Origin of the sequence: Microvirga pudoricolor (genome assembly GCF_016892705.1) — a bacterium.
Classification (GTDB): domain Bacteria; phylum Pseudomonadota; class Alphaproteobacteria; order Rhizobiales; family Beijerinckiaceae; genus Microvirga; species Microvirga pudoricolor.
The window spans coordinates 1,072,618-1,129,645 of the sequence record NZ_JAFEMB010000001.1 but is presented as its reverse complement, the minus strand read 5'-3'; the positions used below and the strand labels follow the sequence as shown (position 1 = coordinate 1,129,645).

The following is a 57,028-nucleotide window of genomic DNA, read 5'->3' as shown; positions in this document are numbered from 1 at the left end:
TTGAGGAGCGGCGCGCATCCGGGTAAGGCAGGCGCCGCGCCTGCCAGCCCGTGTCGGCTCGGGACATCACCAGCAATCCGCCCGCCGTGAGGTGGTCCGCCGGTCCGCCGGCGCAGCCGAACACGTGCACGCCCTCGCGGGGGGCATGTCCATGGTATTCCTTGCAGGAATTCTGCGGGTCCGCGAGGTTGTCGAAGGACGCGAGCACCCGCTCGCCGCCGGACGCGACGACCTGGAAGCCGTTCGGGCGCGAACTCGCCGTTTGGTCGCCCGCCGCATAGGCGGCGTTGGGCGTCGACACGAGCCACTCGTCCCGGCCGAGCGCGAATGCGATGCCGTGCTGCGGCGCCGGGCTCTTCCAGGTGACGGTTGTCGGTTCGGGTGTGCCGAGGCTGTCGAGCGCGATGAAGCTCGCGTGGGGATCGCTTGCGCGCTCCCAGGGCCGGTGGCCGTCGAAGAACACGCTCACCCAGCCGCTATCCGAGACCACATGCGCGGGCTTGTCGCCGGACAGGGCGAAGTCGAGCATCCGCACCTCGCCCTTGTGCACGTCCACATGATCGCCGTGGGATTCGAAGGTCAGTCCGGTATCGAGGAAGCGCACCGTCCCGGCGGCATCCCCGGTCTTGATGACGATGTAGCGTCCGTTCTCCGTGGTGGACAGGGAAGGATTGGCGTCCGGCACGTCGAAGCTGTGGGTGGTCTCGCCACTGTCGAGGTCGAGCACGTGGATCCGGGGAGCCTGATGGTCGGCGTAGACGAGGCGGCCGCGCGAGACCGCGTGGTCGTGCGCCTGAGTTCCGCCTGCCATGGCGAGGGCGGCGGATCCGGCCAGAAGGGCGCGGGTGATGGATCGGTTCATGGAAGCGTCCTGTGGGGTGGCGGAGGGCATGCGGCCCCAAAGGCTGCGCGGGCCTTCGGGCTGCATCGGCAGGGCGACTGCCGGGGCGCGCCCGGCGAGCCCAGATCAGGGGCCCGCCCGTGAGCCTCGACAGCGCGATGGCTGTTCGTGAACATCGTACAGTATACTATACGTACCTTGTGCGTATAATGTACGTCAAGTGCGATCACATGCGCCGGAAGAGTTTTCCGGACGGTCGTGCAGGCGGGATTTCAGCCGTTTAGGCCCGCGGCTTGCCGGCCGTCACGCGCGAGGCCCGCGCAGGGGCCGGCGCCAGGACGGGCACGAGCCGGGTGCGCCGCCGGGCGGCGCGCACAATCCCTGGCCGGTAGAGCTGTTTCGTGGCCTCCACGATGTGCACCCCGGCCCCCGGCAGCGAGAAGCCCGAGCCGACCCGCTCCCAGGCTTGGGCGGTACGCAAGAGCACGCGGCTGCGCAGGGGCGGAACGTAGAGGGTCTCGGCCCAACGCTCGGGCGAGAACCAGGTCTGGCGCATGAGGCCCTTCAGCTGAGACCGGCTGTAGGGCTGCCCGTAGCCGAAGGGCGTGGTGTCCATGCGGGCCCAGAGGCCGCGCCGGTTGGGCGCCACCAGGATGATGCGCCCGCCAGGTGTCAGGATGCGCCAGATCTCGTGCAGCAGCTCCGTCGGGCTCTCCACGGTTTCGAGCGCGTGGACCACGAGAACCCGGTCGATCGACGAATCGGGCAGCGGCATGATGAGCGGGTCGACCAGTGTGGAGGCGGAGGCGCCCGTCGGCGGCCAGTTCACCACGCCCTGCTGGGCCGGCATGAAGGCCAGAACCCGCTCGCACTCGTCCCGGATGCCCCAGAGATACGGCGTCGCGAAACCGAGGCCGAGCACCCGCAGCCCTGTGAGCGGCCCCCAGAACCGGCCGATGGCGCCCCCGACGAAGCGTCGGGTCACGGCCCCCAGCGCGCTGCCGTAGAAGCCTCGCAGATCGGTGATGTCCATGCTCATGGGGCGGTCGTAACGCTCGATTCAACGGATTCGGGCCTGAAAGCTCATGGCCGAGGTCTGGTTTCTCCCGCACAGTGTCCCATGATACCTCCCAGGCCATCAAGCCAAGGTTCGCCCGAGGGATCCGGATGCCAGCTCAAGTCCACGCCTTTCTCTGCCTCCAGGACAATATCGGGGCGCTGATCCACGATCCCAATACGGGCGCCTGCGCGGCCATCGACGCCCCCGAGGAGGCTCCGATCCTGGCGGCTCTCGCGGAAACGGGCTGGCAGCTCACGGACATTCTCGTTACGCACCGGCACAGCGACCATGTCCAGGGCATCGAGGCCCTGAAGGCCCGCACGGGCTGCCGGGTGGTGGCGCCGAGCAAGGCGCGCGCCCAGGTGCCCCAGGCGGATGCCTACGTCCAGGAGGGCGACACGGTCCATGTGGGCGATCTCCAGGCCCATGTCTGGGAGACGCCGGGCCATTGCTCGGACCACGTCTCGTACTGGTTCGCGGCCGACCGGGTTCTGTTCTGCGGCGACACCCTGTTCACCCTGGGCTGCGGGCGCGTGCTCGACGGCTCCTATCCGGATCTATGGCACTCGCTTCAGCGCCTCGCGGCCCTGCCGGAGGAGGCGAGCGTCTATTCGGGCCACGATTACGTGCTCTCGAACGGGCGCTTCGCCCTCGCGGTCGAGCCCGGCAACGCTGCCTTGAAGGCCCGCATGGAGGAGGCCGAGACCGCCCGGGCCGAGGGCACCTTCCTGGTGCCGTCCACCATCGGGGCCGAGAGGGCCACGAATCCTTTCTTGAGAGCGGGCGAGGCCGGGGTGGCGAAAGCCGTGAATCTCGACGCGGGCGATCCTTTTGCGGTTTTCAAAGCGCTGCGGGAGTGGAAGAACAGGTTCTGATTTCGCCCATCCGGCAGAAGGCCCCATGACCGACCACGATTCCATCCTCGGCCTCGAGAGCCGGCTGATGAACGCCTGGCCGTCCTTCGACTACCAGTTCTACGACGGCTGGGTGCTGCGCTTCGCCAACGGCTATTCCAAGCGCGCCAATTCGGCGACGCCGCTCAGCGTCGGCGCGACCCTCGACGGGGCGCTCGTCGACCACATGGTCGAGCATTTCATCGTCGCCAACGTTCGCCCCACCTTTCGGCTCACGGGCGTCCAGGCCCCGGAGGCGGACGCGCTGCTGGCCGAGCGGGGGTTCGACGAGATCGAACCTACGATGGTGCTGACCGCGCCCGTCGACGGCGATTGCAGCCCGGATCCGGAGGTGGCCATCCAGCCTGCCGTGACGAAGCGCTGGGTGCAGGAAACCGCGCGTTCCTATGGCGGCGAGAAGGCCGACGACAAGACGCTGATCGAGATCGTGTCGCGCATCCGCCAGAGGGCGGGCTTCGCGACGCTGAGCCTCGACGACAAGCCGGTCGCCTGGGGGCTCGGGGTCGTGGAGCGCGGCTATGTCGGCCTCTACGACATCGTGGTGTCGCCGGACCTGCGCGGCATCGGGCTCGGGCGCCGGGTGGTGTCGAGCCTCATGGCCTGGGGCTGTGCGCAAGGGGCGCATACCGCCTATCTCCAGGTGCTGGAAGCCAACGAGGTGGCGCGCTCGCTCTATGGGGCTTTAGGATTCCAGCCGGCCTACCGCTACACCCACCGGGTCATGCCGCGGCCCGCTTCGCGCTGACGCGCTTGCCCATCAGGGTCGCCACCAGGGCGCCGGCCACGATGAGGCCGCAGGAGAGGGCGAGGATCCAGGACGGTTCCGCGTAGCCCGCCGCCACGAGGATCAGGGTCGAGAGAACCGGCGTCGCGTAGGAGGCGACGCCCAGCAGGCGGATGTCGCCGCGCTTCATGCCCACGTCCCACACATAGAACGCCGCCCCGACCGGGCCGATGCCGAGCGCCAGCAGAGCCAGCCACTGCGTGGCCGTCTCGGGCCAGATTGTCGCCTCGAAGGCGAGGTGGCACAGGAGGCTCAACGCCGATGTGGCCAGGCAGAACCCCGCCACCGCATCGGTGGGCACCTGCCCGAAGCGTCGGGACAGGACCGAATAACCCGCCCACACGAACGAGGCCACGAAGGCGCAGAGATAGCCCGGAATGTACTCGGACCGGGCATCGAGCCCGCCGCGCCCCGCGATGAGGAGCGCGACGCCCGCGAAGCCCAGGACGGCGCCAGCGATGTGGGCGGGTTTCAGCTTCTCGCCCGGCAGGAAGGACGAGAACAGCACGATGAGAAGCGGCCAGAGATAGTTGATGAGGCCCGATTCGGCGGGCGGCGCGAGGCGCAGGGCGGCGAAGTAGAGCGCGTGGTAGCCAAACAGGCCTCCAAGCCCCAGCGCCCACACGATCGGCTTCTGCCGCAGCGCGCGCAGGCCCTCGGGCCGGGCGATCCAGCTCGCCGCGCCCAAAAGCCCACCGACCAGGAACGTCATGGCGGCGAGCTGGAACGGCGGGATCGTTCCGGTGGCGGCCGTGAACAGGGCCAGCAGCGACCAGAACAGGATGGCCAGAAAACCGATGAGGGTGGCGTTGCGCGTCGTCATGCGCCGCCCATAGCGGAAACCGCCCCTCCTGGGGAGGGGCGGAGCGCCGTTTTCGGCAAGGGCGGCGCCCCTCGCGCCGGGAGCGATGCCCGGGGCGCGAGCCGCGCCCGCTTACGCCATGTACTGGCCGCCGTTGATGGTAAGCGTCGAGCCCGTGATGAAGCCCGCATCCTCTCCCGCCAGGTAGAGGACGCTGCGGGCGATCTCGTCGGCTTCGCCCAGGCGGCCCGCCGGGATCAGGGGCAGGATCTTGGTTTTCATCACCTCCTCGGGCACGGCCTGCACCATCTCGGTGGCGATGTAGCCCGGCGCGATCACGTTCACGGTAATGCCCTTGTTGGCGTTCTCCTGCGCCAGCGCCTTGGCGAAGCCCACGACGCCTGCCTTGGCGGCGGAGTAGTTGGCTTGGCCGATCTGGCCCTTCTGGCCATTGATGGACGAGATCAGGACGATGCGTCCGAAGCCGCGCTCGCGCATGCCCTCGATCACGGGCCGGGTGCAGGTGAACATGGAATCGAGGTTGGTGCGCATGACCTGGGACCACTGGTCGTAGGTCATGCGGTGGAACATGCCGTCCCGGGTGATGCCCGCATTGTTGACGAGCACGTCGACGGGCCCGATCTCCGACGCGATGGCCTTGATGCCCGCGTCGCACGCGGCCGCATCCGACACGTCGAACTTGTAGACCGGAATCCCGGTCTCCGCCTTGAACTTCGCGGCCGCCTCATCATTGCCCCCGTAATTCGCCGCGACGGAGTAGCCCGCCGCCTTCAGGGCCTTCGAGATCGCGGCGCCGATGCCGCGCGTACCGCCCGTGACCAACGCAACTCGCGCCATTGTCGTCTCCTTCCCGTTGCCGTTCCCGATGAACCTCTTGGCGGGTCCATAGATGCGAAGGCGGCCCGAGTCGTCCGGGCCGCCCCTTCCGTTACCTTAGCGCCTTCCGCGAGGCCGGGAAGAACTTCCTGGCCGCCGCGCCGCTGTTCTTTTGGGCAAGGCTCTTTTGGGCAAGGCTCTTTTGGGCAAGGCGCCGGGTCGGCGCCGTCCGTCCGCTCTCAGCGCTCCAGGCACATGGCGACGCCCATGCCGCCGCCGATGCACAGGGTGGCGAGACCCTTCTTGGCATCGCGCTTGGCCATCTCGTGCAGCAGGGTGACGAGCACGCGCGCGCCGGACGCCCCGATGGGGTGGCCGATGGCGATGGCGCCGCCGTTCACGTTCACGATGGACGGGTCCCAGCCCATGTCCTTGTTGACGGCCAGCGCCTGGGCCGCGAAGGCTTCGTTGGCCTCCACGAGGTCGAGGTCGGACACCTTCCAGCCAGCCTTCTCCAACGCCTTGCGCGAGGACGGGATCGGGCCCGTGCCCATGATGGCGGGATCGACGCCCGCCGTGGCCCAGGAGGCGATGCGCGCGAGTGGCGTCAGGCCGCGCCGGTTGGCTTCCTCCTCCGTCATCACCACGACGGCTGCGGCGCCGTCGTTGATGCCCGATGCGTTGCCGGCCGTCACGGTGCCCTCCTTGGAGAAGGCGGGGCGAAGCTTGGCGACCGAGTCCAGCGTGGCGCCGTGGCGGATGTACTCGTCCTGGTCCACCACCGTGTCGCCCTTGCGGCCCTTGATGGTGACGGGCGCGATCTCGTCCTTGAAGCGACCTGCCTTCTGGGCGGCCTCGGCCTTGTTCTGGGACCCGACCGCGAACTCGTCCTGCTCCTCGCGGGTGAGCTGCCAGCGCTGGGCCACGTTCTCGGCCGTGTTGCCCATGTGGTAGCCGTGGAAGGCGTCCATCAGGCCATCCTTGAGCATGGTGTCGAGGAGCTTCATGTCGCCCATCTTGGTGCCGCCGCGCATGTAGGCGGCGTGCGGGGCCTGGGACATGGATTCCTGGCCGCCTGCCACGATGATGGACGCATCCCCGTTGGCGATTTGCTGCAGGCCGAGAGCGACCGAGCGCAGGCCCGAGCCGCAGAGCTGGTTGAGGCCCCACGCGGTCTTCTCTTGAGGGATGCCCGCCGCCATCGCGGCTTGGCGAGCGGGATTCTGGCCCTGGCCGGCCGTGAGGATCTGGCCCAGGATCACCTCGTCCACGTCGGAGCCGTCGACGCCCGCCCGCTCCAGCGCGGCCTTGATGGCGATCGTTCCGAGCTCGTGCGCCGGGGTGTTGGCGAAGGCGCCGTTGAACGAGCCGACCGGGGTGCGGGCCGCCCCGACGATGACGATGTTGCCTTGGGCCATGGTGGTCTCCTTGAATGTCCCGATCAATATGGGCACGATCAAAGCCGCGGGACAGGGGAAGTCAAGCTGCACTTAGGGTGCAGCGTCCGGCTCAGCGGTTCTCCTCGCGAGTCTCCCAGCGACTCTTAGACTTTTGACGCTTTGCCCCTTACGCCGAAGGCCTATAATCTTTCCAAGGGACAGCATCCGCGGACGCGGAATGGTCCGGCCCTCTCACGGCGGAAATCACGGCACAATGGCGACGACGGACAAGCAACCGACGGTCATCAAGAAATATGCGAACCGCCGTCTCTACCATACCGGCACCTCGACCTATGTGACCCTTGAGGATCTCGCCACCATGGTGCGCCAGGGCGAGGACTTCGTGGTCTACGACGCGAAGTCCGGCGACGAGATCACCCGCTCCGTGCTTACGCAGATCATCTTCGAGCAGGAGAACAAGGAAGGCCAGAACCTCCTGCCGGTGACGTTCCTGCGCCAGCTCATCCGCTTCTACGGGGACAGCCTGCAATCCCTCGTGCCGAGCTATCTCGAATTTTCCATGAACAACCTTTCCCAGGAGCAGCAGAAGCTGCGGGAGCAGATGTCCCAGGCCTTCGGGCCGGGCGCGTTCCAGGCCATGGAGGAGCAGGTTCGCACCAATATGGGCTTCTTCCGCGAGGCCATGCGCATGTTCTCGCCCTTCCAGGCCCGCGCGGGCGGCGAGGACAAACCCACGGAACCCGGCGATCTCGACGCCCTCAAGCGCCAGATGGCCGACATGCAGGCCAAGCTCGACGCGCTCTCGAAGGACAAGTAGGCGCTTAAAGGAGATAGTTTCTACACGCCCTCATCCTGAGGGAATTGCGAAGCAATTTGTCTCGAAGGATGGTCCAGTTTGCAATGGAGACACTCCGCTGAAGCCCTCCTTCGAGACGCGGCTGCGCCGCTCCTCGGGATGAGGTGGAGGGGGCTCGAAACGTTGCTGAGGCGGCCCTCAGGATGAGTTTCGAGGGGGCCCGCCCCCTCGGTCTCAAGCCCGCTTCGCCGGCCGCAATCCCATCTGAGCCGGCCGTGTCAGATCGGCACCAAACAATCCGCCCTGCAGGTAATCGATGCCCCAGCCCGCGAGCATGCGGGCGATGCGCTCGTCCTCCACCCATTCGGCGCCGGCCGCCATGCCGAGGCGGTGGGCGCTCTCGATCAGGGTGCGGACGTAGAGGCGCTCCTCGGGCGAGCGCTCGATGGCCTGGACAAAGGGGCCGCCGATCACCAGGAGATCGACCGGCAGATGGCGGAGGCGGTCGCCCGTGAGATGGCCGGACCCGAAGCCATAGGCCGCGAGGCCGACCCCGAGCGCCTTCATGGTGTCGAGCTTGGCCTTGACGGCATCCACCTTGGTCAGAGCCTCGGCGGGCAGCCCGACCGTCAGGCGGGATGCGATCCCCGGGCGGGCGCCCAGGTGGGCCGCCAGCATGTCGATCCACTCGCTCTCCCGCAGGGTCGCGCCTGCGATGGGCAGGATGGTGCGCTCGCTCGGACAGGCCGCAAGATCGTCCGCCGCGAGCTCCAGCATCCGGCCGTCGAGGAGCAGGGACAGGCCGGGTCCGTCCATGACCGACGCCACGTCGCCGGCGGGCGAGAGGCTGCCGTCCGGGCGGCCGATGCGGGCTTGCGCGGCGTGGAAGACGGCCTGGCGCGTCAGCGCGTCCACGAGAGGTTGGCGGACATAGGTCAGGCGCCGGCCGTTGAGGGCGTCGATCACGTCGAACGGGTCCGTGCCGCAGCGCGAGGCTGCGGGCACCCGAACCGCGAAGGCGGTGGCAAAGCGCAGGCCCTCCGCCGTCGCGCCGTCCAGGGCCTCCTCGGCCCGGCGCAGCAGCGAGACCGCTTCGGTGGCATGCTCCGGCACGCTCGCGGCGCCCAGGCGCAGGGTCTCGGCCAGGACGACCGACCCCTCCTCGACGAGGCGCAGCAGGCGCGTCATGGCGCTCTCGGCGTCGGCAGCCGTGCAGGAGTTCAGGGTCAGGGCGAAGCGGCCCGGCGCGTAGCGGTCGAGGCGGTCACCCCGGCGCAGGAGGGGGCGCAGGGCTTCGATGACCTCGCCCATGAGCTCGCCGCTCTCGTCCTCGCCCTCGAGGCGTCCCGCCACCAGGGTCATCCGGTGACGGTAGGAGCGGGCCTCGACGAGTTCCCCCTGCAGCCGCAACAGAAGGTCCGACCGGGCGCGGATCAGGGCGCTCGGCACTTCCTGGCTGCCGCCGGGGGAGAGGCGCAAAAGCCCCCGGGCCAGGGCCGGACGCCCCTGCGCATCGCCGGTCCAGCGCCCGGCATCCTCCACCAGGCACGTCCGTTCGGGCCCAAGACGCAGGGCGTAGCACGCCTTGTAGGCGGTGGGATGCGACTGGCCCGCGGGCCCATGGTGCAGGGCAGCCCGGCGGTCGTCCCCGCTGCCCGGCTCCACGAGCTGGCCGAAGGCCGCGCCGGTTCGGGGCAGGCTCGCGGGAGCGATCCCCAAGGCGTCTGCGGCGTTGGGTCCCCAGGACAAGGCATCCGTCCCGAGATCCCACGTGTAGGCGGCGGCTCGCAAGCCCGTGGGGAGGCCCCCGCGATAGGAGGAGGGCCATCCCAGGGATGACCGCAAGACACCCTTCAACCGCTCCGCCTGGCTCCGCCGCCTTGCCATCACGCAACCCTCGACAACGCATCATGCGACGAGAGGCGCTCCGCAATCCGCGCCCGTCCCGCCTTCAAAAAGAGGGCCTAGGATCGTCGCGCAGCGTTAACGAAGGATGAAACGGCGGTCTGAATCTGCAAGGCTGGCGCGGCAACAAAAAACCGGCGCTCGCGCGCCGGTTCTTGTCATGGTCGCCTGTCGACGGATGCGGTCTTACGCGTCCGTCTTCACCTTCAGAACCTGACGGCCCCGGTACATGCCGGTCTTCAGGTCGATGTGGTGCGGGCGGCGCAGCTCGCCGGAATCCTTGTCCTCGACATAGGTCGGGGCCTTCAGGGCATCGGCGGAGCGACGCATGCCGCGCCGCGAGGGCGACGTTTTTCTTTTCGGAACGGCCATTTCTCGTCTCCAGTCAACGGCTGAGCGCCCGCTGGAACAGGGAAACGCTCAAATTCAATCTCGATAAGGTTGCGCCTCATACAGGGTCTTGCGGCAAATATCCAGCCCTAAAAGCATCGGTCTCACAGCCTGAGGCAATCGCTGTAGGGGGCGGCCACCTCCATGCGCGCGCGAAGCTGGGCCGCCAGGGCGCGCATGCGGGCCGTGGGCTTGGCCGGGTTGCGCACCAGGGGGTTCGGCAGGGCGCGGGCGAGCAGGGAGGCCTCGTTTCGGGTGAGGGCACGGGCGGGCTTCCTGAAATAATGCTGCGCGGCCGCCTCGGCGCCGAAAATGCCGTCGCCCCACTCGGCGATGTTGAGGTAGACCTCCATCATGTGCCGCTTGGTCCAAACCGCATCGATGTAGAGCGCGATGGGCAGTTCGAGCCCCTTGCGCACATAGGAGCGGCCCGGCCAGAGAAAAAGGTTCTTGGCGACCTGCATGGGGATCGTCGACGCCCCGCGCGACGGTCCGTCCTCGTCGGCGGCGTCGATCACGTCCCTGAGCGCGTCCCAATCGACCCCATGATGCTGACAGAAACGGCTGTCCTCGGCGGTCAGCACAGCCAAAGGAAGATTCGGGGAAATCTCGTCCAGGCTCACATATTGCCGGTTCACGGGCTGGAAGGTGAGCCAGCGCCCGAGCATCAGGGTGGAGACCGGCGGCACGATGGCGTAGGAAAGCCCTAGCCAAAAGACGAGCGCGACCCATAAGAGGACGAGGCCCAGGCCGATCTGGACGATGCGACGCAGGAGCCGGGAGACGGAGAAAGGTTTCCGGCTCCGTCCGGCGCGAAGGTCCGGAGCCGGCGCTAGGTCCATCCCGTCGTCCTTCACGGCTCCTGGAGCCGCGTCGCCCGTATTCAGGCTCACCATAATGCCATCCACCAGCTCTTTCGTGATGCGGCTGACCGAGGTCGCGACAGCCATCGAGGCCTTCCTGGAGACGTTGCTAGCAGACGCGCGCCGTTCAGGCGAGATCGCCCGGCCGCCCCGGCTCATGGCGGCCATGCGTCATGCGACGCTGGGCGGCGGCAAGCGTCTTCGGCCTTTTCTCACCATCGAGGCTGCCCGGCTCCTCGGCGTCGCCGGGGAGGGGGCCCTGCGAACCGGGGCCGCCGTCGAGCTGCTGCACGGCTATTCCCTGGTCCATGACGACCTGCCCTCCATGGATGACGATGATTTGAGGCGCGGGCGGCCCACTGTCCACAAGGCTTTCGACGAGGCCACCGCCATCCTGGTCGGCGACGCGCTCCAGACGCTGGCCTTCGAGGTGCTGGCCGATTCCGCGACCGATCCCGATGGGGCCATTCGGTCCGACCTGGTGCTGGGCCTCGCTCGCGCGTCGGGTCTGGGCGGCATGGTGGGCGGGCAGCTCCTCGACCTCACGGCGGAGGGCCGCTACGGAGCCGTGTCCTTCGGCGACACGGAGATCCGCCAGCTTCAGATGATGAAGACGGGCGCGATCCTGGCGTTTTCCGTAGAGGCCGGGGCCATCTTGGGCCGGGCCGACGCCGAGACCCGCCAGCGCCTCGTCACCTACGGGTGGGCGCTCGGCGCCGCCTTCCAGGTGGCTGACGACATCCTCGACCGGGAGGCTTCCTCGGAGGCCATGGGCAAGCGCACCGGCAAGGACCTGGAGAAGGGCAAGGCCACCCTCGTGGACCTTCTCGGCATGGACGGCGCGCGCCGGGAATGCGCGCGCCTGGTGGCGACGGCCGACGAGGCTCTGGGATCGTTCGGGCCCGAGGCCGACATCTTGCGCGAGACGGTGCGCTTCGTGGTCGAGCGGCAGGCCTAAGGGGCTGGCGCGGCCGGGAACGGCTCCACGTAACTGTCGCCGGTTCGGCCGTAATAGACCGCCCGGCGGCCCGCCAGGGAGACGTGGTAGCCGACGCAGCCCGCCATCGCGATCCGCTCGCAGAACTCCTTGTAGCGGATCCGTCCGGCCTGGATGGCCCGTACGGCCGCTTCGACGCCCGTGGACGAGAAATCCTTCGCCGGCACGCTTCCGACCGAGGCATTCGGCACGGCATGGGAGGCGTCGTCGGGCATGTAGTATGTCTTCTCGGATCGCACGAGGTCCGCATGATAGCGCTCGACGCCCGCGTCCATGAGCTTCATCACCACTTGCGGGAAGGCGACGCGCTCCTCGTCGGACGCACGGGTGCATTCCTCGACGACGGTCTTCACACTCTGGTTCATGGCTATCTCCTTGCCGGCAAAGAGTTATCGGTGCGAGCGACGGTCACTCGACCGGGATCGATTTCAGACCCTGATGCCGAACGATGTCGCGAAGGGTCTTCTCCAGGGCCACGCGTTCCTCCGCGCTCAGATGCCCGAAGAATGCGGTGTCGTTCTCGTCGGCCAGCGCGGCGAGCTGTGGAACCAAGGCCTTGCCGGCGTCGGTCAGGGACAAGGCCTGATACCGGCGGTCGTCCCGGCTCGTGTCCTTCGAGACCAACCCCTTGGCGGCGAGCCGGTCGGCGAGTTTGGAAATGGCGCCGCGGGTCATGCCGAGGGCGTCGGCTAAGTGGCTCGGCACGACGGAGCCCCGATCATAGAGCTCACGGAGGACCACCCATTCGGCCACGGTCACGCCGGAGGCTTCGACCTTGAGGCTGAATGCGTGTGACACATGGTTCGAAACGAACCGCAGCCAGTACCCGAGGTGGGTCTCCAATCCGCTGATCTTCGTGCTCTCCGGCATCGCAGGCCTTCTTAAGTTAACTAGGAAACTATCAGAATATGTTTCCTAGTCAACTATCCCTCCGCTTCAGCGCTGCAGTTGAGTCGAGGTCCCTTTAAGCCTCGGGTGTCGGAACCCAGAAGAGCAGCTTGCGCCTGTCAGGACGCGTCTCGTGATCCTTGTCTCCGGCCGGGATGCCGCCATTGGCTCGGATCACTTTGATCGACCCGATATTGTCGTCGTCGCAAGTAATCATGACGCGGGCGAGGCCCACCTCACGGGCGACAGGTAGGATCCGGCGCAGGGCCTCGGTCGCGTATCCGCGTCCCTGCTTCCACGGCACGATGGTGTAGCCGATATGGCCCGACACGTAGGGCGGCAGCTCTACCGTGCCGGTCTGAAAACGCAGGCCGATCCGCCCGCAGAACTCGCCGTCGACGATCAGGAAATCCCGCGCGGGCAGGCGCGGCACAAAGGTGCCGTCGGGCAGGCGGAAATTGGGGCTGTGGTAGGCTTCATGGAAGAAGTTCGCCCGGTCGCGGCGCAGCATGGCCAGTTGGTCCCGGCTGATGTCATGGGTGGTGTTGGGCGACCACCCTTGAGCGAGGGCGTGCTCGTAGCCGTCGAGCCATTCGGCGTTCGGTGGAACGAGGGTGAGCCTGGAGGTTTTCAGGGGTGCGTTCATGACGATCCGGACTTTAGACCGGGCCGTCTGGATTGCAACACTCTATCCTCTGGCGACGCATCGGCGATGCGTCGCGTCAGACCGTCACCTGCGTGCCCACTTCCACCACCCGGCCGGTGGGGATCTGGAAGAAGTCCGTGGCGTCGCTGGCGGATTTGGCGAGGCTGATGAAGATGCGGTCCTGCCAGAGCGGCATGCCGCTCTGAGCCGCCGGCCGGATGGAGCGGCGGGACAGGAAGAAGGACGTCGCCATGATGTCGAACTTGAAGCCCTGCTTGCGCAGGATCGCGAGGCCGCGCGGAATGTTGGGTGTCTCCATGTAGCCGTAGGTCATCTGCACGCGCCAGAACGTGTCGCCCACATGCTCGATCTGCACCCGCTCGTCGTCGTTGACGCGGGGATAGTCGGAGCTGCGAACGGTCAGGATCGCGTTCTTCTCGTGCAGCACCTTGTTGTGCTTGAGATTGTGCAGGAGGGCCGCAGGGGCCGTGTCGGGGTCGCTCGTCAGGAAGACGGCGGTGCCCTTCACCTGGTGGGGCGGGCTCTTCTCCAGCATGTTCACGAGCTCGATGAGGGGCACGTCCACCTTGCGGGTCTTCTCGAACAGGATGCGGGTGCCCTTCACCCAGGTGAGCATCAGGACGAAGAACACGCCCGCGATGAGCAGGGGCACGTAGCCGCCGTCGAGGAGCTTGATCATATTCGATGACAGGAAGGTCAGGTCGATGGCGAGCAGCGGCAGCATGACGAGGCCGGTCTTGACCGGACCCCAGCCCCAGCTGCGGCTCATGACGATGCAGGCGAGAAGCGTCGTCACCACCATGGTGCCGAACACCGCGATGCCGTAGGCGCTGGCGAGGCTGCTCGACGAGCCGAACATGAGCACCAGGGACACGACCGCGAAGAGAAGCAGCCAGTTCACGCGGGGCAGGTAGATCTGGCCCTGATGGGTCTCGGACGTGAAACGCACCTCCAGGCGAGGCAGGAGGCCGAGCTGGATCGCCTGCCGGGTCAGCGAGAACGCGCCCGTGATGACGGCCTGGCTCGCCACGATGGTGGCCAGCGTCGCCAGGATCACGAGGGGTAGGAGCAGCCAGCCCGGCGCGAGCAGGAAGAACGGGTTCTCGACCGATTCCGGATGCGCCAGCAACAGCGCGCCCTGGCCGAGATAGTTCAGGGCGAGGGCCGGGAACACCACGGTGCCCCAGGCCACGCGGATGGGCCGGCGGCCGAAATGGCCCAGATCCGCGTAGAGCGCCTCCGCGCCCGTAACCGCCAGGCAGACGCTGCCCAGGACCGTGAAGGCGATGCCCGGATGAGTGACCAGGAAGGAGACCCCGTAATACGGGTTGATGGCCAGGAAGACGCCCCAATCGTCCGAGATGTGCAGGAGGCCCAGGCCCGCCATGGTGATGAACCACAGGAGCGTCAGCGGTCCGAAAAACGCCGCAACCCGGCCGGTGCCCCGGCTCTGCACGATGAAGAGGCCGACCAGGATCGTCACCGCGATGGGCAGGATGTAGTCGTTGAGGGCCGGTGTGACGAGCTTGAGGCCCTCCACGGCTGAGAGGACCGAGATGGCGGGCGTGATGGCGGCGTCGCCGTAGAACAGGGCCGCGCCCGCCATGCCCATCACGAGAACCGGCAGGCTGCGCCGTCCGAGCGCCCGCTGGGCCAGGGCCACCAGGGTCAGGGAGCCGCCCTCACCCTTGTTGTCCGCCCGCAGCAGAAGGATCACGTATTTGATCGTGACCGTGAAGACGAGAGCCCACAGCAGCAGAGACAGGATGCCGATCACGAGTTCGCGGGTCATGGGCACCGGCGTGCCGTGGTGGCCTCCGGTAGCCGCCGCGATGGTCTCGCGCATGGCATAGAGGGGGCTGGTGCCGATATCGCCGTAGACGACGCCGATGGCCCCGAGTGTCAGGGTCCAGAAATTGGCGTGTCCGTGCCCTTCCGGAAGGGTCGCCTCCGGGGCGGCTGAATCGGCGTGACCAGGGGCGGCGGCGTGTTGATCTGCCATGATGATGCTTCGTTGCGGATCGCGCCGCAGACCGTCCTTGTTCAACTGCTATGCAGGCGCCAAAGGGCAAGCCCCCGTGCGAGGCTCAAGGCGCGGCGGCTCTCTAGCATATCGCGCCGCAGCTTAAAACGGAATCTGCGGCCTAGGTTCCATGAGACCGGCCTACTCGGCGGCGTCGCGGCTTCCCTGGCCGTAGCGCTTCTCGATGTAGTCGATGACGATTTTCTGGAAGTCCTGCGCCAGGGTCGCGCCGCGAAGCGTCATGGCCTTGCGGCCGTCGATGAAGACCGGCGCGGTGGGCTGCTCGCCTGTGCCGGGGAGCGAGATCCCGATATCGGCGTGCTTGGACTCGCCCGGCCCGTTCACGATGCAGCCCATCACGGCCACGTTCAGGTTCTCGACACCGGGATATTCCGTGCGCCAGCCCGGCATCGAGGTGGTGATCCAGGTCTGGATGTCCCGCGCCAGCTCCTGGAACACCGTGGAGGTGGTGCGGCCGCAGCCGGGGCAGGCGGCCACCAGGGGCACAAAGGTGCGGAAGCCCATGGTCTGGAGCAATTCCTGGGCGGTGCGCACCTCCACGGTGCGGTCGCCCCCGGGCTCGGGCGTCAGGGAGAAGCGGATCGTGTCGCCGATGCCCTGCTGGAGCAGGATGCCGATGGCGGCCGAGGACGCCACGATGCCCTTCGAGCCCATGCCGGCTTCCGTCAGGCCGAGATGGATGGCGTAGTCCGAGCGGCGGGCCAGTTCCTGGTAGACCGCGATGAGGTCCTGCACGGCTGAGACCTTGGCCGACAGGATGATCCGGTCGCGGGAAAGCCCGATCTCCTCGGCGCGGGCGGCAGACAGGAGGGCGGACTGGACCATGGCCTCGCGGGTCACCCAGCGCACGTCGCGCGGGGCCGCCGAGGCGGCGTTCTGGTCCATGAGATGGGTCAGGAGCTCCTGGTCGAGAGAGCCCCAATTGGCGCCGATGCGCACGGCTTTCTTGTAGCGGATCGCCATTTCGACGATGGCGCCGAACTGACGGTCCTTCTTCTCCTTGAAGCCCACATTGCCGGGATTGATGCGGTACTTGGCCAGCGCCTCGGCGCAGGCCGGATGATCGGCGAGGAGTTGGTGGCCGATATAGTGGAAGTCGCCGACCAGCGGCACGGTCACGTCGAGCCGGTCGAGGCGCTCGCGGATCTTGGGCACGGCCGCGGCCGCCTCGTCCCGGTCCACGGTGATGCGCACCAGCTCCGAGCCGGCTCGGGCGAGCGCCGCCACCTGGGCCACGGTAGCGTCCACGTCCGCCGTGTCCGTGTTGGTCATGGACTGCACCACGATGGGAGCCCCGCCGCCGACCGTGACATCTCCGACCTGCACACCGACGGTCCGGTGGCGCGGAGCCGGCCCGGCGCGGCTGTCGTCGGAGGCGTCGGGCAGGCAGGGCGTGTCGAGAGAGGTCATACGGCGTTCCACGGCGGCAGCCGGGCGCTGCCGCTGTTTAGCTGAGGCTTAAAGCGCGATCCGTCAAGCGCGGCAGGGGTGATGCGTCGCCACGTCCGAGCAACGGGCCGTTTCAGTGAAATCATTCAACCTTTCGGTTGACTAATAAACCCGATCGATGGATATTAAACCACATGGTTGAATTACAATCTGCCCAACTCGATACTGTCTTTCATGCCCTCGGCGATGCCACGCGGCGCCGGATGCTTCGCGACCTTGCGGCCGGGGAGAGGACGGTCGGCCAACTGGCCGATCCTTTCGCGATCTCCCTCGCGGCCGCCTCAAAGCACATCAAGGTGCTCGAGAGGGCCGGGCTGATCCGCCGTAAGGTTCGGGGCCGCACGCATCTGTGCCGCCTCGAACCGGGTCCCCTCGCAGGCGCCCAGGAGTGGCTCGGCTTCTACGAACGCTTCTGGACCGGTCGTCTGGATGCCCTCGACCGTCTCCTCCGCGAGGAGGATGCCCGTCACGAAACGAAACCCAAAGGAGAGAACACATGACCGACCTTGCGACCCTGGACGCCTACGGCACCGTGACCGAGCCCACCACTTTGAGGATCCAGCGCCTGCTGCCCGGGCCTGCCGAACGGGTATGGGCCTATCTGGTCGAGAGCGACCTGCGCCGCCAATGGCTGGCTTCGGGCGCGATGGCGGAATCCGTCGGGGCGCCCGTCGATCTGGTCTGGCGTAACGATGAATTGACCGATCCACCCGGCCGGCGTCCCTCGAACTTTTCGACGGACCACAGCATGAGAGTGGAGGTCACGGAATGCGACCCGCCACACCGGCTCGCGATCACTTGGGGCAGCACGGGAGGCGTGTCGTTCGATCTCGAGCCGCAGGGCGGGAACGTGCTGTTGACCTTGGTGCACCACCGCGTGCTGGACCGTTCCGTCCTGCTCAACGTCAGCGCCGGGTGGCACGCGCATCTCGACGTTTTGGCCGCGCGACTGGCCGGGCGGGACCCGGAGCCGTTCTGGGATGCCTGGATGGGCCTGAAGGCGGACTACGAGGGGCGCCTGTCCGCCTGAGACGGAAGGGCTCCGCCCGCTGGACGGAGCCTTGGCCTTGGACCGGCCGCGGGACGAGCCCGCGCTGGGACGATGTCAGTGCGAGCCCGACTGGCAATGGGTGCACTGGCCGGTGATCTCCAGCACCTTGTCCTTCGGGCGGAAACCCTTCTGGGCCAGGAGGGTCGAGAGACTGTTGGAGAGGTCTTGCGACGAGACCTCATCCACGCTGCCGCAGCTCTCGCAGATCAGGAACGCCACCGTATCCTGTGTTTCGGCCGCGTTGGCGCTGGCGATGTAGGCGTTCTTGCTGGCGAGCCGGTGGGCCAGGCCCTGCTCGATGAGAAAGTCGAGGGCGCGATAGACCGTGATCGGAGCCAGCCTGCGGCCGTTCGGGGCGAGAACCTCGGCGAGGTCATAGGCCCCGAGGGGCTTTTGCGACTCGTAGAGAGCCTCGTAGACATGGCGGCGGATCGGCGTCAGGCGCGCCCCGGAGGCCCGGCACAGGGTCTCGGCCTGGGCAAGAGCATGGGCATGGGCATGGGAGTGGGCCTGCTCGGAGGATGTCTCGGCCTTGGAGGAGTATCCAGATGGGGCGGGGATGCGTGCCATGGTTCAATCTCTCTCGGTCGGTGTGGCTCGGAGGGTCGCGGCCAAGGTGATGTTGTGGTCAAGGTGACGTTGCGGCCCAGTTCATTTGTATAGGTTATATAGCTACACATATAGAGAGGATTGTCAGCAACGAAATACCAAAGCGCATTTGCAAGGATGCAAACGAAACAACAGAACAAAAATGGCGTCCGGGCGTTGATCCGCCTCTACCGGGTCCGGAAGCGGAAGACCGAGCTGCGTTTGATCTCGGCGTCCTCGAGCGTGCGCGTCACCGGCACCTCATACACCGCAAGGCTCTCCAGCCGGTCCATCGGCAGATAGCTGCGCCCGGGATCGCCGATGAGAACGGTCGCGCCCCGGGTGGAGAGCGCCTGGAGCCAGTCCGCCACCCGCCCGGCGAGATCCCGCTCGTAGCAGATGTCGCCCGCCAGCACCGCGTCCCAGCCCCGGTCGCGTCCCACGAGATCGTCCCGGAGCGCCGTGATCGTGACACCGTTGGCCGCCGCGTTGAGGCCGATGGCGGCGACCGCGAAGGGGTCGATGTCGCAGGCCGCAACCTCCCGGGCGCCGGCCTTCATGGCCGCGATGGCGACCAGTCCCGAGCCGGACGCGAAATCCAGGACGCGGCGCCCGCGCACGGTTTCGGGATGATCGAGGACGTAGCGGGCCAGCGCCTGCCCGCCGGCCCAGGCGAAGGCCCAGAAGGGCGGCGGCAGCCCGATGGCGCCCAGCTCCTCCTCGGTCTTCTGCCACAGCTCCGTGGCCTCGTCGGCCACATGCAGGCTGATCTCGGGAGCGTGCGGTACCGGCCGCAGGCGCGTTTCGGCCCGGATGAAGGTCTCCGGATCGTCGATCATGCAGCCAGCATCTGGCGGTAGAGGCTCTTGACGGTTTCCATGACGTCGCGCTCGGTAAAGCCGTCCAACACCCGCGCGCGGGCGGCCTCGCCCATGCGGGCGACCATGGCGGGGTCGGTCGCCAGGGCCACGAGGGCGTCCGCCAGGGCGGCGGCATTCTCGGCCGGGACCACCCGGCCCTCGATCCCGTCCCGGACCAGTGCCCGGCAGCCCGGCACGTCCGTGGTCACGAGCGCCCGTCCGCAGGCCGCGCTCTCCAGGAGGGTGCGGGGCAAGCCCTCGCCGCCGCGGGACGGCAGGCAGCCGACATGGTGCTCGCGCCAGACCTCGGCCACGTCGCGGGTGGCTCCGTGCCAATGGATGCCGGGCTCGTGGCCCCAGGCCCTCAGGGTGTCCTCCGGGATCGATTTCGGATTGGAGGCGTCCGGCACGCCGTAGAGCGACAGCTCCACGGCGGCGCCCCGGTCGCGGGCGATGCGCAAGGCGTCCACGGCCAGGTCGATCCCCTTCGACCACAGCATGCGCGCCACGATGGCGACCCTGAGCGGCGGCTGCGGGGGCAGGGGGGCGACCGCGAAATGGTCGGGGTCGATTCCGGCTCCGCCCACGAGAGTGACGCGCTCCGAATCGGGATCGAGCCCGAGCTCAGCCGGATCGTCCCGGTTCTCGAAGAGATAGCGGGTCTGGGAGGTCTCGAGCCCCCGGACCAGAAGCCGCACGGCGCGCTGCGACAGACGGCCCGCGAGCCCGCCCCGGGCGCCTAGGAAGCCCAGCCCCGTCAGGGCGAAGACCCGTCGCCGGACCCCCGCGAGGCTCGCCGCGAAGCCGCCGGTTAGGATGGCGCGAAGGGCGATGCAATGGACGAGATCGGCTTTCTCGGCCTTGAGGATCGAGGCGAGCTGACCCGCCGCGTAGCCCGCCGTCATGGGGTTGAGGCTTCGCCGCTCCGCCTGGAGGGGGATCACCTTCGCGCCCGTCGCCTCGATGAGGTGGCGATGGGCGTTCACCCGGGTCACCACCGAAACGGCGAGGCCGAGTTCGCGGGCCGCGCGGGCCATCGGCAGGAAGTGCGACGCGAAGAACCAGTCCTCCGTGACGACGAAGACGATCTTTCGCCCATGGAGGGAGCCGGCTGGGAGGGAGCCGTTTGAGAGCGGGGCGACGGGAGGGGGGGAGATGGATGACACGGGCAACTCGAAGCGGACGGAAAGCTCTTCTAGAGCATCGCGGCCAAAAGGGGACCCGCTATTATGCCACTGGGGGCCGGCGGAACCGGACCCGACGCCCTCCAGTTGACATCGCACTCCGACTTCAAGGCGAGCCATGCTGCTGGACCCCAACACCGCCCAGGACGACATCATCGATCCCCGCGACGCGGCCGAAAGCGCCGGGCTCACCTACGTGTCCGACGAGGAACCCGGCATCCGCCGCAAGAAGGTGGGGAAGGGATTCGCCTACATGAAGCCCGGCGGCGGCAAGGTGGAGGACGACGCCACCCTCAAGCGCATCAAGGCCCTGGCCATTCCACCCGCCTACACGGATGTGTGGATCTGCTCCAAGGCCAACGGCCACATCCAGGCCACCGGCCGGGACGCCAAGGGCCGCAAGCAGTACCGCTATCACGCGGCCTTCCGGGAGATCCGCGAGAGCACCAAGTTCGAGCACATGTTCGCCTTCGCCCGCGCGCTCCCGTCCATCCGCGAGACCATCGACGCCCATATGAAATTGCGCGGCCTGCCCCGGGAAAAGGTTCTGGCCACCGTGGTGCACCTCCTCGAGACGACCCTGATCCGCGTCGGCAATGCCGATTACGCCAAGCAGAACAAGAGCTACGGCCTGACCACCCTGCGCGACCCGCATGTGGAGGTGGACGGCGCGGAGCTGAAGTTCCAATTCAAGGGCAAGAGCGGCAAGACCTGGCGCCTGGCCGTCAAGGACCGTCGGGTCGCCCGGATCGTGAAAGCCTGCCAGGACCTGCCGGGCCAGGAGCTGTTCCAGTACCTCGACGAGGCGGGCGAGCGGCAATCCGTCAGCTCGGCCGACGTGAATGCTTATCTGAAGGAGATCACCGGCCGCGACATCACCGCGAAGGACTTCCGCACCTGGGCCGGAACGGTCCTGGCCGCCATGGCGCTGTCCGAATTCGAGACGTTCGACACGCAGGCCAAGGCCAAGAAGAACGTGCGTGCCGCCATCGAGGAGGTTTCCTCGCGCCTTGGCAACACACCGACGATCTGCCGCAAATGCTACGTTCACCCGGAGGTGTTTGACTGTTACCTCCAGGGCGACCTTCTGATCGAGGTGCGCGAGACCGTGGAGGCCAAGCTGCGCAAGGATCTGGCGGGGCTGCGGCCGGAAGAGGCCGCCGTGCTGACCTTTCTCGAGGCGCGCCTGACCCGCGAGATCGAGAAGACGAGCGCCAAGCCCGCCCGGCGCCGTGCCATCGCCGGCGCGGCCGAAGCGCGGGCTTGAAGCGGCGAACATTTTCGCGCGCCCGGCGTTGGGCCTCACTTCACCTGACGTCACCTCGGCTCGGCACGGATCGGCGATATGCGCGTTCATCATCTCAACTGCGGCTGCATGTGTCCTCTCGGCGGGCGCCTGATGGACGGCGTCAGCCGTGGCCTGACGGCACAGCTCGTCTGTCACTGCCTTCTGGTCGAGGCCGATGAGGGTCTCGTCCTCATCGATACGGGGTTCGGCCGCCAGGATGTGGAGCATCCCTATCGGCGGCTGAATCCCTTCTTCATCCATTTCAACCGCATCCAGTTCGATCACCGCCGTACCGCGTTCGAGCAGGTGAAGGCACACGGCTTTTCGCCCCGGGACGTGCGCCACATCGTGTTGACCCATCTCGACTTCGACCATGCGGGCGGGCTCGAGGACTTTCCTCACGCACGCGTGCATGTTCTACAGGACGAGATGGCGGCCGCCCGCGCGCGACACGGCTTCCGCGAGCGCGGGCGCTACCGGCCGCCGCAATGGGACGACGTGCGGAATTGGCGCTTGTACGAAGGGGGCGGCGAGCGCTGGTTCGGATTCGACGCCGTGCGCGATCTCGACGGCCTGCCGCCCGAGATCCTCATGATCCCGCTGCCGGGCCATACGGAGGGCCATGCGGGCGTGGCGATCGACACGCCGGAGGGCTGGCTGTTGAATGCGGGCGACGCGTATTTCCACCGTCACGAAATGGATTCCCAGCCCAGGGTCACGCCGGGTCTCGCCGCCTATCAGCGCATGATGGAGGTCGACCGTCCGATGCGGCTCCGCAACCGGCGCCGCGTGCACGCCCTGGCAAACGACCGCCGCAACGGCGTACGGGTGTTCTGCAGCCACGACGCGGTGGAGCTGGAAGCGCTGCAGCGGTTGAGCCGGGGCGAGAAACCGATGTGAATCCACCAAGGTCGAGAGTGGCCAATGTGAGCGGACCTCCCTTTTAGCACGACGAAATCATTATCATGATCTTGGGGTGTCCATAGTCTAGAGCCGTATTCGCGCTCTAGACTATGGACAGCCATCAGACCATGAAGGCTGTCGAACGTGTGCTTCGCGGATGGAAGCTTATGTCCGTTGATACTCTAAACGACGATGAAGTCGGCATAGGTGACACTTGCCGGCTTATTGAGCAATGTCGCGAACTTCATAGATCCCCCTGCTGCGCTACCATTTGAGTCATAGGTCAATTCACCTGTCGCCTGATTGTAGATTATCCGATCGTCTGCATCGTGAGCGGCTGACCCTATGTAGAATTGCGAGTTCAAAAGAGTTCCAAATCCAGTAAAATTGCTCCCTTGGCAGTTTTTGAATATCGATCGAGTGAGAGAAATGGAGTCGTCCGACGGGGTGAAGTCCGTGATGGTATCGGCCTCGCTCAGTGCAAGATTTGAGCTGAACAGAAACGTATCTCTTCCTCCACCACCAGTTAGCTGCTCGGAGCCTGTCCTCCCATCAAGTAAGTTGTCGAGCTCATTGCCTGATAGACGGATTCCTGCCGAGGATCCGACAATTTCCTCGATGCACTGACCGCCGGGAAGCGTATAGTTCACAGACACGAAGATTGCATCACCATCATCCCTCGCCTGATCGAACACAGCGTCGCCCAGATCGTCAACGGTGAAGTAATTGCGTCCAGAGTTCCCATACATCCTATCGGCGCCCAAACCTCCAACAAGATCTGTTGCGTGAGATCCTGTTGCATACAAGGTGTCGTTGCCTGCTTGTCCTTCGAGGAGGTAGCTGTCCCAGGCATCGATCACCACCGAACTTCCCACGATCGTGTCGGCGGAAGGTGTTCCGATCACCGTTTCGATACTGGAGTAGGTATCGCTGTCGGCATCTCCTCGATATCCTCTCCCGACATCGAGGTCGACGTGGACGCCACCCGATGAGAGTTCGAAGGTGAGGATGTCATGGTTCTCACCTCCGTCGATGTGATCGGCTCTTGCACTGCCGACCAAGATATCAATTCCGGCTCCGCCATAGAGGAGATCGTAACCTGCGCCGCCGATAAGCTGGTCGTTGCCGTCGAAGCCGTTGAGGAGAAAAGTCGAGTTGCTCGCCACGTTGCCGATGCTCAATTCATCGGCGAAGCTTGAGCCGACGAATCCTTCGACATTTCGATAGGTATCTCCTTCCGCGTCTCCCCCAGAACCCCTGCCGCTTCCGACATTGATTTCGACGGCATAAGGTGATGTCTGATAGTGCACGACGTCGAAGTCACCCTCGCCATCGATGGTGTCCGCGTCGCTGCCGCCGATGAAGACGTCATCGCCCCAACCGCCATGTAGCCGATCGCTACCCGAGCCTGCCCAAAGCGTATCCCGTCCATCTCCGCCCCACAGGACATCGTTTCCGAACTCGCCGACCAGGCGGTCGTTGCCGGATCCGCCGTCCAGGGTGTCCCCGTCGTGGCCGCCATAGAGCGCGTCGTCGTTGCCGCCGCCATTCAGGTAATCGTCGCCGGCCGCGCCCCAGAGGGTGTCGTCGCCGAACTCGCCGTAGAGGATGTCGTTGTCGCCGGCGCCGTCCAGGGTGTCCTGATCATGGCCGCCATAGAGGGTGTCCCGGCCGAAGCCGCCGTTGAGATAGTCGTTGCCGTCGACGCCCCACAGCCAATCGTCGCCGTACTCGCCATAGAGCCAGTCCTTGTCGGCACCCCCGTCGAGGGTGTCCCCGTCATGGCCGCCATAGAGCATGTCCTGGCCGATGCCGCCGTCGAGGTAGTCGTTTCCGCCGGCGCCCCAGAGGACGTCGTTCCCGTCCTCGCCATAGGCCACATCGTTACCTGAGCCGCCGTCGAGAGTATCCTTGTCGGCTCCGCCGAAGAGCAGGTCCCGGTCGGCGCCACCGTTCAGGTAATCGTCGCCGCCGAAGCCCGACAGGACGTCGTTGCCGCCCTCGCCGTAGAGCACGTCGTCGCCCTTGCCGCCGTTCATCGTGTTGGGGTCGGCGTTGCCGAAGACCGGATCGGCGGCGAGACGGGTCGTCGCTTGGCGGCTCTGGTCCTCGAACAGCGCGATGCTCAGGCGGCTGCTGGTCTCGATGTCGTCGAGAAGGGCGGACCCCTTGTTACGATGGTGATGGATCGTGTCGGCCATTGCATTCTCCAAATGCGCGCGGGACGGCGTCCCGGCGAAGGCATGGATCATAGCAACGATACAACGTTTAATATGTTCCGAGTTCCGTCATCGCGTCAAGGTTGTCATGTCTCGGACAGGCACGACCTTGAGTTCGGGCCGCGTTCAGCGCACGGCGCCGATCACGCCACGCTCCGTCAGGACGATCCAACGGCCGCTGCGGCGCTCGATGGACGACACGCGGCCCACGCCAGGGATGAATCCCCCCGGCACCACCTCGAACAGGCGGCGGTTTCGGCTCTCGATGAGGGCGGCGCCGTCATAGACCTCGCGCAGGGTCCAGCCGGAGACGACCTCGTCGCGCATCACCACGGACTTCACCGCGGAGGTCGTTTGCGGATCCGGCGGCTTGGTCTCGACGGTCTTCACGTCGGTCGACTTCATTTCGGTCGACTTGGTCTCGACCGGCCTGGCGTCCGCTCCGGCATCCGCGACCGTCGCAGCCTCGGCCTTGGCCTGAACCGCCCGGGCTTCGATCTTGGGCGCGAGATTGAGGATGGCAGCCGTGATCTGCTGCTCCATGCGGTCGATTCGGGCCTCGAGGGCCGCGATGCGCTCACCGGGACCGGACGACGCCAGGGCGATCCGCTCGATGCCCTTCGCCAGCCGTTCGCGTTCCCGGGTCTCCTCGACGGATGCCTTCTCGGCCTTGCTCCGCATCACGCTGACCACGGATTGCAGGATTTCGAGATTATGGTCGAGCCGGGCGAGGGTGGCCTGGTGCTGGGCCGTGTCCGCGGCAATCTGCTGCAGTGCGTCGCGATTGGTGAAATTGCCCGCATAGGCGGCCAGCCAGCAGGATCCCGCGAGGACCAGTACGAGGGCGGAATGGACCATAAGTTGCGTTCCGCGACCAAAACCATTGCGCGGAAGTTGCAAACGTTGCTCTTCGTCGGCTTTTCGGCTATGAGGCCCTGGACCGGGCTTCCTGGCGCTCAAGACGGCCTCGGCCAGAGCAGCGCTGGCTTTCGGGTCGAGTTGGACGGCGGTGCTTTTCCCGTCCGGTCTCGTGGGAACGACTTGCGCTTCCGCGGCAGCTTGCTTCCGATCGTGTGACTCGGCCTTCATGATGCGACCCTCGAACAGGTCACATTGGGTTAACCATAAGTCTTTACCAAACCGTTACCATGTGCGGCATCGTGGCGTTTTCCCTCTTTTTTGTTACTTTCGGAACGCCCAGAGATTGACATAGTTACATATAATATGGTTACAAATGTCATGTCGTTACGTAAAGTACGACTGATGGGGGCCCACCTAAACCTTGTGAGCAATCTCAAAAGACAGTTTTCCGTGCTAGAAAGCTGTTGCGCTCATAGATTGGCTTGAGCCTCGACTTCGTAGCCGCTTCCAGCGGTGCATCCTCCCAACGCCCGAAGGCCTGGGGGGAGGCTTTCTGGGAGGGGTCTTGGTAATGCCCTCTAGGAAACAACAATGAAGCAGGCAGCAAGAAGAGAAGAGAGCACGGAAGTCTATGACGCCTTCAAGGCGTGCCGAAGCTCCTTCATAGGCGTCGCCGTCTTTTCCGCCATCGTCAACATCCTGGCGCTGACGGGTTCCCTCTACATGCTCCAGATCTACGACCGGGTGCTCTCCAGCAAGAGCATCTCGACCCTCGTGGGCCTGTCGCTCATCACGCTCGCGGCCTACGTGCTGTCCGGCGGGCTCGACACCATCCGGGCCAAGATGCTGGCCCGGATCGGCGCCCGCTTCGACGAGCAGCTCGCCCGCCGCATCTTCGACCTCGTGGCCACGATGCCGCTCAAGGGCGCCAAGTCGTCCGAGAGCATGCAGCCGGTGCGCGATCTCGACACCATCCGCGGCTTCCTGTCCGGCATGGGCCCCACGGCCCTGTTCGACATGCCGTTCATGCCGATCTTCTTCATCGCCTGCTTCATCATCCACCCCTGGCTGGGCTGGTTCTCGGTGGTGGGCGGCATCGTGATTGTCATGCTCACCCTCTACACCGAGGCGAAGAGCCGGGGTCCGATGTACGACCTCACCCGGTCGGGCGCCGAACGCCATGCCCTGGCCGAGACGAGCCGCCGCAACGCCGAGGCCGTGCGCGCCCTGGGCATGCTGGGCTTCCTGGCCGCCCGCTACGACAAGGTGCACACCACCCACGTGAACGACGGCCTGCGCGCCAGCGAATCGGCCTCCGTGATCGGTGCCTTCGCCAAGGTCTTCCGCATGGTTCTCCAATCCGGCATCCTGGGCCTCGGCGCCCTGCTGGTGATCGAGGGCCAGATGTCGGCGGGCTCCATGATCGCGGCCTCCATCATGATGTCCCGCGCCCTGGCGCCCATCGAGATCGCGGTTGCGAACTGGAAGGGCTTCATCGGCGCCCGCCAGAGCTACCGCCGCCTCCAGCACATCCTCAACATCATCCCGGCCCAGGGCCAGCGCATGCCGCTCCCGGCGCCCAAGAGGGACGTGACCGTCGAGGACCTGTATGTGGGGGCTCCCGGCACCAACTCTCCCATCGTCCAGGCCGCCACGCTCCAGCTTCAGGCCGGGCAGGGCCTGGGCCTCATCGGACCCTCGGCCTCGGGCAAGTCCTCCCTGGCCCGTGCCCTGGTGGGTGTATGGCCGACCCTGCGCGGCGAGGTCCGCCTCGACGGCGCGTCTATCGACCAGTGGGAGCCGGATGCCCTCGGCGCCCATGTGGGCTACCTGCCCCAGGACGTGGAGCTGTTCGACGGCACCATCGCGGAGAACATCTCCCGCTTCCGCCCGAAAGCGGACCCGGAGGCCATCATCAAGGCGGCCCAGACGGCCGGCGCCCATGAGCTCATCCTCGGGCTGCCGGACGGCTACGACACCCATATCGGGGAAGGCGGCGCCTCGCTTTCGGGCGGCCAGCGCCAGCGCGTGGCCCTCGCCCGCGCCCTCTACGGAGACCCCTTCATGGTGGTGCTCGACGAGCCGAATGCCAGCCTCGACGGGGCCGGCGACGAAGCCCTCAACCAGGCCATCCTGGCCGTGCGCCAGCGCGGCGGCGTGATCATCGTGATCACCCACCGTCCGGCGGCCCTCGGCAACGTGGACACCGTGGCGATCATGGAAGCGGGCCGCGTCAAGGCCATGGGTCCCCGCGACGAGGTGCTCCAGGCCGTGATGAAGCGCAACGCAACGCCGGCAGCGGCAAGGCCGCAAGGCGCCCCGCAGGCTTCTCCCCTGAGGGAGGTTGGATAAATGAACATGATTCTCCAGGCCGCACCGGCCAAGAAATCCGTCCACCAGAAAAAGCTGCACAGCCTCGCGGTGAGCGGCCTGACGCTGATCGCCCTGTTCGGCGGAACGATCGGCCTTTGGGCGGCGACATCGACGCTCTCGGGCGCCGTGATGGCGGGCGGTCAGTTCGTGATCGACTCGAGCATCAAGAAGGTTCAGCACGCCACCGGCGGCATCGTCGGCGAGCTGAAGGTTCGCGAGGGCGACCAGGTCAAGGCGGGCGACCTGCTGGTCCGCCTCGACGAGACCGTGACCCGGGCCAACCTGCAGGTGGTGTCCAAGCAGCTCGACGAGTTCCTGGGCCGTCAGTCCCGCCTCGAGGCCGAGCGGGACGGCGCCAAGGACCTCAAGACGCCCGACGAGTTCGTCTCGCGCATGGACGAGCCCGCGATCAAGAAGATCATGGATTCCGAGCGCACCCTCTTCCTGGCCCGGAAAGGCGCCCAGGAGAGCCAGAAGAACCAGCTCGCCAAGCGCGTGTCCCAGTCCCAGGACGAGATCGTGGGCCTCCAGGCCCAGAAGGCCGCGAAGGAGCGCGAGCTCCAGCTCATCCGCGATGAGCTGGCCTCCGTCCGCGACCTGTACCAGCGGAACCTGGTGCCGATCACCCGCCTGAACGCCCTGGAGCGCGATGCCGCGAGCATCGAGGGCCAGCGCGGCCAGATCATTTCGGCCATCGCCCAGGCCGAGGGCCGGATCGCCGAGACCAACCTCCAGATCATCCAGATCGACGAGCAGACCCGGGCCGAGGCCATGAAGGAGCTGCGCGAGATCCAGGGCCAGATCGCCGAGTACACCGAGCGCCGCGTGGCGGCTCTCGACCAGCTCAAGCGCACCGACATCCGGGCCCCGAGCCCGGGCTACGTGCACCAGCTGGCGGTTCACACCGTGGGCGGCGTCATCTCGCCGGCCGAGCCTGTCATGATGATCGTGCCCACGAACGACGTGCTCGACCTCGAGGCCAAGGTTCAGCCGACGGATATCGACCAGATCCAGGTCGGCCAGACCGCCAACATCCGTATTCACGCCTCCAACTCGCGCACCACGCCCGAGCTGAAGGGCACCGTGTCGCGGATCTCGGCGGACGTCTCCCGCGAGCAGCAGACCGGCGCCACCTACTACACGATCCGGGTGGCGATCCCGAAGGAGGAGATCAAGCGCCTCGAAGGGCACGTCAAGCTGATCGCCGGCATGCAGGCGGAGGTGTTCGTCGAGGTGAACCACCGCACCCCGTTCCAGTATCTCATGAAACCCCTGGAAGAGCAGTTCGCCCGCGCGTTCCGCGAGCACTGATCACAAACCCGGCTTCCATCGCTCAAACCCGCGACCGGGGAAACCCGGTCGCGGGTTTTGTTGTGTCCGGGAACGCCGGCGAAGCAGGTTGCCGGCGAAGACGTGCGCGGGGGATTTTGCGGGAAATGGCCTTCTTTCGGCTTTCCGTTCCGCCCGGCAGCATCATATAGGCGGGTGAGCCGACGCCAGACGGGAGTGCACGAGGTTTGACGCAAGCAGCCAAGGCCGGGACACCGCTCTCCCCCGCGGGCGAAGCCGAATGGGCCCTGTTTCTCGATTTTGACGGCACCCTGGTCGACATCGTGGAGCGTCCCGAAGCCGTCTCTGTCGATCCTGAACTGCCGGTCATCCTGGCGCGGCTGAAGGAGCGGCTCGGCGGAGCGCTCGCCATCATCAGCGGCCGCCCGATCTCGTTCCTGGACCGGCGGCTGGAACCCTTCGCCTTCGATATCGGCGGGCTCCACGGCTTGGAGCACCGGATCGGCGACCGGCTCTACCAATGCCAGCCCGAGGAGCATCCCCGCCTCCGGGAGATGGCCGATCGGCTGGGCGAGGTGCTGGCGCTCAAGACGGGCGTGGTCATCGAGGACAAAGGGTGCTCGGTGGCCCTGCACTGGCGGCTTGCCCCGCAGGAGAAGGATTTCGTCCTGTCCACGGCCCAGGCCGCCGCCGAGGCCCTGGGGGTCGACTACCGGGTGCAATACGGCAAGGCCGTGGCCGAGATCCTGCCCGCCGTGGCCGGGAAGGGCCGGGTGATCGAGACCTTCCTGCAGCAGTCGCCCTATCGGGGCCGCCGTCCGATCTTCGCCGGGGACGATCTCACGGACGAGAACGGCTTCGCCACCATCAACGACCATGGGGGCCTGTCGATTCGGATCGGCGCCGGCGAAACAATCGCGCGGGAGAGACTAGGAACGCCCGCCGATTTGAGGCATTCCCTATCAAAATGGGCCGCAGGCGGCCCGCTTCCTTTCACCGGGGACCGTTAGACAGATGAGTTCGCTTGACCTTGCCGTGATCGGCAATTGCATGATTGCGGCGCTCGTGGACCGCCGCGCCCAGATCGTGTGGAGCTGCTTTCCGCGTTTCGATGCCGATCCCGTCTTTTCGGCCCTCCTGGACAGCCCCGATGACGGCACTGATGCCGAGCAGCGCGGGGTCTTCGCCATCGATCAGGTCGGCATGCAGACCTGCGAGCAGGCCTACCTGGAGAATACGGCCGTCCTCGTCTCCACGATGACGGATTCGTTCGGCAACATCCTCGAGATCACCGACTTCATCCCCCGGTTCAAGCATTTCGACCGCACGTTCCGGCCCCCGCAACTCATTCGTCGGGTTCGTCCCGTGAAGGGCCGCCCGCGTATCCGCGTGCGCCTGCGGCCGCACTTCGAGTGGGGCTCGTTGCAGCCCACCACGACCCGGGGCAGCAACCACATCCGTTTCGTGGGGCCGCACAGTTCCCTGCGCCTCACCACCGACGCGCCGGTCTCCTACATCCACGAGGAAAAGCCCTTCGTGGTCGACCGCCCGATGTCATTCTTTTTCGGCGAGGACGAGCCCCTGCGCTCGGAAGCCGACAACACCGCCCGGGAGTTCCTCGACCGCACCGTCGATTTCTGGCGCGACTGGGTGCGCTCGCTCTCGATCCCGTACGATTGGCAGGGGCCCGTCATCCGCGCGGCCATCACCCTCAAGCTCTGCAACTTCGAGGAGACGGGCGCCATCGTGGCGGCGCTCACCACCTCCGTGCCGGAGGCCCCGCATACCAAGCGCAACTGGGACTACCGCTATTGCTGGCTGCGTGACGCCTATTTCGTGATCCAGGCCCTGAACCGCCTCGGCACCACGAAGACCATGGAAGAATACCTCACCTATATCGCCAACATCGTCGACGACGTGGACGCGATGGGCGACCAGAAGGACATGCCGCCGCTCTTCAGCATCACGCGCTCGTCCAATCTGGAGGAGCACGAGGCGACGGCGCTGGCGGGCTATCGCGGCATGGGACCCGTGCGCGTGGGCAACGCCGCCTACACGCAGATCCAGAACGACGCCTATGGCAGCATCGTGCTGGCCTCCACCCACGCATTCCTCGACAAGCGCATGAACCGCACCGGCAACGATGCGCTGTTCGAGCATCTCGAAAAGCTCGGTGAGCGGGCCATCGAGGTCTTCGACCAACCTGACGCGGGTCCGTGGGAGCTGCGCACCAAGGCGGCCGTGCACACCTTTCCGAGCGTGATGTGCTGGGCAGCCTGCGACCGCCTCGCCAAGATCGCCAAGGCCATGAAGCGCAAGGAGCGCGTGGTCTATTGGCGCGAGCACGCCGACCGGATGCACGCCATCATCGACGAGAAGGCCTATAACCCGGAAACGGGCACCTTCGTGTCGTCCTATGGCGGCCGCGATCTCGACGCGACGCTGCTGCTCCTGGCGGAGCTGAATTTCGCCAAGCCCGAGGATCCGCGCTTCGTCCGCACCGTGGAGGCCATCGGCGAGAAACTCCGCCGCGGCGACCTGCTGCTGCGCTACGACGTTGAGGACGATTTTGGCCTCATGCATACGGCCTTCATGATCTGCGGCTTCTGGTACGTGGACGCGCTCAACGTCATCGGCCGCAAGGACGAGGCGATCGAGATGTTCGAGCGCATCCTGGCCCTGCGCAATTCCTTCGGGTTGTTCTCGGAGGATGCCGATTTCACGACGGGCGAGTTGTGGGGCAATTTCCCCCAGACCTATTCGATGGTCGGCCTCATCAATTCCGCTGTCCGCCTGAGCCGGAGCTGGGAAGAAGCCTTCTGACGCCGCTGCCGCGAGAAAGAGCATACAGGTCCATGAGCCCGAACTTCGCGTTTCCCGCCCTGCTCGGTGATATCGGCGGCACCAATGCCCGCTTCGCGGTGCTACCGGCCCCTGGGGAGCCGGTCCGGCTCCTGCCGCGGCGTTTGACAGCTGACACGCCAAGCCCCGTGGAGGCGATCCAGGGGGCCCTCGACACCTATGACGGAGCGGCGCCGCGTTCGGCCATGATCGCGGTGGCCACCCGGGTCGACAAGCCTGTCATCCGGCTCACCAACGCGCATTGGACCATCGACGCCAGGGCCATCGGCGAGGCGCTCGGGCTCGAGCGGGTCACCCTCGTGAACGATTATACGCCCGTGGCGGCGTCCGTGACCGTGCTCGAGACCGCCAAGGGCGACCTCGCGCCCATCGGATCGACCGAGACGGCGGGTCCCGGCGCCCGCGTGGTTCTCGGTCCGGGCACGGGACTGGGCGCCGCCGCCCTGGTGCCCGTGGAGGACCGCCTCGCCATCCTGGCCACGGAGGCGGGCCATATCGAGTTCGGCCCGTCCGGCGACGACGAATTCGCGTTCTGGCACCATCTCGAACGCACCGGCAACCGCGTCTCGGCCGAGACCGTCCTGTCGGGCCCCGGCCTCTTTCGCCTGTCGAAGGCCCTGTCCGCGCATCGCGGCCGGGACTGCCCGTTCCGCCTCCCCAACGACGTGCTCGCGGCGGCCCGCGAGGGCGAGCCGCTGGCCCGCGACACGCTCGACATCTTCTCGCGCTGGCTCGGCCGGTACGCCGGCGACATGGCGCTGACCTTCGAGGCGAGCGGGGGCGTGTTCATCGCGGGCGGCATCGCGCCGCGCATGGTGGACGTGCTGCAGAACGGGAGCTTCCGGGGGGCTTTCGACCGGAAAGCGCCCCACGACGCCTGGGCCTGCACGGTCCCGGCCTACGTGATCATCAACCCCGAACCCGCCCTCCAGGGCCTCGCGGCCCTCGTGAGCGATCCGGGGCGCTTCGTGTTCCAGTCTCAGGGGTGGTCGAGAGAGGGTTGAGGCTTCACCGCCCGTCGCTCGAACGCTATCCAAGCCTGCCATGGGCTGCTAAGCGACCTTGATGAAAACAGAGCAGATCGCCCTCTCGCCTCTCGCGCCCGGCGCGCAGATTGCCCTCACGGTTCAGCGCTTCGGCACGCCTGGCGCCCGTCCGCGCGTTTACGTCCAGGCCGCCCTGCATGCGGACGAAACGCCCGGCATGATCGTGGCACATCACTTGCGCGAGCGTCTGAGCCAGCTGGAATCCGAGGGCCGGATCGAGGGCGAGGTCGTTCTCGTGCCGTCGGCCAACCCCATCGGCTTGGCCCAAAAGCTGCTCGGGCAGCCGGTCGGCCGCTTCGATCTCTCCAACGGACAGAACTTCAACCGGGGTTACCCCTACCTCGTGCCGGGCGCGGCGAAGCGGATCGAGGGTCGGTTGACCTCCGACCCGCAGGCCAATGTCCGCCTTGTCCGGGAGGCGCTCCTGGCGGAGGTCGACGACTGGGACGCCGCGACGCCGACCGAGCGCTTGAAGCAAACGCTCCTGCGCCTCGCCGTGGATTCCGATGTCGTGCTCGACCTCCATTGCGACGCGGAGGCATCCTTACACCTCTACACGCATACCCAGACCGCGGGGGCGTTTGCGGATCTGGGCGCCTTGCTCGGCGTGGAGGCGTTCCTGCTCGCGGACGAATCAGGCGACGATCCCTTCGATGAGGCGAGCAGCCGTCCCTGGCCGGAACTGGCCGAGCGCTTCCCCGATCACCCCATTCCCAATGCCTGCCACGCCACGACCCTTGAGTTTCGGGGCGAGGCGGACGTGACGCACGCGTTGGCCGGCAAGGACGCGGGCGCGTTGATCGACTATCTGATCCTGCAGGGCGTCATCGCGGGCGAAAGCCCTACCGTTCCGGACGCGCTATGCGAGCCCACGCCGCTTGCCGCTTCGGAGCCCGTGGTGGCGCCGGCCGCCGGCATCATCGTGTTCCGAGCCGAGGTCGGCCAAAAAGTCGAAGCGGGGGCCGTCGTGGCCGAGATCATCGACCCGACCACCGGCGCGGTCGTGGAGGCATGCGCGGAGAACGGCGGCTTGCTTTTCGCCCGCGTGCTCGTTCGCTTCGCTACGCAGGGCCAGCGGATCGCCAAGGTGGCGGGCATCACGGCGCAGCGGACGGGAAAGCTTCTGGGGGCCTGACGACGTCTTAGGGCTGGCGGTCGAGATGCTTGTGCTCGACCACGGTGTATTCCACGTCGATGATGCCGTCGTCCGGGCGCGGCGTGCGCTGCGGCGCCTGTTTCTGGGCCTGGCGAATCTTGTGCCTCAGGTAGAAATAGAACCCGGCGCCGACGGCGAGGACGACTGGAAACACCACCACAAAGGCCACGAAGAACAGAGCCAGCATGGCGAGCCCAAGGGAAGCGGCCACGGCCAGCTTCAAGAAGGCCGGGATCGTCCCGCCCGCCGAGCTGCCTCGTCCCATCCGCATATAGGCTATCACTGGTGTCCTCCTGAGGGCGCCTTTCGCCCGGTTCGCGTGCCAATCTACCCGACAGCCTGCCCGTGTCATCGGGTCCAGCTTCACAATCGGGTCATCCAGGGTTCTGGATGGGGATCATGTCGTCATTAAGTCATCCGGACGCAAGGACACGCTCTTGTCATCGCCCCTCGCGCCTCGCGATACTCCACCGGAGACGCAGGGGAGAAACGCCATGGACCGCCGCGGATTTCTAACAGGAGCCGCCCTGGCGGTTCTGGGTGTCGAACGGGCCGCGGCCCAGCATTCCGGGCACCACGCCCTCCCTGAGGCGCCGCCGTCCCCGGATCCCTATGCGCGCCTCCAGGGCGGCGTGCCCCACCACCTGACGCCGGAGCAGGAAGCCCAGCGCGTGACGGACAGCCCCGCCCCGGCGGGAGCCCAGGGACGCTGGGTGACTCGCGCGGCCCTGCCGATCCCCCGCAGCGAGATGGCCTGGGCCACCGCCGCGGAGGGCCGCATGCATATCGTCGGCGGCTACGGGGAGGGGCGGGTCGACCGGGCCTATCACCACGTCTACGACCCTGGAACGGATCGCTGGTTCGATGCCGCGCCGCTGCCGCGTGGGGCGAACCATGTGGCCGTCGCGGCGGAAGGGGACCGGGTCTATGCGCTCGGCGGCTTCATCGAGCAGAACCGCAACCCGGATCACAACGCCTATGTCTATGAAATCTCGAGCAACCGCTGGACGCGCATCGCGCCGCTGCCGCGCCCTCGCGGCGCGGCGGCGGCCGTGGTGCTCGCCGGGAAGGTCCACCTGATCGGCGGCGCCTCGGAGCCCACGATGGAGCGCGCCAGCGTCGGCTGGCACGAGGTCTACGATCCGCAGGCCGACACATGGCGCCAGGTAAAGGCTCTGCCGGGGGCGCGGGACCATGTGGGCTGCGTCGCCCATAACGGGCAGATCCATGTCATCGGCGGGCGCTTCAACACGTTCGAGTACAACACCGACCTGCACCACGTGTACCTGCCCGCCAAGGATACCTGGGAGGTTCGCTCGCCCATTCCCACGGCTCGGTCCGGCCATGGCCTCGTGGCCTACCGGGACCGGTTCTTCGCCATGGGCGGGGAGGCGGGGCGGATCGAGGGCGGCAAGCCGATCCAGGCCAAGGTGTTCGGCCAGATGGAGAGCTACGATCCGGCGGCTGACACGTGGCAGCACCATGCGCCCATGCCCACGCCCCGGCACGCGGTGGGGGCGGCTCTGATCGGCGACTGGATCTATGTGGCGGGCGGCGGTGCGGTGCTGGGCGGTGGGGTGCAATCGGCGGTGCACGAAGCCTTCACGCTCGGCTGAGGGCATAAAAAAGGGCCTGCCGGATCGAAATCCGGCAGGCCCCACATTATCTCGCCGTGTCGAACGCCGCGGGCGCTTCGACCAAGCCAGAGCTAAATCAATGACTTAGCGGGCGACCACGGCGAGGCGACGGCAGTGACAATGAGACACTGGATCACCTCCTTTCGTTGTTGACGGGAAACACCAATATGGTTTGAGAGGCACAGATCGTTAAGGGGGCAATGCTGCGACGTGTTGACCCCGCCGCCGTTTCAGAGAACACACCCGTCATGACCGAATCCCAGGCCCCTTTGCCGGCCCCCGTGGGCCGCCGCCGCACCTTTGCCATCATCTCCCACCCGGATGCCGGTAAGACGACGCTGACCGAGAAGCTCCTGCTGTTCGGCGGCGCGATCCAGCTTGCGGGCGAGGTGAAGGCCAAGAAGAACCGGGTTTCCACCCGCTCCGACTGGATGGGCATCGAGAAGGAGCGCGGCATCTCGGTCGTGACCTCGGTGATGACCTTCGAGTACGGCGGCTGCGTCTTCAACCTCCTCGACACGCCGGGCCACGAGGACTTCTCGGAGGATACCTACCGGACCCTGACGGCGGTGGATTCGGCCATCATGGTGATCGACGCCGCGAAGGGCATCGAGGCGCGCACGCGCAAGCTCTTCGAGGTCTGCCGGATGCGCGACATTCCCATCGTGACCTTCATCAACAAGATGGACCGCGAGGCCCGCAACCCTTTCGACATCCTCGACGAGATCGAGAAAACGCTGGCGCTGGACACCGCTCCGATCACCTGGCCCATCAGCCAGGGCCGGAGCTTCGCGGGCACCTTCGATCTCGCCCGCAACAAGGTGCGGCGCATCGATACGGAAGAGGAGCCCATGGGGGTCTCGGGGCCGGACGACGCCTCCGTGGTCGCCCTGCTGCCGCCGGAAGAAGCCGATGCCTGGCTTGAGGAGGTGTCGCTGGCCCAGGAAGCCTGCAAGCCCTTCGACCTCGCGGCCTTTCGTGAGGGGCATCTCACGCCGGTCTTCTTCGGCAGCGCGCTGCGCAATTTCGGCGTGCGCGATCTCATCGACGCCATGGCCGAGTATGCGCCGCCGCCGCGCGGCCAGGAGGCCGACAAGCGCCTCGTGGAAGCGGGCGAGCCCAAGATGTCGGGCTTCGTGTTCAAGATTCAGGCCAACATGGACCCGAACCACCGCGACCGCATCGCGTTCATGCGCGTTTGCTCCGGCAAGCTCCAGCGCGGAATGAAGGCGAAGCTCGTGCGCACGGGCAAGCCCATGAGCCTGAACGCCCCGCAATTCTTCTTCGCCCAGGACCGCGCCATCGCGGACGAGGCCTGGGCTGGCGACGTGGTGGGCCTCCCCAACCACGGGACGCTGCGCATCGGCGACACCCTGACGGAAGGCGAGGATCTGGTGTTTCGCGGCGTCCCGAGCTTCGCGCCGGAAATCCTGCGCCGCATCAAGCTCCAGGACGCCATGAAGGCCAAGAAGCTGCGCGAGGCCCTGCAGCAGATGGCCGAGGAGGGCGTCGTGCAGCTCTTCGTGCCCCAGGACGGCTCGGGCGCCATCGTGGGCGTGGTGGGCGCGCTCCAGCTCGACGTGCTGAAGGAGCGGTTACAGGCCGAGTACGGCCTGCCCATCGATTACGAGCCGACCCGCTTCTCCATCTGCCGCTGGATCACGTCGCCGGATCGGGTGGCGCTCGACAAGTTCATCGACGGCCACCTGTCGTCCATGGCCCGCGATCTCGATGATGCCCCGGTCTTCATGGCGGCGAACACGTTCAATCTCCAATACGAGATGGACCGCGCCAAGGACATCACGTTCTCGGACGTGAAGGATTATCAGAAGAAGGCGGCGTGAAGCCGCCATACCTCTCCCGGATGGGAGAGGTCGGACCGAAGGTCCGGGTGAGGGTGCACGGTATCCGGCTTGGGCACGCCCCCCACCCCAACCCTCTCCCCATGGGAGAGGGAGTTCAAGCCGCCAGCTTGCGTTCGCCGTATTGCTTTTGCACGACAGTGATGTCGTCGAGCGTCGGCAGGCTTGCCTCGTTACCGAGATGCTGAATGGCATGGGCCGAGGCCGCGCGGGCGAAGATGAAGTGGTCGCGCCAGGGCAGGTCCGGGCGGGCCATGGCAGAGTACACATAGGCGCCGTGGAACGTGTCGCCGGCGCCGTTGGTGTCGATCACGGCCTCGGGCGGCACGGCCAGCGCCGGAAGCACACTCTCGACACCCTTCTCGTCGTACCAGACCAGGCCCTTCTCGCCGAGAGTCACGCCGCCGATCTTGACGCCCCGGCTCTTGAGGTAGCCCAGCATCTCGGTGGGCGACAGGCTCATCTGCTCGCACAGGCGTTCGGCCACGATGGCCACGTCGATGAACTCCAGGAGTTCATGGGTGTTCGACCGCAGGCCGCCACCGTCGAGGGAGGTCAGGATGCCGTTCTCGCGAAAGGCCTTGGCGTAATGCATGGCGGCGTCCGCCTGGTGGCCGTCCAGGTGCAGGGCGCGGGCGCCCTCGATGTTGAGCGGCGGAACGGGGTGCAGGTAATGGTCGTCCCGGCAGCGAACGATGGCGCGCTTGCCTCCGTGCGGCATGATGAAGGACAGGGACGATTCCCTCACCTTCCGGTGATGGACCGAGATCCCGTACTTGGCCGCCATGTCGATGAACATACGGCCGAGCCAATCGTCGGCGATGGAGGTGAGCATGTCGGGCACGATGCCGAGCTTGGCGCAGGCGAAGGCCGCCGTCACGGCGTTGCCGCCAAACGAGATGGCGTAATCCCGGGCCACCATCTTGTCGTCGCCCGTAGGAATTTCATCCGCCAGGAAGGTCACGTCGATATAGGTTTGGCCAACAAAGAGAGCTTGCATCGGTCAACATCGTCACATGAAAAGGAAAGCCGAGCTTTGGCCGAGGTTGGCCCTTTGCGCAAGCCGTCATGAGGCCGCCCCAGGGGGGAAGCTACTTCAGGGCCTTGGCGCGGGCCAGGATATCGGCCGCGATAGCCTCGTAATTCCCGTCCAGGTGGTGGCCGCCGCCTCGCTCCAGCAGGGTCGCGCCGGCCAGCTCCGGCAAGGTGCAGGCGGTATCGCCGTCAGCCTTTTCCTCGGTCCCGTAGAAGCACATGACCCTGTCGGCCGGCAGGGTCTTGAGATCGTTCTTGATGTCCACCTCGTCCGAACTCACCCCCAGATAGCCTGCGATGGAGATCTCATAAGCGGCGGTGGGCTCGAGCCCCATGAGCACCACGAGCTTGATCTTGTCGCGGGTGGCCTTGGAGAGCTTGTTCCAGACCGGCGGGATCACGTCCGCCCCCATGGAGAAGCCGATCAGCAGAACCCGCTGGGCCTGCCAGCGCTGCTCATAGGCGGCCACGATCCGCTCCAGGTCCGCGGCGATCCGGTCCGGGTCCTTGCGCTTCCAGAAATAGCGTAGGGAATCGAGGCCCACCACGCTCATGCCGTTCTTCGACAAGGTTTCGGCGATGGACTTGTCGATGTCGCGCCAGCCGCCGTCCCCCGACAGGAACACCGCGAAGGCGCTGTTGCGGCCCTGCGCCGGCAGGTCGACCAGAGGGAGGTCGCCCAGGCCCTCGGTCGGCGGCGAGCCCATCCGGAGGGCCGCCTGAAGGCCGGCCCGGAAGCGGGCCGCATCGTCGCCCGCGACCACCTGTGTTTCGTTGCCCCCGTCCGCATCCACGAAGGCTCGGGTCGCCGGGTCCGGTTCGACGGGAGTAATCAGCACCCAGGGCCCGGGAATGTTGGTGGCGGGTGCGTAGGAAAAGCCGCCCGACACGGGAGATCCCTTGGCGCCGGGGCAGAAGGGCAGGCGCGAGGCCAACTGGGCCGTGAACCCGATGCTCACCGCTCCGGCGGCCGTGTTGGCGGGCGCCTGCGCGATCGACAGGTAGGCGAGGGCCCCGCTCGCAACGCCATCGCCTAGAATGGAGGGCCAGCGGTAGGAGGCGGACCCCAGTGCGCGCTGGGCCGTGGTGGACAGGTCCTCGAATTCGCCCAGCGCATAGAGGCAATCGTCGTCGGGTTCGGCCTTCTCGTCCATCTGCCTGATGACGGCTTGCGCGGAGAGCGGCACCACGGCGGCTCCCTCCGACACGATGGCTTCGGCCTGCGCCCGCCGCTCCGGCGTCAGCTCGCCGTCGAAGAGGTAGATCACGAAGGCCTTGGGCTCTCCTTGCGGGGCAAGCAGGGGCACGGACCCGAACGTGTCCTGCTGGACAATCATCTCGCGGGGGGCGGCTGCGGCGGGCGTGAGCGTCAAGGCCGCCAGCGCGACGGCGAGCCCCAGGGACTTAACGGGCATGGGCGGGTCTCCGTGCATCCCGCAGGGCCTTGGCGGGAGAATTGGCGATCAGGGTGGTGACGTCGAAGAGGATCTTGGGCAGCGCGAGCCCGCCCGGATAGGCCAGATAACGCGGGCGCCATTCGGGCTTGAACTTCTCCTTGAAGGCCCGCAGGCCCTCGAAATTGTAGAACCGGTCGCCGCGCCGGTAGATCAGCGCGCCCAGGCGGCTCCAACGGGAAGCGAGGCGGTGTCGGGGCAGACCGGACAGGGGCGCCATGCCGAGGCTGAACCAGCGAAAACCCTCCTGGCGAGCCTGCTCCATGAGGCTGATGAAGAGCAGGTCCATGGCGCCGCCGGGCATGTCAGGGCGCTGGCGCATGAGGTCGATGGTGAACTCGTTCCTGTCGGCGCTGCGCCAGAGGTTGGCGAAGGCCACGATGCGGTTGCCGTGGCGGATGATGGCCTGGTCGGACCCCAGCATGTAATCGTCGGTCCAGAAGCCGAGGGAAAAACCCTTCTCGCGCCCTTTGTGGCCGAGCCAGGATTGCGAGATCTCGCGCAGCTCCTCCAGGATCGGCGCCACCTGCCCGGCCGGGACGAGCTCGAAACTGGCTCCCGCCTTCTCGGCCCGGGCCTTGGCTTGGCGCAGCTTCCGGCCCTCGCCGCCCTCCAGGGTGAAGCGGGAGAGGTCGACCCAAGCCTCCTCGCCGAGCTTCACGAGGGACAGGCCCGCATCGAGATAGACCGGCAGGTACGCGGTCGAGACCTGGTAGAAAACCGGAGTGGCGCCGAGCTTGTCGGCCAGCTCCTTGAAGCGCCAGACGAGGTCCTCCGCAAGATCCTCATCCGGTGCGATGGGGTCGCCCATGGCGATGATGCTGCCGTGCTGGCGCCCGTACATGATCGCGCCGCGCCGGTCGCCGGAGATCAGGAAGCTCTTGTCGCCGATGAGCGCCAGATGGGAATCGACCTTCGGCGAGGCCGCGATGACGGGGCGGGCGGCCTCGATGCCGTCGCCCGCCTCGCTCTCCTCCACGACCGGCGCCCGGTGAATCAGCGCATAGGCGATGACGCCGAGCGCCGTCATGGCGGCCACCAGGGAGGCGCGCAGGAAGCGGGGGGCGTCGGCCCGGTAGGCGAAATGCCACCACAGGTCCGGCGAGTAATCCACGTAGCGGTAGACGAAGAAGCCGAGCCAGATCGAGGCCGCGACCGCGATCAGGATCGCGATGATCCACTCGGGCGAGGGGCGCTCGGCGAAGAAATCGGCCTTGCGATAGAATTCGTGTCGCCCGACGGCGAGAAAGGCGAGGCCGCCGAGGCAGACCAGCGCCTCCTCGTAATCGGCTCCCTTGACCAGGGAGAACACGGCCCCGGCGGCGAGGAGCACGATGGCCCATTGCCAGGCGGTCGCCAGGCGGCGCACGAGACCCGTCGCCACCACGAGCAGGAGAACGCCCACCATGCTGCCGAGCAGGTGGGAGGATTCCACGAAGGGCAGGGGGATGATGTGGCGGATGAGGCGAAGCCTCTCCATCTCGCTCGGCGTCGCGCCCGACAGCAGCAGCACCGCGCCGCCGCCGAAGACCGCGAGCGCGCTGGCCTGGGGAAACAGGGAGCGCACGGACCCGCCCACGCGCCGCGCCACATGGGCGATGGGCTTCTGGTGTTCCGCCAGCTCCCGCGAGGCGAGCAGCGCCAGGGCCAGACCGAACGGGATCAGGTAATAGACGATCCGGAACAGCACGAGGGCGGCGGCGAGGTCCGTGGTGGGGATCTGCGGCAGGGCGAGCAGGAATGTCGTCTCGAAGACCCCGACGCCGCCCGGCACGTGGCTGATCACGCCCAGCACCGTGGCCACGATGAACACCACCAGGAAGGCCGGGAACGACACGTCGCCGGTGAGCGGAAGCAGCAGCCACAGCGCCATGGCGGCGGCCGCCGTGTCGAGGGCGCCGAGCCCGATGGCCGCGAGGCTCGCCTTCGGGCCCGGGAGCGTGAAGCCCCATTGGCCGACCCGTACGCTCTTGCGCCGGATGGCGGCCCAGGCCACGTAGCCCGCCAGCACGGCCAGAATGAGGATCCCGATGGCGCGGTTGAGCAGCACCGGCGCGCCGTCCACGAGAGAGACCAGGGACGGCTCCGCGATGAGGGCGAGGCCCGCCAGGGCCGCGAGGCCAAGCCAGAACGTGATGGCGCACAAGAAACCCATGGCCACGATGTCGAGGGCCGACACCCCCGCGGCCGTGTAGACCCGCAGCCGAACCGCGTTGCCGGTCAAAAGCCCGAACCCGATGGTGAAGGTGAAGGCCTGGCCGATGAACGAGGCGGTCGCGGCCGTCGACAGGGGCACCCTTGCGCCCACCTGGCGCAGGGCCAGCACGTCGTAGCCGATGAGCACCGTATAGGAGATCACTGTTGCGAGCGCCGCGCCCAGGAGATGGGGGCGGCTCACCTGCCCGATGGCGGCCATGAGCTGGTCCCAGGTGACCTCCTCGGCCTCCCGGTAGACCACGAAGGCCGCGACGACGAAGAGGGCGAGGCCGATCAGGGCCCCGATCCGGCGCCAGTTGAGCTCGGCCGCGGCGTCGATCAGGCGGCCGACTGGGCCGCGCGGCGCGGCGGATGCCGGAGCCGAGGCGGGCTCGAGAGGCCGGTCGAACGCCTCCGCCGGCTCGAACGTGCCTGCCCCGTCTGACATCGAAAGCCTCATGGTCCGGAAGATCTAGCGCCCCTGGGACGCCGTCGCATATGCGTGAGCGCCGCCTGTGGGTCCGGGAGCCTTGGGAGCCACTTGCGGCGAATCGAAGGCGGATTTCGTCCGTTCGGGTGATCAGATCCGGCGCAGATGGTTGTCCCAGATCCAGCGGTCGAGCTCGCTGCCGCCCAGGGGCGCCAGATCGGCTTTGGCCACGGGCGCGAGCCGGACCCCCGCATTGCCGGAGGTGGCGAGGAAAACGCCGCTCACGGGCGCGGGCGCGATGCCGCACACGTCCGACATGCGGCGGCGGCCGAGATAGCGGCCGGTGGTCAGGTCCCACCACGCGATGGCGTTGCCGCGCGGGCTCGTGGCTGCCGCAAGGGTGCCCGAGGCGTCGAGGGTGACGGAGCCGATATAGTTGTTCATCGCGTCGAGGTCGTCCTCGGGCATCTCCAGGAAACGGGCTTTTCCGTCTGGGGTCATCGTGCCGACAAGAGCCGGCATCTCGTCCCGGTCGCCCTCGAACTGGCAGCCGAACACGGTCTCGCCTCCGGGCGTCACGGCCAGGTGCCGGATGCTGAGGCCCTTGAGTCTCGGGCCGAAATCCACGGAGGCCAAGACCGTCTGGCGCTCCGCGTCGATCAGCGCGAGGCTCGGCTCCATGTCGTCCTTGTTGAGCATTTCCCGGCCGGTGGCCGGGTGGGTTTTGATGCCCCCGTTGGCCACCACCATGTGCCGGTGCCCCGGCAGGAAGGCGAGGTCATGGGGCCCGATGCCGAAGCTCGGCATCTCGCCCACGCGGCGGTATCCGTCCGTGGCGTCATAGAGGCCGAGCAGCCCCTCGCCGTCCCGCATCCGGTTCTCGGTGGCGTATAGGAGACCGCCATCGGCCGAAAAGACGCCATGACCGTAGAAGTGGCGGCCTTCCGGCGAGGTCACGACCTGGGACACGGTGCCGGTATGGCGGTCGATGACCGCGGCCCAGTTGCCGGGCCGCCGGGCGAAGACCACGAGGTCGGGAGAGTGGGGCCGAGCCGCGATGTCATGCCCCCGGTCGGGCAGCCGCGTGCGGAACAGCATCCGGCCGTCGAGGTCGAACACGGCCACGGAGGCGGCCTCCGCCTTGTCGAGGCAGGCGGAGACGAAGAGGGGCTGCGCCGTCTCCTGGGCTCGGGCTCCTCTGGAGCCCAGGGATCCCGCGACGGCGGCGCTCAGGGCCGCCAGGAAGGAGCGCCGGTCAATCGCCGTCACGGCTGTTGAACCCCATGGTGATGCCCAGCGCCGCCGGGAGGGTGGCGGCGGCCGTTTCGCGCAGGGAATGGACGGCGTCCCGCAGTAGGATGAGCTGGCGGCGGCGCTTCGGATTCTCGGCACTGGCCCCGATATCGTCGGGGAGGTTCGCCGCGATGGAGCGAGCCGATTCCAGGCCGTAGAACAGGGAGGAGTTATTGCTGTCGCCCGGATCGAGCATCTGCCGCGCCAGGGCCTCGGCCGCCTCCAGATTGACCCGGATCGCCTGCATGGAGCGGCCGCTGCGCCAGCCCTCCGCCAGGGTCGGCTTCGCCTCGTCGGCGCTCTTGCCCATCACGGCGCCAAGTTTCTGGTCGTCGATGATCTCGAACAGGGTGGTGTAGTCCGTGGCAAGGCGCGTGGCCGCCTCCTCGACACGAGCCGCATCGCCGGTTTCGAGCTGCGCCAGCGTGCCACTGGGGCGGCGCCACTCGTCAAGCACTTGCTCCGAGGTGCGGGCGAGGCCCGCCGCAATGGCTTGGCCCACGGCGCAGCGCCGTTTCGCGGTCTCGGACGAGTCGCTCAGAAGCCGCGCGGCGTTCTGCTCGTAAAGCAGCCGCTCGATGGCGGTGAAGCCCTGCGCGGCGGCGCTGACACCCGCGAACCTTTCAGGGCTCAAATCATCCGTGCCCGTGCGCGACAACAGGTTGCCCAAGGCGCGCGTGACGGCATTCTTGCGCTCCGGCCAATGGGCCATGCGCTCGAAACGGAAATCGGTGCTGACCGGGCCGTAGAGCACGAACTCGATGCCCGACCACGCATCGGCGGCTTTGTTGTAGGCATCCCGTAATGAACCGATGGCGTCCGCGCGGGGTGCGGCGCAAAACCCCTTCCAGGCTTCGTTTTGGCCTTGTGTCGTCTGCGCCAGAACCTCGTAGCGCGGGACGATGAAGTCGCGCGCGGCCTGCACGATCGCCGCGCGGTTATCCGCCAGGGACGGAAACGCCAGGGTCGAGAAGATGAGAGCCAGGATGAGGCGCAGTCGAAGCATGGACATTCTCACAGCGACTTCAGGAAATCGATCAATCGCCGCCGCTCGGCAAGAGCCAAAGTGTCGAAACGGGCACGGGACCCCGCCGCTTCGCCGCCGTGGAGTTTGATCGCGTCTTCGATTGTGGTCGCGCGGCCGTCGTGCAGCAGGCCCGCGCCGTTGGCCAGCGTGCGGGAAAGGCCCCAGAGCGGCGCGGTGCGCCACTCGGTCGAGGCCACGCCGGGCTCCGTCGCGCCACCGTCGAGGGTTGGGCCCATATCGTGCAGGAGCAGGTCGCTGAAGGCTCGCACGGGCCCGCCCGCGCCGGGCAGGGACGGCACGTGGCAGGAGGCGCAGCCCGCCGCCGCGAAAAGGGCGCGTCCCTTGTGATCGACGGCCTCGGGCTCGTCGGGTGGAATCGACGCCAGATAGGCGGCCACGCGAGACACGATCTCGTCCGGGATCTCGGGGCCGCCGTTCTGTCCCCCATGCGGGGCTTGCAGGCACGTCCGCTGGGCTGCGGTGCAATCCCCGGCGGCCTGGAGGCGACCTGGGGTCGAGAGACCGAGATCGAGCAGGAAGGCGGTTTCGACCTGGGCGTTTAGGGTCGCGGCAGAGGCCTTCCAGCCGAAGCGGCCCGCGCGCTTCCTGCCGTCCGGTCCGGCGATCCAGTTCACGCGACCGCTGATCCCCTCGCCCTGCCGTTCCGCTCCCGCCGCGATGACGGCATCCGGGATCGTGTCGAGAAGCCCGAGGCCCCGTAAGGAAGGGGCCAGTAAAGCGCCCGTGCGGGCTCCCTCCGCCAGCGGCCCATAGGCGAGGCCGGAGGCCTCGTAGCGACCGCCGCGCAGCACCGCATGGCCCTCCGGCTCCGTACCGGTGACGGCGGAGGGCTGCATTTGGCGGCCATAGACCGGATCGGGCGCGCCCGCCGCATCGCTGAACCGCAGGGCGATGTTGTCGCTCTCTACCTGGCCCACCGCATCGGTCGCGACGGGCTGACGGGCGAGGTCCTTATGGCAGGCCGCACAGGAGCGGGCGTTGAAGAGCGGCCCGAGGCCCGCATTGGCTTTCGTGGAGGACGGGGCCGGCACCCAGGCGCGGCGGAACAGGGCGCGCCCGATCGCCTCGTCGAGCGCATGGCCCGGCGTGGCGAAAAGGCTCGCGAGAACGACCAGGATAGGGCAGAGCGCGCGTTTCATCACGCGACCCTCAAGTAACCCATCATGCCGTATTCGAGATGCTCCAGCACATGGCAATGGAACATCCAGTCTCCGGGCCGCGCCACGAACGCGATCTCGATGCGTTCTTTCGGCTGCAGCAACAACGTGTCGGCGAAATGGCGCGGGCGCTTGAGGCGCGAGGCCGACAGCACCTCGAAAGTGTGGCCGTGGAGGTGGATCGGATGCGGATGGGGCGTCACGTTCGAGAGTTCGAACACGTACGATTTGCCCGCCTCCAGCATGCCGATGGGGGGCGGAATGTTGCGGTGGTCGCCGGACGGCCAGGATGTCTTGTTGATGGCCCAGAACGCGGAATCGCGCACGCAGAGCGCGTCCATCAGGATCTTGGCCAGCGGATCGTCGGGCGCCAGCAAGGCCGCGGTCTCGGCGATGGAGCCGCTGGCCGCGCTGAAGCTGAAGCTCAGGCGCTCGGCCCTTGCTATATCGACGCGGGGGATGTCGGGGGCGTAGAGAAGGGCGGGGTCGAAGGGCGTTCGTTTTTTCGCATCACCCCTCGCCATGAAGGTGCCGAGCGTCCACGTCTCTGCGCCGAAATAATCGATGACCTTGAAGCTGCGTCCCGCTGCCGGCGCACGCACCAGAAGGTCGAGCCGCATGGCCGGTCCCATGCGCCACGTATCGAGAGTAAACGGCGCGACCGCGTTGCCGTCGACCGCGATCACGAAGGCGTCCGCGTCCTCCACGCCCACCTCGATGATGCGGGTGTTGTCGAGGTTGAGGATGCGTAGCCGAAGATCGCCGTTCGGCCTCACGTCCCGGCTTGCCGCCCCGATGCCGTTGACGGCGCGCACGGTGCCGAAGGTACCGGCCCGGCTCGCGCCCTCCGCCGTTTCCGTGGGCAGCCACGCGCCGTCCGGGGCGAGTCGCCAGTCCTTGTAGGCCAGCACGATGTCGTCGTCGGGCCGCCGTGCCTCGTCGCCCTCGACGATCAGCACGCTCGCCATGCCGCGCCCGGTCTGGCCGCTCTCGTTGCAATGAGGATGAATGAAGAAGGTGCCGGGATCGGGCGGCATCAGCTCGTAGGTGAAGCTCTCGCCGGGCATCACGGGCGGTTGCGTCAGGTAGGGCACGCCGTCCATCGGGTTGTCGAGGCGGATGCCGTGCCAGTGGATCGAGGTGTGCTGGGGCAGTTCGTTGTGGAGCGTCGCGCGGATGCGGTCGCCGAGGTGCACCCGCATCACCGGCAGGAGACCGTCCGAATAGGTCCAGACTGGCGTGTTGGGACCGCTTGATCCCAGCAGACGCGCGGGCCGTTCGCGGGCAGTCAGCGTCCATTCGTGCAGGCGCCCGCCGGAGACCGGCGGGCGTGGCTTTAGAGATGGGGCGGCCTGCCGGGCGAGCAGCCCTGAGCCTCCGGCAGCGGCGAAACCCGCTACTCCGAGGCCCGCCAGGACATCGCGCCGCCGCAGCACGGCTGTCAGCTCTTGCCGACGGCGCTCGGGTTGTCGAGACTGTCCGAACCCTCCAGCTCGATCTTGAGGCCGAGCTTCTTGACGAGGCCCTCGATGGCGCGGGCTTGGGCCACGAGCGCGTCGACGCCCTCCTGCACCACCTTGTTGCCCTCGGTGTTGCCCTCGGCAATCATCTGGTCGTAGGCCTCCTTGCCGGAATCGGCTCGGTCCTTGATGGCCTTCAGCTTCGTGGTGGCGTTGTTCATCGCGGCTTCCACCTTCGCGGCCTCGTCCGGGGCTTTCGCCTTGGCGTACTCGGCCAGGCTCGCGCCCTGCACGACAGCGCCGTCCGTGCGGGTGTACCTGCCGTTATAGATCGCCACCATGCCGGCCTGGTCGTAATAGTGGGAATTGTGCGTGTTGTCCGAGAAGCAATCGTGCTCTTCCTCGGTGTCGTGCAGGATTAGCCCGAGCTTCATGCGCTCGCCCGCCAATTCGCCGTAGGAGAGGCTGCCGAGGCCGGTAAGGATGGTGGCGAGACCGCCGTTCGGGCTCTTCTTCAGCACGTCCGCGCGGGCCTTGCCCTTGGCGTCCCAGGCCTTGGCCATGGCAGCGAGGTCATCCACCATCAGGTCGGTGGCGGCCTTGAGATAGTCGCGGCGGCGGTCGCAATTGCCGCCGGTGCATGTGTCGAGAGAGTAGTCGCTCGCCGGGCGCGTGCCCGCGCCGGGTCCGGTGCCGTTCAGGTCCTGGCCCCAGAGCAGGAACTCGACCGCGTGATAGCCGGTCGCCACGTTGGCCTCGACGCCGCCCGCCTCCTGCAGGGTCTCGGCGAGCAGCTTCTTGGTGATCTTGGACGCGTCCACCTGCTTCTTGCCGACGCGGATCCGCGTGTTGGCGATGACGTTCGCCCGGTAGAGCGGGTTGTCGTCGGAGGTGTCGCCGTAGCTCTTGGCGTCGACGTAGTCGATCAGCCCTTCGTCCAGTGGCCAGGCATTCACCTTGCCTTCGAGATCGTCCATGAGCGGATTGCCGAAGCGGTATCCTTCCGTCTGCTGGTAGGGCACGCGGGCCTTGATCCAGGCCATGCGGGCTGCTTTCAGCGTATCGTCCGTGGGGCTTGCCAGGAAGGCGTCGACGGCCTTCTGCAGGTCGCGGGCGGTGGTGACCGCGTCGCCGTACATGGCCTGGGCCACGTTGGCATAGGTCTCGACGATAGCCTTCGGCTGCGGAGCCTGGGCGTGCGCAAGAGGCGCGAAGGCCGTCCCGGCCATCAGTACCGTGAGCGCGGCAAAATATTTTTTCATGAGTGAGCCCCGAAAAAGAGGGAGGGTCAAATGCCGATCAAGATGCGGCCCGGGATCATGCCTATTCTCATCGGAAGGCACGCGCAATAGAATTGCAAATGCTTGGAAGCGTTCTAAACTAAGGCTTTGCGGCCCAAGAGTTGCTTCCCAAGAGCTGCTTCCGTTGGGATCGAAGCAGCTCTCTTGTTGTATCGTGCCGCATTTTGGCGGTGCACCGGATCCACTTCACCGAGAAATGCTCTAATCGACCGTGGCGGCGAGGCGTGCCGCCGTCAGGGCGGCGTCCACGTCGTTGGTCACCACGTCGGTGCCCGGCGGCAATTCGGCCCGGAAGGCTTCGAACACCACCGGGTGAAGCCGCGAGCCGCCGCCCACCAGCGCGACGGGGCGCTGGCCCACGCGCTTGATCAGGCTGTTGGCGAGGCGCGCGAGTTCTTCTCCGGCCTGCCGCAGGATGTCGAGGGAGACGGGATCGCCGGTCTCGGCGGCTTCCGCGACGGCACGGGCCAGGATGCCGATCTTGCCCCGGTCGCCGCCATACACGAAGGCCCGCACCAGGTTCCAATCCGTGCCGCCGAGGCCGCGCGACAGGGTGAGCCCGAGAGGCGAGGACCAGCCCTCGCCGGGGCTCTCCTCTTCCTTGCGCAGCACGGTCTTGAGCGCCTCGCGGGCGACCCAGAAGCCCGACCCGCCGTCGTCGATGAGGTTGCCGCGCCCCCCGACCCGGATCACGCTCTTGTCCGGGGTCAGGTAATAGCCGATGGAGCCCGTGCCGCTATAGACCAGGATGCCCTCGCCCAGCGCGAAGTAGGACAGGTAGGCGATCCACATGTCCTCGGCGACGAAGATGCGTTCGCCCGCGACTCCGAAGGCCTCGGCCAGCATGGAACGCATGAGCGCTTCGGCAGGGGTCTCGCGAGTCAGACCCGTGATGCCCGCCACGATGCTTAAGGGATGTCCCGCCTTGGAGACGGCCTGAGCCATGCCGCCGATGATCTGCTTGGCACGCTCCTCGGCGGCGGCGGAAAAGAGGTGGCCGGACAGGGGTTCCGTCATGCCCTGCGCGATGCAGGCGCCCCCTGGGTCCGCCAATCTCCACCGGGTGGCGGTTCCCCCCGCGTCGATCCCCAGACCCAGCGACATGCCCCAAGCGCCCCGCACGAAAAGAACCAGCGCCGGAGCAGCGAGGCCCGGCGCAGGCTGCACGCTACTTCGATAAGTTGGACAGCGCCACTCTCAGATTGCCCTCGCTGCGGGCGAGCAGCGCGTCGGCTTCCGCCCGGCTCAGGCCGAGAGCCACGAGGGCCGCGATCTTCACGACGCCGTCCGATTGGGACAGAGCGTTGGCGGCCGTCGCCTCGTCGCATCCCGTGATCTGGATCACCATGGCGACGCTGCGGCGGCGCAGCTTCGCGTTGGTGGCGCGCATGTCCACCATCAGGCCGCGATAGACCCGGCCCATGCGGATCATCAGCAGGGTCGAGAACAGGTTGAGGATCACCTTCTGGGCCGTGCCGGCCTTCATGCGGGTGGACCCGGCCAGCACCTCCTCGCCCGTGTCAGCCACGATCGGGTGGGACGCGACGGCCAGGATCCTGGCCTCGCTGTTGTTGGAGACCCCGATGGTCTGGGCGCCGCGCGCCTTGGCTTCCTTGAGGGCTGCGACCGTATAGGGCGTGTTGCCGCTCGCCGCGACGCCGATCACCACGTCGTTGGGCCCGACATCCGCGTTGCGGATGTTCTCCGTGCCCTGCTCGACGGAATCCTCGGCGTTTTCGACCGCGCTCAAGAGCGCGCCGGGGCCGCCCGCCATGAGGTAGACGAGGCGCGCTTCGGGCCAGTTGAAGGTCGGCGGCAACTCGGCCCCATCCTGCACGCCGATGCGGCCCGAGGTTCCGGCGCCCACATAAACGAGACGCCCGCCCCGGCGCAGCCGCTCGGCGGCGGCCTCGGCGGCTTCCGCAATGGCGGGCAGGGCGGAGCGGACCGCCGCCACGGCGGCGAGCTGGCCTTCGAGGAATGCGGACAGGATGTCGAGGCTGGGCCAGGCGTCGAGATCCTGGTAGCGGGCGCTGAAATGTTCTGTGGCCATCATGGGTCTTTCTTGCAGACCAGTATAGGTCCACTTGGACGGTCCGGCAACGGACCCGGAGATCCGCGCGGCGACAATTATGGGGATAGGTTCATGGCCCGAGCGCCCGGTCGGCGAGGGCAATGACCGTATCGCCCGTCAGCCGGCGCAGCGGCATGATCCCGCTCTCCGTGTGGCGAGACGGGTGGACCCGGTTCGTGAGGAGCGACCATGCAAGGCCGCGCTCGAAATCGATCCACAATCCGGTGCCGGTGAAGCCCGTGTGACCGATGGTGACGTCCGAGCAGGCATCCCCGCCGGGCCAGCCGCCGTAGCGCGCTTCCCAGCCCAGCGTGCGCCGCTCGGATTGACGCGTGCGGATGCCCTCGAGGCCGGACGCCGGAAGGGCCGAGCCGTCGAGGATCGCTCCGGCAAAATCGAGCACGCTGTCGATGGTGGCGAACAGGCCCGCATGGCCTGATGCACCGCCAAGCGCAAAGGCGTTCTCGTCATGGACCTCGCCGCGAATGACCCCACCACGCCACGTGCAGCGCTCGGTGGCGGCGCAAAGCGCCGGATCGGGCCGGAACGTGAAGCCGTTCGGCAGGGGCTGGTCGATCAGGGATGTTCCGGTCACGCGCTCGATGGCGATGCCGAGCAGCATGAAGTTGATGTCGGAATAGACCGGCGGCCCTGGATTCCATACCCGCTGCAGGATGAAGGCCCGCAGGGTGTCCGGATCCTGGCCGTAGGTATAGAGCGGCTCGACGCCCGGCAGGTGCGTCTGGTGAGACAGGCATTGCCGGAAGGTGAGCTTCCGCTCCGTCGCATTCATGTCGTATTGGCGTAGGTCCGGGATGACGGCGGCGAGGGGATCGTCCAGCCCGAAGCGCCCGTCGGCCACGAGCTGCAGGATCCGCGTCGTCGTGAAGATCACCTTCGTGAGAGACGCAAGGTCGAACCACGTGTCGCGGCCCAAGGGCTCGCGGGAGGGCTCGCGCTGGGCGAGCCCGTCCAGGCGAACCGCGCGGTCGCCACCGGTGGTGACGAGGCCCAGAACGGCGCCCGGGATCCGGCCGGATTGCACGGCGTCCCGTGCGGGCGCGAAGGCTTCGTCGGCGAGCTTTTCGAGGGGCATGAGCTTGAGATCGTCTAGGCGGCGCGGTTGAGTTCGCCGCCCGGCATGGGACGCGGAACCCCGGTCGTGGTGGGAAGGCTCAACGGCAAGCCCTGAACGGAGCGCGCCGCGAGATACCCGAAGGCCTGCGCTTCGAGAAAATCGCCGTTCCACCCCACCACTTCCACGGGATCCACCGCCACGCCGAGGCGCTCGCGCAGGTTCTCCATGAAATGGGCGTTGCGCCTTCCGCCGCCCGTCACGAGCCAGCGCTTCGGAGCGGTGGGCACATGGCGCAGCGCCGCCACCACCGACTCGATGGTGAAGGCCGCCAGCGTCGCGGCGCCGTTCTCGTCGGACAAGGCCTCGACGCCCCCGGCACGGTCGTGAAAATCCTGCCGGTCGAGGGATTTCGGCGCCGGGCGGGCGAAATACGGATTGGTCATGAAGGCCGCCACGAGGTCCTCGTCCGGCTTCCCCGAGGCCGCGAGCCCGCCATTCTCGTCGAAGGCCAAGCCCCGGCGACGCAGGACGAAATCGTCCAGGAGGGCGCTGGCCGGGCCGGTGTCGAAGGCGATGACCGTGTCGCGGTCGATATAGGTGACGTTGCCGACGCCACCGAGGTTCAGCACCATGAAGGGTTGCGGCAGGCTGCTCGCCAGCGCCCGGTGATAGAGGGGCACGAACGGCGCGCCCTCGCCGCCGGACGCCACGTCCGCGTGGCGGAAGCGGTAGACGGTATCGATGCCGAGCGTCTGGGCCACCCGTTCGCCGAGACCGAGCTGGCGGGTGAATCGCACCTCGGGCCGGTGGTACACCGTTTGCCCATGGAAGCCGACGAGCTGCACATCGCTGGCGGACAGGCCGTTCTCTTCCATGAAGCGCCGGACGGCGCCGATATGGGCGTCCGTCACCTCCCGCTCCAGCTCCTCCAGGGGCTCTGCCTGCGCCCGCTCCGGCGTCGCAATGAGGTCCTGGAGGGTTTTGCGAAGCGCGTCCGGATAGGGGTGGGTGGCGCCGGGACCGGGTCTGACGACCGTGTCGCCGTCCGTCTCGACGATCGAGACGTCGATGCCGTCCATGGACGTGCCGCTGATGACGCCGATGGCTTTGAGGAGGGGGCGGGACATGGGAGACTCCGGAGGCAGCGAGATTGGCGTCAGCATAGCCGACGATGAGACGAATGGTCCAGAGTGGTATGATATTGGACCATGACAGGTCCGAGCCGATCGCCTATAACGTGCGGATGCCACAGAGGGAGAAAAGGCATGGTTAAGGCAACGCTGCGCGGCGGTCTTTGCGCGGGACTCATGATGGCGGCCCTATCGTCGGCGTCCGCCCAGGTTCTGGAGATCGGCATGGATGCCGGTCCGACCGGCCTCGATCCGCACCTGATCACGGCCTTCCCGAGCTTCATGGTAGTGAACGGCAACATCTACGAAGGGCTGACCGCCGTCGACAAGGACCTGAAGGTCGGCCCGGGCCTCGCCGAGTCCTGGACCGTTTCTCCGGACGGCAAGACCTACACGTTCAAGCTCAGGCAGAATGTGAAATTCCACGACGGCGCCGCGATGACGGCCGACGATGTGGTGTCGACCATCCGCCGGGTTCAGAGCAAGGACATGGCGTCCCCGCTCGCCAGCCGCCTGGCTGCGGTGGAGACCGCCACGGCCGTGGACCCCCAAACCGTGGAACTGAAGCTGAAGGAGCCGTCGGCTCCGCTGCTGGCCTCCATCGCCACCATCGCGATCGTGCCGAAATCCGTCGAGACCAACAAGGACGCGCTTCAGAAGGCCCCTGTCGGGACGGGTCCGTTCAAGTTCCAGGAATGGCAGCCCAACGGCTTCATCCTCCTGTCGAAGCATGACGGCTACTGGGGAGCGGGCTCGCCCAAGCTGTCGGGCCTGAAGTTCAACATCGTGCCGGAATCGGCCACCCGCCAAGTGGGCCTCACCAACGGCCAATACGCGCTTCTGCCGAACATCGACGCCGCCACGGCGCTGCAGCTCAAGGGCAAGCCCGGCGTGAAGCTCGGCGAGACCCTGGACCTCGCCTATACGCTCATCGGCCTCAACACCTCCAAGCCGCCCTTCGACAACCCGAAGGTGCGCGAGGCGGTGAATTACGCCATCAACCGCCAGGAAATCGTGGACGCGGCGCTCTTCGGCGCGGGCGTGCCCGGCGGGCCGCTTTCCCCGGCGCTCAAGAACTGGGCCGTCGATGTGGCGCAGTTCGCGTGCTACAAGCCCGATCCGGCCAAGGCCCAGGCGCTGCTGAAGGAAGCCGGCGTCGCCATGCCCGTCGCCGTCACCATGAACGTGCTGCCGCGCCAGGACGTGAAGGACATCGCCCAGGTGGTGCAGGAGCAGCTCAACAAGGCGGGCTTCAAGGTCGAGCTGAAGAACCAGGAGCAGGGCCAGTTCATTCAGGATTGGCGCAACAGCAACTTCGACATGTTCGCGTCCATCAATGCGGGCAGCCCCGATCCGGACGATTACTTCTACCGCACGTTCCGCACGGGCGGATCGACCAACGTGTTCAAGTACTCGGACGCCGAGATCGACAAGCTCCTCGACGGCGCCCGCACCATGCAGGACCAAGCGGCCCGGAAGGCCGCCTATGACGAGGTGCAGAAGAAGCTCGCCTGTTCGGGCCCGGTGGCGCACCTTGCCTACGGCACCCTGTTCTCGGCCATGCGCGACAAGCTGCAGGGCTACGACGTGATGCCGAACCGCTCGCTCGGCACCCTGCGCGGTGCCAGCCTGACGCCCTGATACCCCTCCCGGCGCCGCCCCGGCGGCGCCGTTCCATTCAAGAAGCTCGCCCGATGAACCGTGCCCTGCTCACGCGCCTGTTCGATCTCCTGATCGTGCTCTTCGGCGTGTCGATCATCGTCTTCCTCATGATCCGCATGATCCCGGGCGACGCTGTCGCGATCATGCTCGGCGCCAATACGGAGATCACCGCCGAGCGGATGGCCGAACTGAAGAGCCGAGTCGGCCTCGACCGTCCGATCATCGAGCAGTACCTGATCTGGGCCGGGTCGGCGCTTCGGGGCGATCTCGGCACGTCGCTCTGGACCGGACGTCCCGTCGCCACGGAAATCCTCATTCACCTCTGGCCGACCCTGGAGCTGACATTCCTGGCGCTGCTGTTCGGCGCGGGGTTGGCCGTGCCGGTCGGCTGCCTCATGGCGCAGCTGCGCGGCGGCGCCGCCGACGTGGCCATGCGGGTGGGCGCGATTGCGGGCCTCACGATCCCATCCTTCTGGCTCGGCATCGTGCTCATCGTCGTCCTGGCGCAAGTGGCGCCCGGCTTCGCCTCGTTGGGCTACGTTCCTTTCTCGGAAGATCCGGTCGGCAACCTGCAGCGCATGCTCCTGCCATCCTTCGCGCTGGCCTTGCCGATCCTGGCGAACCTCTCCCGTCTCGTGCGCTCCGCCATGCTCGACGCGCTGGGGCAGGATTACATCCGCACCGCGCGGGCCAAGGGCGTGAGCGAGCGTCGCGTCGTCTACAAGCACGCGCTTCGCAACGCCCTCATCCCCTTCATCACCAGCGTGGGCATCATGACAGGCTACCTGCTCGGCGGCGCCATCGTGGTCGAGCAGGTGTTCGCGATCCCAGGGCTGGGGCGCCTCATCCTGGGTGCCATCGCGGAACGTAATTACCCGCTCATTCAATCCACCATCCTGGTCGTGACGGCGGGTTTCGTGCTCGTGAACTTCATCGTGGACGCCCTCTACATCGTCATCGATCCGCGCGTGAGGGCCTGACGTGAGAGCTCTTCACCGCAACAAGCTCCTGGCTTTCGCCGTCGCCTTCGTGGCGCTGCAGATCATCCTGGCTCTCGGGGCGCCGATCATCGCGCCCTACGATCCCATGGCGCAAAGCGTGATTGCCCGCCTGAAGGGGCCGACCGCCGCCCATTGGCTCGGCACGGATCAGCTCGGGCGCGATGTGCTAGCGCGCATCCTCTACGGCTACCGCACGTCGCTCATCGCCTGCCTGCTGTCGGTCGGGGCCGCGTTGGTTCTCGGTGGAGCGCTTGGCCTGCTCGCCGCCTATTATCGCGGCTGGCTCGACCGCATCATCATGCGGGTGATGGATGTGCTTTTCGCCTTCCCGGTCATGCTGCTCGCCATCGGCATCATCGCGGTGCTTGGTCCGCAAACCTACAGCGCTTCTATTGCCATCGCGGTGGTCTACACGCCGATCTTCGCGCGGCTCCTGCGGGGTCCTGCGCTGGTTCTGTGCGAGAGCGAGTACGTGGCGGGCGCCAGGGCCATCGGGGCGTCGGATGCCCGCATCATCTTCCTGCACATCCTGCCGAACCTCGCCTCCGTGATCCTCGTGCAAACGAGCCTGCTGCTCTCCGCCGCCATCCTGGTGGAGGCTTCGCTCTCGTTCCTGGGGCTCGGCACGCAGCCGCCGACACCGTCCCTGGGGCTGATGCTCTCAGAGGGCCGCAACTTTCTCATGCTGTCGCCCTGGAGCGCGCTCTTCGCGGGCTTCGCGATCCTGTTCCTGTCCTTCGGGTTCAATCTCCTGGGCGATGCCTTGCGGGACACCCTCGATCCGCGGCTGCGGGGTCAGCCTTGATCATTCGCAACGCGGAACCCCGCGACGTCGGGGCTCTCTCCCGGATCGCCGAAAGCTCCTACCGGGCGGCCTTCGCGTCCATTCTCG

Annotated in this window: 51 protein-coding genes (2 of these 51 running past the window's edge); 20 read left to right on the top strand and 31 right to left on the bottom strand. The window is 67.0% G+C overall.

The window, feature by feature from the left end:
• Together ILT42_RS05185 and ILT42_RS05180 are read right to left on the bottom strand one after the other, a co-directional pair.
• Positions 1–862, bottom strand: the 5' portion of a protein-coding gene (locus ILT42_RS05185; RefSeq protein WP_204214249.1) for a hypothetical protein. Its footprint begins 440 nt before the window's first position; only the first 862 of its 1,302 coding nucleotides appear in the window; the start codon lies at positions 860–862; its stop codon lies beyond the left edge, outside the window.
• A 259-nt stretch (positions 863–1,121) separates the two neighbouring features.
• Positions 1,122–1,880, bottom strand: coding sequence for a class I SAM-dependent methyltransferase (locus ILT42_RS05180; protein ID WP_204214248.1), 759 nt, complete (start codon positions 1,878–1,880; stop codon positions 1,122–1,124).
• Positions 1,881–2,008: 128 nt separating this feature from the next.
• Between ILT42_RS05180 and gloB the strand changes: the two genes are divergently transcribed.
• Both gloB and ILT42_RS05170 read left to right on the top strand, forming a co-directional pair.
• On the top strand, positions 2,009–2,776 hold the full coding sequence (gene gloB, locus ILT42_RS05175; RefSeq protein WP_204214247.1) for a hydroxyacylglutathione hydrolase: 768 nt from the start codon (positions 2,009–2,011) through the stop codon (positions 2,774–2,776).
• Positions 2,777–2,801: 25 nt separating this feature from the next.
• On the top strand, positions 2,802–3,560 hold the full coding sequence (locus ILT42_RS05170) for a GNAT family N-acetyltransferase (protein ID WP_204214246.1): 759 nt from the start codon (positions 2,802–2,804) through the stop codon (positions 3,558–3,560).
• Here the strand turns inward: ILT42_RS05170 and yddG are convergent.
• The 3 genes from yddG to ILT42_RS05155 form a co-directional block, all read right to left on the bottom strand.
• Positions 3,535–4,422, bottom strand: coding sequence for an aromatic amino acid exporter YddG (gene yddG / locus ILT42_RS05165; protein WP_204214245.1), 888 nt, complete (start codon positions 4,420–4,422; stop codon positions 3,535–3,537). The genes ILT42_RS05170 and yddG overlap by 26 nt on opposite strands.
• Before the next feature lie 111 nt (positions 4,423–4,533).
• Positions 4,534–5,259, bottom strand: a complete 726-nt coding sequence (gene phbB / locus ILT42_RS05160; RefSeq protein WP_204214244.1) for an acetoacetyl-CoA reductase — start codon at positions 5,257–5,259, stop codon at positions 4,534–4,536.
• Positions 5,260–5,477: 218 nt separating this feature from the next.
• On the bottom strand, positions 5,478–6,656 hold the full coding sequence (locus ILT42_RS05155; protein ID WP_204214243.1) for an acetyl-CoA C-acetyltransferase: 1,179 nt from the start codon (positions 6,654–6,656) through the stop codon (positions 5,478–5,480).
• Positions 6,657–6,891: 235 nt separating this feature from the next.
• Here ILT42_RS05155 and phaR point away from each other — a divergent pair, with 235 nt between their 5' ends.
• Positions 6,892–7,455 carry a polyhydroxyalkanoate synthesis repressor PhaR gene (gene phaR, locus ILT42_RS05150; protein ID WP_204214242.1) on the top strand — a complete coding sequence of 188 codons (564 nt, stop codon included), beginning with the start codon at positions 6,892–6,894 and terminating at the stop codon, positions 7,453–7,455.
• Between the two features lie 213 nt (positions 7,456–7,668).
• Here phaR and ILT42_RS05145 read toward each other — a convergent pair whose 3' ends face one another.
• From ILT42_RS05145 to mtgA, 3 genes are all read right to left on the bottom strand, one after another.
• Entirely contained in the window at positions 7,669–9,279 is a 1,611-nt protein-coding gene (locus tag ILT42_RS05145) for an EAL domain-containing protein (protein WP_204214241.1), read from the bottom strand.
• A 246-nt stretch (positions 9,280–9,525) separates the two neighbouring features.
• A complete protein-coding gene (gene rpmF, locus ILT42_RS05140) occupies positions 9,526–9,711 on the bottom strand; it encodes a 50S ribosomal protein L32 (protein ID WP_204214240.1) in 186 nt (61 codons plus the stop codon).
• Positions 9,712–9,833: 122 nt separating this feature from the next.
• The gene (mtgA, locus tag ILT42_RS05135) at positions 9,834–10,571 is read right to left on the bottom strand and encodes a monofunctional biosynthetic peptidoglycan transglycosylase (RefSeq protein WP_407664537.1); all 738 of its coding nucleotides are present in this window, start codon (positions 10,569–10,571) and stop codon (positions 9,834–9,836) included.
• A 79-nt stretch (positions 10,572–10,650) separates the two neighbouring features.
• Here mtgA and ILT42_RS05130 point away from each other — a divergent pair, with 79 nt between their 5' ends.
• The gene (locus ILT42_RS05130; RefSeq protein WP_324617717.1) at positions 10,651–11,550 is read left to right on the top strand and encodes a polyprenyl synthetase family protein; all 900 of its coding nucleotides are present in this window, start codon (positions 10,651–10,653) and stop codon (positions 11,548–11,550) included.
• Here ILT42_RS05130 and ILT42_RS05125 read toward each other — a convergent pair.
• From ILT42_RS05125 to ispG, 5 genes are all read right to left on the bottom strand, one after another.
• Complete coding sequence (locus ILT42_RS05125) at positions 11,547–11,954, bottom strand: DUF1398 domain-containing protein (protein WP_204214237.1); 408 nt, start codon at positions 11,952–11,954, stop codon at positions 11,547–11,549. The genes ILT42_RS05130 and ILT42_RS05125 overlap by 4 nt on opposite strands.
• Before the next feature lie 43 nt (positions 11,955–11,997).
• Complete coding sequence (locus tag ILT42_RS05120) at positions 11,998–12,459, bottom strand: MarR family winged helix-turn-helix transcriptional regulator (protein WP_204214236.1); 462 nt, start codon at positions 12,457–12,459, stop codon at positions 11,998–12,000.
• 94 nt (positions 12,460–12,553) lie between these two features.
• Entirely contained in the window at positions 12,554–13,123 is a 570-nt protein-coding gene (locus ILT42_RS05115) for a GNAT family N-acetyltransferase (protein ID WP_204214235.1), read from the bottom strand.
• A 76-nt stretch (positions 13,124–13,199) separates the two neighbouring features.
• Complete coding sequence (locus ILT42_RS05110; RefSeq protein ID WP_204214234.1) at positions 13,200–15,146, bottom strand: potassium transporter Kup; 1,947 nt, start codon at positions 15,144–15,146, stop codon at positions 13,200–13,202.
• 162 nt (positions 15,147–15,308) lie between these two features.
• Positions 15,309–16,598 carry a flavodoxin-dependent (E)-4-hydroxy-3-methylbut-2-enyl-diphosphate synthase gene (gene ispG / locus ILT42_RS05105; protein WP_204214233.1) on the bottom strand — a complete coding sequence of 430 codons (1,290 nt, stop codon included), beginning with the start codon at positions 16,596–16,598 and terminating at the stop codon, positions 15,309–15,311.
• Positions 16,599–16,771: 173 nt separating this feature from the next.
• On the opposite strand from ispG, the gene ILT42_RS05100 reads away from it, so the two are divergent.
• Both ILT42_RS05100 and ILT42_RS05095 read left to right on the top strand, forming a co-directional pair.
• Complete coding sequence (locus ILT42_RS05100; RefSeq protein ID WP_204214232.1) at positions 16,772–17,137, top strand: ArsR/SmtB family transcription factor; 366 nt, start codon at positions 16,772–16,774, stop codon at positions 17,135–17,137.
• Complete coding sequence (locus tag ILT42_RS05095) at positions 17,134–17,667, top strand: SRPBCC family protein (RefSeq protein ID WP_204214231.1); 534 nt, start codon at positions 17,134–17,136, stop codon at positions 17,665–17,667. Before ILT42_RS05100 ends, ILT42_RS05095 begins: the two co-directional genes overlap by 4 nt.
• A gap of 75 nt (positions 17,668–17,742) precedes the next feature.
• Here the strand turns inward: ILT42_RS05095 and ILT42_RS05090 are convergent, their stop codons facing one another.
• The 3 genes from ILT42_RS05090 to ILT42_RS05080 form a co-directional block, all read right to left on the bottom strand.
• Complete coding sequence (locus tag ILT42_RS05090; RefSeq protein WP_204214230.1) at positions 17,743–18,258, bottom strand: Fur family transcriptional regulator; 516 nt, start codon at positions 18,256–18,258, stop codon at positions 17,743–17,745.
• A 206-nt stretch (positions 18,259–18,464) separates the two neighbouring features.
• Positions 18,465–19,115: a class I SAM-dependent methyltransferase gene (locus ILT42_RS05085; protein ID WP_204214229.1), complete on the bottom strand. Its 651-nt coding sequence runs from the start codon at positions 19,113–19,115 to the stop codon at positions 18,465–18,467.
• Positions 19,112–20,224 (bottom strand): glycosyltransferase family 4 protein, encoded by a 1,113-nt coding sequence (locus ILT42_RS05080; protein WP_407664536.1) that lies wholly within the window; start codon positions 20,222–20,224, stop codon positions 19,112–19,114. The genes ILT42_RS05085 and ILT42_RS05080 overlap by 4 nt, the downstream gene beginning before the upstream one ends.
• A gap of 214 nt (positions 20,225–20,438) precedes the next feature.
• Between ILT42_RS05080 and ILT42_RS05075 the strand changes: the two genes are divergently transcribed.
• Together ILT42_RS05075 and ILT42_RS05070 are read left to right on the top strand one after the other, a co-directional pair.
• The gene (locus ILT42_RS05075) at positions 20,439–21,587 is read left to right on the top strand and encodes a DNA topoisomerase IB (RefSeq protein WP_204214227.1); all 1,149 of its coding nucleotides are present in this window, start codon (positions 20,439–20,441) and stop codon (positions 21,585–21,587) included.
• A 78-nt stretch (positions 21,588–21,665) separates the two neighbouring features.
• Positions 21,666–22,508, top strand: a complete 843-nt coding sequence (locus ILT42_RS05070; protein ID WP_204214226.1) for an MBL fold metallo-hydrolase — start codon at positions 21,666–21,668, stop codon at positions 22,506–22,508.
• A 185-nt stretch (positions 22,509–22,693) separates the two neighbouring features.
• Here ILT42_RS05070 and ILT42_RS05065 read toward each other — a convergent pair whose 3' ends face one another.
• Entirely contained in the window at positions 22,694–24,712 is a 2,019-nt protein-coding gene (locus tag ILT42_RS05065) for a calcium-binding protein (RefSeq protein WP_204214225.1), read from the bottom strand.
• A 144-nt stretch (positions 24,713–24,856) separates the two neighbouring features.
• Positions 24,857–25,588 (bottom strand): hypothetical protein, encoded by a 732-nt coding sequence (locus tag ILT42_RS05060; protein WP_204214224.1) that lies wholly within the window; start codon positions 25,586–25,588, stop codon positions 24,857–24,859.
• 594 nt (positions 25,589–26,182) lie between these two features.
• Between ILT42_RS05060 and ILT42_RS05055 the strand changes: the two genes are divergently transcribed.
• The 6 genes from ILT42_RS05055 (at position 26,183) to ILT42_RS05030 (ending at position 34,297) form a co-directional block, all read left to right on the top strand.
• On the top strand, positions 26,183–27,943 hold the full coding sequence (locus ILT42_RS05055; RefSeq protein WP_204214223.1) for a type I secretion system permease/ATPase: 1,761 nt from the start codon (positions 26,183–26,185) through the stop codon (positions 27,941–27,943).
• On the top strand, positions 27,944–29,275 hold the full coding sequence (locus ILT42_RS05050) for an HlyD family type I secretion periplasmic adaptor subunit (RefSeq protein WP_204214222.1): 1,332 nt from the start codon (positions 27,944–27,946) through the stop codon (positions 29,273–29,275). It begins immediately after the preceding gene.
• Positions 29,276–29,481: 206 nt separating this feature from the next.
• Positions 29,482–30,264, top strand: a complete 783-nt coding sequence (gene otsB, locus ILT42_RS05045) for a trehalose-phosphatase (protein WP_204214221.1) — start codon at positions 29,482–29,484, stop codon at positions 30,262–30,264.
• Positions 30,265–30,268: 4 nt separating this feature from the next.
• Positions 30,269–32,077 carry a glycoside hydrolase family 15 protein gene (locus ILT42_RS05040; RefSeq protein WP_204214220.1) on the top strand — a complete coding sequence of 603 codons (1,809 nt, stop codon included), beginning with the start codon at positions 30,269–30,271 and terminating at the stop codon, positions 32,075–32,077.
• Positions 32,078–32,109: 32 nt separating this feature from the next.
• Positions 32,110–33,120 carry a glucokinase gene (locus ILT42_RS05035; RefSeq protein ID WP_204214219.1) on the top strand — a complete coding sequence of 337 codons (1,011 nt, stop codon included), beginning with the start codon at positions 32,110–32,112 and terminating at the stop codon, positions 33,118–33,120.
• 61 nt (positions 33,121–33,181) lie between these two features.
• A complete protein-coding gene (locus tag ILT42_RS05030; RefSeq protein ID WP_204214218.1) occupies positions 33,182–34,297 on the top strand; it encodes a succinylglutamate desuccinylase/aspartoacylase family protein in 1,116 nt (371 codons plus the stop codon).
• A 7-nt stretch (positions 34,298–34,304) separates the two neighbouring features.
• On the opposite strand, the gene ILT42_RS05025 is transcribed toward ILT42_RS05030, so the two are convergent.
• Entirely contained in the window at positions 34,305–34,601 is a 297-nt protein-coding gene (locus ILT42_RS05025) for a hypothetical protein (protein WP_204214217.1), read from the bottom strand.
• 211 nt (positions 34,602–34,812) lie between these two features.
• Here ILT42_RS05025 and ILT42_RS05020 point away from each other — a divergent pair, with 211 nt between their 5' ends.
• Together ILT42_RS05020 and ILT42_RS05015 are read left to right on the top strand one after the other, a co-directional pair.
• Positions 34,813–35,934, top strand: coding sequence for a Kelch repeat-containing protein (locus tag ILT42_RS05020; protein ID WP_204214216.1), 1,122 nt, complete (start codon positions 34,813–34,815; stop codon positions 35,932–35,934).
• 269 nt (positions 35,935–36,203) lie between these two features.
• Positions 36,204–37,799: a peptide chain release factor 3 gene (locus ILT42_RS05015; protein ID WP_204214215.1), complete on the top strand. Its 1,596-nt coding sequence runs from the start codon at positions 36,204–36,206 to the stop codon at positions 37,797–37,799.
• A gap of 115 nt (positions 37,800–37,914) precedes the next feature.
• On the opposite strand, the gene ILT42_RS05010 is transcribed toward ILT42_RS05015, so the two are convergent.
• From ILT42_RS05010 to ILT42_RS04955, 12 genes are all read right to left on the bottom strand, one after another.
• Entirely contained in the window at positions 37,915–38,817 is a 903-nt protein-coding gene (locus ILT42_RS05010; protein WP_204214214.1) for a sugar kinase, read from the bottom strand.
• 91 nt (positions 38,818–38,908) lie between these two features.
• Positions 38,909–40,267 (bottom strand): virulence factor family protein, encoded by a 1,359-nt coding sequence (locus tag ILT42_RS05005; RefSeq protein WP_204214213.1) that lies wholly within the window; start codon positions 40,265–40,267, stop codon positions 38,909–38,911.
• The gene (gene mprF, locus ILT42_RS05000; protein ID WP_204214212.1) at positions 40,257–42,950 is read right to left on the bottom strand and encodes a bifunctional lysylphosphatidylglycerol flippase/synthetase MprF; all 2,694 of its coding nucleotides are present in this window, start codon (positions 42,948–42,950) and stop codon (positions 40,257–40,259) included. The genes ILT42_RS05005 and mprF overlap by 11 nt, the downstream gene beginning before the upstream one ends.
• A 132-nt stretch (positions 42,951–43,082) precedes the next feature.
• The gene (locus tag ILT42_RS04995; RefSeq protein ID WP_204214211.1) at positions 43,083–44,201 is read right to left on the bottom strand and encodes a DUF1513 domain-containing protein; all 1,119 of its coding nucleotides are present in this window, start codon (positions 44,199–44,201) and stop codon (positions 43,083–43,085) included.
• On the bottom strand, positions 44,188–45,231 hold the full coding sequence (locus ILT42_RS04990) for an imelysin family protein (RefSeq protein WP_204214210.1): 1,044 nt from the start codon (positions 45,229–45,231) through the stop codon (positions 44,188–44,190). Before ILT42_RS04990 ends, ILT42_RS04995 begins: the two co-directional genes overlap by 14 nt.
• An 8-nt stretch (positions 45,232–45,239) precedes the next feature.
• Entirely contained in the window at positions 45,240–46,412 is a 1,173-nt protein-coding gene (locus ILT42_RS04985; protein ID WP_204214209.1) for a di-heme oxidoredictase family protein, read from the bottom strand.
• Positions 46,412–47,866, bottom strand: a complete 1,455-nt coding sequence (locus tag ILT42_RS04980) for a multicopper oxidase family protein (protein ID WP_204214208.1) — start codon at positions 47,864–47,866, stop codon at positions 46,412–46,414. Before ILT42_RS04980 ends, ILT42_RS04985 begins: the two co-directional genes overlap by 1 nt.
• A 5-nt stretch (positions 47,867–47,871) precedes the next feature.
• Positions 47,872–49,152, bottom strand: coding sequence for an imelysin family protein (locus ILT42_RS04975; RefSeq protein WP_204214207.1), 1,281 nt, complete (start codon positions 49,150–49,152; stop codon positions 47,872–47,874).
• A gap of 240 nt (positions 49,153–49,392) precedes the next feature.
• Positions 49,393–50,358 carry an N-acetylglucosamine kinase gene (locus ILT42_RS04970; RefSeq protein ID WP_204214206.1) on the bottom strand — a complete coding sequence of 322 codons (966 nt, stop codon included), beginning with the start codon at positions 50,356–50,358 and terminating at the stop codon, positions 49,393–49,395.
• Between the two features lies 1 nt (position 50,359).
• Entirely contained in the window at positions 50,360–51,244 is an 885-nt protein-coding gene (locus ILT42_RS04965) for an N-acetylmuramic acid 6-phosphate etherase (RefSeq protein ID WP_229428474.1), read from the bottom strand.
• A 91-nt stretch (positions 51,245–51,335) separates the two neighbouring features.
• Entirely contained in the window at positions 51,336–52,361 is a 1,026-nt protein-coding gene (locus tag ILT42_RS04960) for a serine hydrolase domain-containing protein (RefSeq protein ID WP_204214204.1), read from the bottom strand.
• Between the two features lie 14 nt (positions 52,362–52,375).
• Positions 52,376–53,470, bottom strand: coding sequence for an anhydro-N-acetylmuramic acid kinase (locus ILT42_RS04955; protein WP_204214203.1), 1,095 nt, complete (start codon positions 53,468–53,470; stop codon positions 52,376–52,378).
• A 138-nt stretch (positions 53,471–53,608) separates the two neighbouring features.
• On the opposite strand from ILT42_RS04955, the gene ILT42_RS04950 reads away from it, so the two are divergent.
• The 4 genes in view from ILT42_RS04950 to ILT42_RS04935 are tightly spaced (at most 53 nt apart) and all read left to right on the top strand, a layout consistent with a single transcriptional unit that may run on beyond the window.
• The gene (locus ILT42_RS04950) at positions 53,609–55,114 is read left to right on the top strand and encodes an ABC transporter substrate-binding protein (protein ID WP_204214202.1); all 1,506 of its coding nucleotides are present in this window, start codon (positions 53,609–53,611) and stop codon (positions 55,112–55,114) included.
• A gap of 53 nt (positions 55,115–55,167) precedes the next feature.
• The gene (locus ILT42_RS04945; protein ID WP_204214201.1) at positions 55,168–56,115 is read left to right on the top strand and encodes an ABC transporter permease; all 948 of its coding nucleotides are present in this window, start codon (positions 55,168–55,170) and stop codon (positions 56,113–56,115) included.
• A 1-nt stretch (position 56,116) separates the two neighbouring features.
• Complete coding sequence (locus tag ILT42_RS04940; RefSeq protein ID WP_204214200.1) at positions 56,117–56,941, top strand: ABC transporter permease; 825 nt, start codon at positions 56,117–56,119, stop codon at positions 56,939–56,941.
• Positions 56,938–57,028: the beginning of a GNAT family N-acetyltransferase gene (locus ILT42_RS04935; RefSeq protein ID WP_204214199.1), read on the top strand. It continues 350 nt past the right edge of the window; only the first 91 of its 441 coding nucleotides appear in the window; it begins with the start codon at positions 56,938–56,940; the stop codon falls past the right edge of the window. Before ILT42_RS04940 ends, ILT42_RS04935 begins: the two co-directional genes overlap by 4 nt.

Bases quoted from the DNA above. Each gene is read 5' to 3' on its own strand.
- ILT42_RS05180 (WP_204214248.1), bottom strand. From the start codon at position 1,880: ATGAGCATGGACATCACCGATCTGCGAGGCTTCTACGGCAGCGCGCTG.
- gloB (WP_204214247.1), top strand. From the start codon at position 2,009: ATGCCAGCTCAAGTCCACGCCTTTCTCTGCCTCCAGGACAATATCGGG.
- ILT42_RS05170 (WP_204214246.1), top strand. From the start codon at position 2,802: ATGACCGACCACGATTCCATCCTCGGCCTCGAGAGCCGGCTGATGAAC.
- yddG (WP_204214245.1), bottom strand. From the start codon at position 4,422: ATGACGACGCGCAACGCCACCCTCATCGGTTTTCTGGCCATCCTGTTC.
- phbB (WP_204214244.1), bottom strand. From the start codon at position 5,259: ATGGCGCGAGTTGCGTTGGTCACGGGCGGTACGCGCGGCATCGGCGCC.
- ILT42_RS05155 (WP_204214243.1), bottom strand. From the start codon at position 6,656: ATGGCCCAAGGCAACATCGTCATCGTCGGGGCGGCCCGCACCCCGGTC.
- phaR (WP_204214242.1), top strand. From the start codon at position 6,892: ATGGCGACGACGGACAAGCAACCGACGGTCATCAAGAAATATGCGAAC.
- rpmF (WP_204214240.1), bottom strand. From the start codon at position 9,711: ATGGCCGTTCCGAAAAGAAAAACGTCGCCCTCGCGGCGCGGCATGCGT.
- mtgA (WP_407664537.1), bottom strand. From the start codon at position 10,571: ATGGACCTAGCGCCGGCTCCGGACCTTCGCGCCGGACGGAGCCGGAAA.
- ILT42_RS05130 (WP_324617717.1), top strand. From the start codon at position 10,651: ATGCGGCTGACCGAGGTCGCGACAGCCATCGAGGCCTTCCTGGAGACG.
- ILT42_RS05125 (WP_204214237.1), bottom strand. From the start codon at position 11,954: ATGAACCAGAGTGTGAAGACCGTCGTCGAGGAATGCACCCGTGCGTCC.
- ILT42_RS05120 (WP_204214236.1), bottom strand. From the start codon at position 12,459: ATGCCGGAGAGCACGAAGATCAGCGGATTGGAGACCCACCTCGGGTAC.
- ILT42_RS05115 (WP_204214235.1), bottom strand. From the start codon at position 13,123: ATGAACGCACCCCTGAAAACCTCCAGGCTCACCCTCGTTCCACCGAAC.
- ILT42_RS05110 (WP_204214234.1), bottom strand. From the start codon at position 15,146: ATGGCAGATCAACACGCCGCCGCCCCTGGTCACGCCGATTCAGCCGCC.
- ispG (WP_204214233.1), bottom strand. From the start codon at position 16,598: ATGACCTCTCTCGACACGCCCTGCCTGCCCGACGCCTCCGACGACAGC.
- ILT42_RS05100 (WP_204214232.1), top strand. From the start codon at position 16,772: ATGGTTGAATTACAATCTGCCCAACTCGATACTGTCTTTCATGCCCTC.
- ILT42_RS05095 (WP_204214231.1), top strand. From the start codon at position 17,134: ATGACCGACCTTGCGACCCTGGACGCCTACGGCACCGTGACCGAGCCC.
- ILT42_RS05090 (WP_204214230.1), bottom strand. From the start codon at position 18,258: ATGGCACGCATCCCCGCCCCATCTGGATACTCCTCCAAGGCCGAGACA.
- ILT42_RS05085 (WP_204214229.1), bottom strand. From the start codon at position 19,115: ATGATCGACGATCCGGAGACCTTCATCCGGGCCGAAACGCGCCTGCGG.
- ILT42_RS05075 (WP_204214227.1), top strand. From the start codon at position 20,439: ATGCTGCTGGACCCCAACACCGCCCAGGACGACATCATCGATCCCCGC.
- ILT42_RS05070 (WP_204214226.1), top strand. From the start codon at position 21,666: ATGCGCGTTCATCATCTCAACTGCGGCTGCATGTGTCCTCTCGGCGGG.
- ILT42_RS05065 (WP_204214225.1), bottom strand. From the start codon at position 24,712: ATGGCCGACACGATCCATCACCATCGTAACAAGGGGTCCGCCCTTCTC.
- ILT42_RS05060 (WP_204214224.1), bottom strand. From the start codon at position 25,588: ATGGTCCATTCCGCCCTCGTACTGGTCCTCGCGGGATCCTGCTGGCTG.
- ILT42_RS05055 (WP_204214223.1), top strand. From the start codon at position 26,183: ATGAAGCAGGCAGCAAGAAGAGAAGAGAGCACGGAAGTCTATGACGCC.
- ILT42_RS05050 (WP_204214222.1), top strand. From the start codon at position 27,944: ATGAACATGATTCTCCAGGCCGCACCGGCCAAGAAATCCGTCCACCAG.
- ILT42_RS05040 (WP_204214220.1), top strand. From the start codon at position 30,269: ATGAGTTCGCTTGACCTTGCCGTGATCGGCAATTGCATGATTGCGGCG.
- ILT42_RS05035 (WP_204214219.1), top strand. From the start codon at position 32,110: ATGAGCCCGAACTTCGCGTTTCCCGCCCTGCTCGGTGATATCGGCGGC.
- ILT42_RS05030 (WP_204214218.1), top strand. From the start codon at position 33,182: ATGAAAACAGAGCAGATCGCCCTCTCGCCTCTCGCGCCCGGCGCGCAG.
- ILT42_RS05020 (WP_204214216.1), top strand. From the start codon at position 34,813: ATGGACCGCCGCGGATTTCTAACAGGAGCCGCCCTGGCGGTTCTGGGT.
- ILT42_RS05015 (WP_204214215.1), top strand. From the start codon at position 36,204: ATGACCGAATCCCAGGCCCCTTTGCCGGCCCCCGTGGGCCGCCGCCGC.
- ILT42_RS05010 (WP_204214214.1), bottom strand. From the start codon at position 38,817: ATGCAAGCTCTCTTTGTTGGCCAAACCTATATCGACGTGACCTTCCTG.
- ILT42_RS05005 (WP_204214213.1), bottom strand. From the start codon at position 40,267: ATGCCCGTTAAGTCCCTGGGGCTCGCCGTCGCGCTGGCGGCCTTGACG.
- mprF (WP_204214212.1), bottom strand. From the start codon at position 42,950: ATGTCAGACGGGGCAGGCACGTTCGAGCCGGCGGAGGCGTTCGACCGG.
- ILT42_RS04990 (WP_204214210.1), bottom strand. From the start codon at position 45,231: ATGCTTCGACTGCGCCTCATCCTGGCTCTCATCTTCTCGACCCTGGCG.
- ILT42_RS04985 (WP_204214209.1), bottom strand. From the start codon at position 46,412: ATGAAACGCGCGCTCTGCCCTATCCTGGTCGTTCTCGCGAGCCTTTTC.
- ILT42_RS04975 (WP_204214207.1), bottom strand. From the start codon at position 49,152: ATGAAAAAATATTTTGCCGCGCTCACGGTACTGATGGCCGGGACGGCC.
- ILT42_RS04965 (WP_229428474.1), bottom strand. From the start codon at position 51,244: ATGGCCACAGAACATTTCAGCGCCCGCTACCAGGATCTCGACGCCTGG.
- ILT42_RS04960 (WP_204214204.1), bottom strand. From the start codon at position 52,361: ATGCCCCTCGAAAAGCTCGCCGACGAAGCCTTCGCGCCCGCACGGGAC.
- ILT42_RS04955 (WP_204214203.1), bottom strand. From the start codon at position 53,470: ATGTCCCGCCCCCTCCTCAAAGCCATCGGCGTCATCAGCGGCACGTCC.
- ILT42_RS04950 (WP_204214202.1), top strand. From the start codon at position 53,609: ATGGTTAAGGCAACGCTGCGCGGCGGTCTTTGCGCGGGACTCATGATG.
- ILT42_RS04945 (WP_204214201.1), top strand. From the start codon at position 55,168: ATGAACCGTGCCCTGCTCACGCGCCTGTTCGATCTCCTGATCGTGCTC.